We start from the raw sequence: 57,252 nt of genomic DNA on the forward strand, positions 1-57,252 counted from the left end.
ATTCCTTCAACATGGCTCGCCCTCCACTACGCCAGACTCATAATCGAGGTTAACGATTTGAAACGCGCGAGCAAGGGCGTAACTTGCTGGCGCAGATCGGCAACTGTATTAGCTTCACCAGACGCTTGGGAGTGTTTCGATCATGATGCTTCGCCGCCGCCTGACTCTCGCAGCCCCCTTCGCCGCGCTCGCGCTGGCCGGGTGCGGGGTCAACGCCATCCCCACCGCCGAGGAGAATGCCAAGGCCAAGTGGGCCGACGTGCAGAACCAGTATCAGCGCCGCGCCGACCTGATCCCCAATCTGGTCAGCACGGTGAAGGGTTATGCCGCGCACGAGCAATCGACGCTGACCGCCGTGGTCGATGCGCGCGCCAAGGCGACGCAGATCACCGTCACCGGCGACGACATCAGCAATCCGGACAAGATGAAGCAGTTCCAGGATGCGCAGAACCAGCTCAGCGGCGCGCTCGGCAAGCTGCTGGCGGTCAACGAGGCCTATCCGGACCTGAAGGCCGACCAGAACTTCCTGGCCCTGCAATCGCAGCTGGAGGGCACGGAGAACCGGATCGCGGTCGCGCGGTCGGACTACAATTCGGCGGTGCAGGCCTACAACACGCGCATCCGCACCTTCCCGGACAGCATCACCGCCAAGGTGGTCTACGGCGCCAAGCCGATCACCCCCTTCACCGCCACCAGCCCAAACGCAGAGACCGCGCCGACCGTGAAGTTCTGAGGCCAAGGTGATGTCCCCCCTCCCCGTCATGCCGGCGAAAGCCGGCATCTCAGGCGGCTGGCACGGCGCCCGCCCCATCGAGGCCCCAGCCTTCGCCGGGGTGACGAGGTGGCTGGCTGGCGTTCTGCTCGCCCTGCTGGCACTGATCGCCACGCCCGCGCAGGCGCTGACCTTCCCGGCCTTCACCGGTCTGGTGGTCGATCAGGCCAACATCCTCCCCGCCGACCGCAAGGCCGCGCTGGAGCAGAAGCTGGAGGCGTTCCAGCAGAAGACGCATCGCCAGCTGGTCGTCGCCACCGTCTCCAGCCTCGAGGATCAGGAGATCCAGCAATATGGCGTCCAGTTGCTGCGAACGTGGGGCGTCGGCCTCAAGGGAGCAGACAACGGCGCCATCCTCCTGATCGCGCCCAACGAGCGCAAGGTGGGTATCGAGGTCGGCTACGGTCTCGAAGGCGTGCTGACCGACGCCTATTCGAGCGTCATCATCAATTCGAAGATCGTGCCGGCGTTCAAGTCCGGCGATATGCCTGCCGGCATCGATGCCGGCGCGGACGCCATCATCGAATTGCTGTCGCTGCCCGACGATCAGGCCCGCGCCAAGGAAAACGCCGCCGTCGCCGCGTGGGACAAGCAGCATAAGCGGTCCTCCAACAGCGGGGTGCCGGGGGCGCTGATCTTCTGGCTGATCGTGATCGCCTGGGTGGTGATCGGCGGCTTCATGCGGCGTGCCCGCTACGGCAGGCGCTACGGCGGCTCGGACTGGCCGATCTGGCTGTGGGCGGCGGAAAGCCTGATGAACAGCCGTGGCGGCGGCTGGAGCGGCGGGGGCGGGGGCTGGGGTGGCGGCTCCTCCGATTCCGGCGGTGGCGGCGGCTGGGGTGACGGCGGCTTCACCGGCGGCGGTGGCGGCTTCGGCGGCTGCGGCGGCGCTTCGGGGAGCTGGTGAGATGACGTCCGTGACCTTCTCCGCAGCCGACCAGCAGCGCATCGCCGCCGCCGTAACCGCCGCCGAGGCGTCGAGCGACGGCGAGATCGTCACCGTGCTCGCTGCCGAATCGGACAGCTACAACGATGTCGTGCTCCACTGGGCGGTGCTGGCCCTGTTCCTCGCCGTCGCGATCGTCGCGGCGATGCCGGGGCGGCTGATCCTGCTGCTCGACATGGCGGTGGGCGGCTGGGTGCCGTGGACGGCGGGCGAACTGATCGCGATCCTGCTGTTCGGGCTCGCCGTCCAGTTCCTCGTCGCGCGCTGGCTGTTCGGGATCCGCCCGATCCGCCTCGCGCTGACCCCAGACGGCACCAAGGCGCGCCGCGTGCGCCGCCGCGCGCTGCTGCTGTTCCGCCTCGCCACCGAGAACCGCACGCGCGCCAGGACCGGCGTCTTGCTTTACCTCAGCCTTGCCGAGCATCGCGCCGAGATCATCGCCGATGCCGCGATCAACGCCAAGGTGACGCCCGAGACATGGGGCGAAGCGATGGCCGCCCTGATCGAGGCGGTGAAGGACGACCGCCCCGGCGACGGGATGGTGGCCTCGATCGAAAAGATCGGGCAGGTCCTGGCCGAGCATTTCCCGCGCTCCGCCGACGACACCAACGAGCTACCGGACCGCCTGATACTGTTATGAGCTATCCCGATGCAGACGCGCCTGAAGAAATCCGCTGGCAGGGCAAGTTCATTACCGCCAGGCAGCGCGGGCGGTGGGAATATGTCGGCCGCGCACGCGGCATCCGCGCGGCGGTGATCGTCGCGGTCGACGATGGGCATGTCCTGCTGGTCGAGCAATATCGCGTGCCGCTCGGGCGCAACTGCCTGGAGCTGCCCGCCGGCCTGATCGGCGACGAGGCCGGTAGCGAAGGCGAGACGGTAGAAGCCTCCGCCGCGCGCGAACTGGAGGAAGAGACCGGCTACAGGCCGGACCGGATCGAGGTGATCGGCGAATTCGCCTCCTCGCCGGGCATGGTCTCCGAAACCTTCTCGCTGGTCCGCGCGGTCGGGCTGACCAAGGTGGGTGACGGTGGCGGGGTGCCGGGCGAGAACATCACCGTCCACCGCGTACCGCTGGCCGACATTGCGGATTTCGTCGCGGCCAGACGCGCGGACGGCACGATCATGGACGTGAAGCTGCTGACGCTGCTCGGCGCCGGGATTCTCGCCGGCGCCTAGAGGTTACTCGCCCGCCGGCGTGATCGGGCCGACCGAGAAATTGTCGGCATAGGCCTGCAGCTTGAGCGAGCGATCGTGGCCCGCGACGACGGTCGCCGGGATGCCGTACTGGTCGGCATAGGCCTTGGCCGCCTCCAGCGAGGGGAAAGTCAGGCGCACCTGATCCTTGGTGTCGCCAGAACCTGCCCAGCCGGTGAGCGGATCGGGCTTCTTCGCCTCGGCCGGCTCGAACTCGAGCGTCCAGGTGCCGACGCGGGCGCGGCCCGACTGCATGGCGTTCTTGATCCGCTGGTAGATGCGCGCGGCCATGATGCGAAATTCCTCGAAATGCCTGGAGGTTCCGATGCCGCAGCGCAGCGGCGCGCGTCAAGTGCGTTGGGATGCCTTCTTGGTGCGGAGCGTCGGATCGGCGGCGGCGGGATCGTCGGGCCAGGGGTGGCGCGGGTAGCGGCCACGCATCTCCTTGGCGACCGCCGCCCAGCTTCCCGCCCAGAAGCCCGGCAGGTCGCGCGTCGTCTGGATCGGCCGCCCGGCGGGCGAGGTGAGCGAGAGGATCAGCGGCACGCGCCCGTCGCCGACGGTCGGGTGGATTGCCAACCCGAACAAGGCCTGCGGTCGCATCTCGGCGGTGGGGCCGCCGTCCGCAGCATAGTCGATCGGGTGCGAGCTGCCGGCAGGCGTCGCAAGGCGATCGGGCGCGAGTCGGTCGACGGTCCGGCCGCCCTCCCAGCCGAGCAGCCCCTGCAGGGCACCGGCAAGATCGCCCGGCGGGATCATATCGAGGCGCCTCCGGCCTTCGAGCAGTGCGGGTAGCCAGTCGTCGAGGGTCGCGATCAGCGCCTCGTCGGAGAGATCGGGCAGCGATTCGTCGAAGCGGCGCGCGAAGGCGGCCCGCTCGCGCAGGCGTGCGGCGCCCTCGGGCCATGGCAGTTTGTCGAGACCGTTCGCCCGCACGCCCTCCAGAAGCGCGGCGGCGATGGCGACGGGATCGGGCCTGTCGTCCGGCCCGCCGCCGAGCCGCAGCGCGCCGAGCCGACGCTCGCGGGTCGCGACGATGCCGCCGGTCGCGGGATCGAAGCGGACAGAGCGGACCCCGGCGATACGGTCGCCGTACAGCTGCTCGATCGCGGGCCGGTCGATCGGCGCGGCGGACAGGATGCGGGCACCGGCGGCGATCCCCTGCGTCTCGGCGACGGCGAGCCATTCTTCGCGCGCCAGCGGCGAGAGCGGATCGAGCTTGTACCCGCGCCCGCCGACGCTGGCCCATGCCTCGCCCGAGGAATCGCGGCGCCGGGCGATGCGATCGGGATAGGCCAGCGCGACGCAGAGGCCTTCCGCTCCCTCCACGCGGACGGATTGTGCCGGCGGCGTCAGCTTCGCCCATCGCCGTGCCAACCCCCGCGCCGCTTCGGCCCGCCTGCCGCGCTCGCCGCGCCAGCGCTGGAGACGATGTGAGAGATCGGCCGAATCGCCGCCCAACCCGCGCTCGGAGATCAGCACTGCCACCTCCGCCGCCACCTCGCCCAGTCCGAGCGGGGCGGCAGCGACCAGCATATGCGCGAGGCGCGGCGACAGAGGCAGCGCGGCGATCGCCTTGCCGTGCGCGGTCGGCCGGCCATCCGCGTCGATCGCGCCGAGCGCCGTCAGCCGGGTCCGCGCCTCGGACACCGCGGCGGCCGGCGGTGAATCGAGCCAGCGGAGATCGGAAGGATCAGCGACACCCCAGATGGCGCAATCGAGCAGCAGCGCCGAAAGATCCGCCTCCAGTATCTCGGGCGGGTCGTAGGGCGGCAGGCCGGCGGTCGCGGCCTGCTCCCACAGGCGATAGACCACGCCCGGCGCCTGCCGGCCCGCCCGGCCCGCGCGCTGCGTCGCCGCCGCCTGGCTGACCCGCTCGGTCGAGAGCCGCGTCACCCCCGCCGCGCGATCGTAACGCGGGCGCCGCGCCAGCCCCGAATCGACGACGATCCGCACGCCGTCGAGCGTCAGGCTGGTCTCCGCGATCGACGTGGCGAGAACGAGCTTGCGCGTGCCCGGCGGTGCCGCCGAGATGGCCCCGCGCTGCTCGGCGGGATCGAGACTGCCATGGAGGCGGTGAAGGACCACGTTCGGCGGCAGGCGATCCAGCCGCTCGGCCGTGCGCTCGATCTCGGCGACGCCGGGCAGGAAGGCGAGGATGCCACCCTCGGCCCCGTCCGCCAGCGCCTGCCGGCAGGCAGCGGCGACCGCATCCTCGATCCGCTGCGTCGAGTCTCGCCCCATATAGCGATGCTCGATCGGGAAGCTGCGCCCCGCACTCTCGACCAGGGCCACGCCCTCCCCCATCAGCCGCCCGAAACGCTCGCCATCGAGCGTCGCCGACATCGCCACCAGCCTGAGATCGGGCCGGAGCGCCCCTTGCGCATCGAGCGCCAGGGCCATCCCGAAATCGCTGTCGAGGCTGCGTTCGTGCACCTCGTCGAACAGCACCGCCGACACGCCCGCCAGTTCGGGATCGGCCTGGATACGGTTGCGGAAGATCCCCTCGGTCAGCACCGTCACCCGCGTCGTGGCGGAGCGCTTGGTATCGAGGCGGGTGGCGTAACCGAAGGTCCTGCCGACCGGCTCGCCCGCCAGCTGCGCCATCCGCTCGGCAGCGGCGCGCGCGGCGAGGCGGCGGGGCGAGAGCAGCAGGATCTCGCCCTCACACCACGGCTCGCCCAGTAGCGCCGGCGCCACTGCCGTCGTCTTGCCCGCACCCGGAGGCGCGACCAGCACCGCCGACGAGCGCCCGCGCAGGGCGGCGATCAGATCAGGCAGGACAGCATGAATGGGAAGATCGGTCACCCGCCCCGATTAGGCGGCTCGCTGCCCGTTTCCAACCATCGTCACGCGTTCGCGAGGCTGCACAGTTCCGCCGCCGTGATCCCGTAGGTCGTGCAGATATGGTCGCGCAGGCGGCTTTTGGCCTCGGCCATGTCCTGATAGGCCATTTCCTCGACATGCTCGGCGCCGAGATCGACCACATAGGGGCTGGGCACCAGCAGGCCCCAGCTCACCTTGTGCCGCGCCGCCGCTTCGCGCACCTCATCGACCAGTTCGCGGCCCTCTCGTTGCGTATCGTCCATGAGGACATAACGCGTCGAGCGAGGCGCGGTTTCTAGTAGGCGCGCGCCACCGCGAACTCGACGGCCTCGATCAGCGCCGATTTGGCGCGACCGTCGGGGAAGCGCCCCAGTGCCGCGATCGCGCGCTGGCCGTAATGGCGCGCGCGGGCGAGCGTGTCGGCGACGGCGCCGGTCTGTTCCAGCAACTCGATCGCATGGGCGAGATCCGCATCGGACGTACGCCGGCCCTCGATCGCATCCTTCCAGAAGCGGCGCTGCACCTCGTCGCCCCGCGCATGCGCCAGGATCACGGGCAGCGTGACCTTGCCGTCGCGGAAATCGTCACCCGTATCCTTGCCCATCGTCGTGCCGTCCGAGGCATAGTCGATCGCGTCGTCGACCAGCTGGAAGGCGATACCGAGATTGCGGCCATAGCTGTCGAGCGCCAGCTCGTCCTCCTCGTTCCGCTCCGCGACCACCGCGGCGATGCGGCAGGCGGCGGCGAACAGAGCGGCGGTCTTGGCATCGATGATCTGGAGGTAGCGATCCTCGTCGGTCTCGATCCGGCGCTGCGCGGTGAGCTGCGCCACTTCACCCTCGGCGATGATCGCCGACGCGCCCGAGAGGATGCGCAGCACCCGCAGGCTGCCGTCCTCGACCATCAGTTCGAACGAGCGCGAGAAGAGGAAATCGCCGACCAGCACGGTCGCCGGATTGCCCCAGATCAGGTTGGCGGTGCGCTTGCCGCGCCGCATTCCCGAGCCGTCGACCACGTCGTCGTGCAGCAGGGTGGCGGTGTGAATGAACTCCACCGTCGCGGCGAGCGTGTGGTGGCGCGTACCGCCGTAACCGAGCAGCCTGGCGCAGGCCAGCGTCAGCATCGGCCGCATCCGCTTGCCGCCGCCCGCGATCAGGTGGCCGGCCAGTTCGGGGATCAGCGGCACCTCGCTCTGCATCCGCGCGAGGATCACCGAATTGACCTGATTCATGTCCGACGCGATCAGCGACACCAGCGGATCGAGCGAAGGCGTCGGCGCGCCGGGGTGGAGCGTGTGAACGGTCGCGGTCATGTCGCGCCCCTCTGGCGCTTGACGCGGGTAAAGGCAAGCTGGGCTTGCATGTCAGGCGCCCGCCCGCGAAGAGAGCCGCGACTTTTCCTGCAAACGGCACCGGGACGGACCGCATGACCGACGAGACGCTGAAGCGCTATCGCGAGAGTATCGACAATATCGACGCGGCACTCGTCTTCCTGCTGGCGGAGCGTTTCAAGGTGACGCAGGCGGTCGGCCGCTACAAGGCCGAGACCAAGCTGCCGCCGGCCGATCCGAGCCGCGAGGAGGAGCAGATCGCGCGGCTGCGCAGCCTCGCCCAGTCCGCGCATCTCGATCCCGATTTCTCCGAGAAGTTCCTGCGCTTCATCATCGACGAGGTGATCCGCCACCACGAGCGCGTGCGCGAGGCGGGCTGACCTTATCCGATCAGCGCGCGAACCTGCTTCGCCAGCTCGATCGGATCGAACGGCTTCACGATCACGCCATTGGCGCCCAGCGCACGATAGGCATCGACGTCGGACTGGCGGGCGCGCGCCGTCATGAAGATCACCGGCAGGCCCGCGATGGCGGGACGCGCCCGAATCTCGGCCAGCAGGGTCGGGCCGTCCATGCCCGGCATCATCACGTCGAGCAGCGCAACGTCCGGCCGCCAGTCCCCCGCTTCGAGCATCGCCAGCGCCTCCGTGCCCGAGCCGGCCGAACGCACCTCCATCGCCGGATCCAAGCCCAGCGACATCGTCGCGATGGTGCGGATGTCATGCTCGTCATCGACACACAGGATTCGGATGGGTGCGCTCATCGGGCGTCCGTTGTTGATACGCTGGCCAGCAGCCGGCGGATCGTCTGGGCGAGATTGGGCAGGGAACGACGTGACTTGACCAGCACCGCGTCGACCTGCCCCCGGACTTCCGGCAGCACGTCGGTGGCGGAATAGATGATCGTAGGGATGGCCGTGCCGTCCGCAAGCAGAAGATCGGGCAACAGCTCAAGCCCCGACCCATCGGGCAGCGCGACATCGAGGATGACGATGTCGGGTGTCTGCTGGCCGAGCAATTCCCGCGCCGAGGCGACGGTGGTGGCGCGCAGCATCCGTCCCTGTTCGGCGAGCGCGGTGGCGGTCACCTCCAGCATGTCGAGATCGTCGTCGATATGCAGCAGGGTCGGCCGGGTCGTCGCGCTATGTTCGACGGCGCGGCGGACCGCGCGGATCAGCCGCTCCTGATCGACGGGCTTGTCGATCCAGTCGATCACCTCCAGCGCCGCCGCGCCGGCTGATTGCGGATCGACGATGCCCGAGACGACGATGATCGGCAGCAGCCGCGTGTCGGCCCGGCGGCGGAGCGCGCGCACCACCTCAAGCCCGTTCTCGTCGGGCAGCGCGACATCAAGGATGAAGCCGTCATAGCGGCCGGTACGTGCCGCCTGCTGCGCCTCGCGCGCGGTCGCCACGCAATCGACGAGGCAGCCTTCGCGCTCGAGGATGCCGCGCACGATCTCCGCCGCCTGAACATTCGCCTCGCAGACGAGGATGCGCGGGCGGGCGCCGCTTTCCGTGCGCGGATCGGGGGGCGGCAGCGGCAGCGAGAAGGTGAAGCGGGCACCGCCGCCCGGCGCTTCGCCGAACCAGATTCGGCCCTGATGGGCGAGCACGATCTCGCGCGAGATGGCGAGGCCGAGGCCGGTGCCGCCGCTCATCGCCGCACCGTCGCCCGCCTGGCTGAAGCGCTCGAAGATACGGTCGCGGAAATCGGCGGGAACACCAGGCCCCTCATCCTCGATCGCGACGACCGCATTGTCGCCGTCGCGGGTGAGCGAGGCGCGGACGGTGCCGCCTTCGGGCGAGAAACGCACCGCGTTGGACAGCAGGTTGGTGACGACCTGGAGCAGGCGATCGGCATCGCCCTGCACGATCAGCGGCCGTTCCGCTGCCTCCAGCTCCAGCCGGACCTGCTTGGTGGAGGCGAGACCCCGGCTGCCATCGATCGCCTGGTCGAGCATCCGCGCGACGTCGAGCGGCACGCTGTCGAAGTGCATCCGGCCGGAGCCGATCTTCTCTATATCGAGGATATCGTTGATCAGCCGGATCAAGCGGCGCGAATTGTTCTCCGCGATCTCGACCAGGCGGCGCGCCGCGTCGGGCAGCTCGCCCACCGAACCGGAGCGCAGCAGGCCAAGCGATCCCACCACCGAAGTCAGCGGTGTGCGCAATTCGTGGCTGACGGTGCTGACGAACTCGTCCTTCAGCCGCTCCATCGCCTTGCGTTCGGATATATCGCGCAACGACGCGACAATGTGGACCTCGCCGGGCAATTCCATCAGGCCGAGCGCGATATCGATCGGAATGGTGTGGCCGTCGCGATGCCGCACCGTGCGATCCAGCCGGTTGGGTTGCGCCAGCGCGCCATCGCGCAGGCCCATCCGCGCGTGGAAATCGCCATCGCCCTCGGACACACCCAATATCGTCGAACCGTCGCGGTCGATCAGCTCCTCCGGCGCGTATCCCAGCATCCGCCCCGCGGCCGCATTTGCCATGCGGATGCGGCCGCTCTCGTCGAGGATCAGAAGCGCGTCGATCGTGCTCGCGAAGATCGCGCGCTGCCGGGCGGCGGCGGCATGGGCCTCCTGTTCCACACGATAGCGCGCCGTCTGCGCACGCCACACGAACCACAAGGCGACCAGCAGCGCGATGCCGGCGACCAGCATCGAAATCCACACGAAGGTGCGCATCGCCTGAAAGTAGCTACGCACGGAGCCGAGCCGGTCCGCCAGCGTCGATTGCTCGGCATTGCCGAGCGCGGCGACGAGGCCGCGCACCTCCCGCATCAGCACGACGCCCTGGCGGTTCGTCACCAGCGCGCCTGCAGCGCCCCCGCCGGCCGAGCGGCGGACACCGATCACATGCGCCATCTCGGCGAACTTGGCATCGATCAACCCGCCAAGCCGATCCAGCCGAGCGATCTGGTCCGGGCTGGACACGTAGAGCCCCCGAAGATCGCCCAGGCTGTCGAGCGATTTCTTGTGCGAGGCATCATAAGCACCCAGAAACGCGGTATCGCCGGTGATGACATAACCGCGCTGCGCGCTCTCCGCCTCATCGAGGCCCCGGATCAGGTCGGTCGCGGTGAAGCGCTTGTCGTAGGACGCACGCACCATCGACCGCATTGTGTCCAGCTGCCGGATCTGGATGCCGAACCAGAGCGCGAGCAGGATGAGCGCCAGCGGCCCCAGCACACCGACCGCGACATAACGCACGCGCGACGGCGGACGCGGCGAGTCGGCCGCGCGCTCGCCGGCGCCAGATGTCACTGGCTGTCGTCCGCCTGTTCGGCGAGCAGGGGCTGGATCGCGAGGATCGCCTGGGTACGATTGTTGACGCCCAGCTTGCGGAAGATAGCGGTCAGATGCGCCTTGATCGTCGCCTCCGTGACGCCGAGATCGCCGGCGATCTGCTTGTTGAGCCGTCCGTCGGCCAGCGCCATCAGCACGCGCAACTGCGCGCCGGACAGATCCGAGATGCGCTCGCGCGCATCGCCGACATCGGCCTGCATCCTGGCATTGACCGGCGGAAACACCGTCTTGCCGCCCAGGATCGTGCGCAGCGACGCCAGCGTCTCGTCGAGCGGCTGCGCCTTGGAGAGATAACCGGCGGCACCGAGCGCGCGCGCCGCCTCGATCAATTCCGGCTGCTGGCGGGCCGACACGATGACGATCGGCGTCTCGCCCAGCGCGTGCTGGATCCGCAGGAAGCCCGAGAACCCCCGCGCATCCGGCAGCATCAGATCGAGCAAGGCCAGCCGATAGCCGCGATGCCGGGCGATCATCGCCTCAGCCTCAGCGATCGAGCCGACGCTGTCGATGGTGAGCTCGGGCATGGCGACGCGGGCCGCGAGCGCCAGCCCTTCGCGAATGAGCGGATGGTCGTCCGCAAGCAACAATCTTGACCCTGACACAGCACCCCTGCCTCCGGCCCGGCAACGCCCCTTCGCTGCCATGACCAGTCTTTCTGGTTCCGATTAGACAGAAGTCGCAGAAAGCAGATTTGGTTTCAATTGTCGATTTACGGCCAATCTAGAGCAAGCTATGCCGCGCCGTGCTGCACGAACGTGTGGCTGGAGCGGATAAGGCGTTTGGATAACAGGCCTTCCATTCTGATCGTCGATGACGAACCTTCCAACCGGAGCCTTGCCCGCGGCATCGCTTCGGCCGCCGGGTGGCGGCCGGATGAGGCGGAAAGTGGCGAAGCAGCGGTCAACGCCGCACGGGCACAGGCCTTCACGCTGATCCTGATGGACGTCCAGATGCCGGGCATCGACGGCTTCGCGGCGACGCGCGCGATCCGCGCCGGCGACGGACCGAATGCCTCCACTCCGATCCTCGCCTTCACCGCCGTGCCGCCGGGCGACGCGATCGAACGGGGCCGGGCGGCGGGCATGGATGGCCACATCGCCAAGCCCTTCACGCCCGAGACGCTGCTCGCCGCAATCGATCCGTGGCGACCGCATGGTGGGCCTTCACCGGCCGCCCCTCTGATCGCGATCTTCGGCGAGGCGGAGATTGCGGGGCTGCTGGCGCGGTTCCGCAGCCAACTGGTCGATGCGCTGGCCGCCGACGAGCCGGCCGCCGAACGGCGCGCGCGCGCGCACAAGATCGCCGGGATCAGCGGCACGCTCGGCTTCGTCGAGGTTTCGCAGGCCTGGCTGGCCGTTTCCGAGGGGGACGAATCGGCCTGGGACGGTGCCCGAATCGCCGCGCGCCGGGCGATCCGGCAGATCGACACGCCGGCCGCCTGAGTTCGACGCCGGTCTAGCCGCCGTCCGACTTCGGTCTAATCCGGCCTCCCACCTCGGTCTAAGCCCCTCTTCCACCCTGGTCTAACCGGCCCGCAAGGCCGCCATGCCGGGAAGTTTTCGTTAAGGTTGCGGGCGTCCTGTGCCTCCTGTCACGCGCTTCAACAGGACCTTCACGATGTTCAACGCCATCCATCGCCTCCGCCTTCCGGGTACCCTGATCGCCGCCGTTGCCGTCGCCACTGTCGGCATGTCGCCTGCCCAGGCGGCGGGTTCCTCCACCGGTACGATCGCCGTTTCGCTCAACGTCACGGCCGCCTGCGCGGTGAACGGGGCGACCTCGATCGCCGCCAATCTCGGCCAGGTCGGCGCGCTCGCCTTCGCCGACCAGCCCGGCCTGTTCGGCAACACCGATGCCTCGATGGTCGCTACCGGCGGCGGCTCCGGCCTCTCGATCCTCTGCTCGCCCGGCTCGTCCCCCACGCTGACCGTCGGCTCGGGCGCGAACGACGCGGGCGGCCTGCACTACATGGCTTCGGGTGCGAACAAGCTTGCCTATCACCTCTACAGCGACAGCGGCCGCACCAACGAGATCGGCATCGGCCAGGCGATCAGCCTCGGCACCGCCACCTCGACCGCCTTCAACGTGCCGATCTACGGCCGCGTGAGCAGCAACGGCGCCGTTCTTGCCGCCGGCGCCTACACCGATACCGTGCAGGTGACGGTGGCCTGGTAATCGTAGCGTAACGCGGGACAGCGGCCATGCCGGTTGCCTATCGCATGGCCGCGGCGATGCTGGCGGGTGCCCTCGCCGGGGGGCTCGGCGCCGCGCCGGCCACGGCCGAGACCTCGAAGAGCTTTCAGGTCTCGGCCGTCGTAGCCAACGGCTGCTCGGTCACCACGTCGGGCGGCAGCAGCTGGGGCAGTATCGACCTCGGCACCGTGTCCGGCGTGTCCACCGCGACCGTGCAGGCCAGCCTGCTCCAGAGCGGTCAGGCCGGCCTCCAGATCGACTGCACCCCCGGCATGACCGCCTCCGTCACCGCCGATACCGGCCTCACCCCCACGACGGGCGGTGTTCGCCAACTCGCCAGCGGGACGAGCACGGTTCCGTACCTGCTCTACGCCAACGGCTCGAACGTGCCGTGGACGACCAACGCGATCGCGCTCTCCTTCCCGGTCGGCACCTCGCATCTGTCCGTCCCCATCGTCGCCAAGGCCACCCTGGCCGGCGCCACCCGAGCTGGCGCCTATGCCGACACGGTGCGCGTCACGCTCAGCTGGTAGCGCCCATCCTTTTTCCTCAACCGGAGTAGCCCCCGATGCTTCGCACACTTGCCCTCACCGCCCTCCTCGCCGCCGCACCGATGACACAGGCCCATGCCGCCGCCGTCGTGCTGTGGCCGGTCGACCCCATCATCGCCGCCGGCCAGACAGCCACCGCTTTGTGGGTCGAAAATCGTGGGCAGCAGCCCGTCACGCTACAGGTCCGCTCGCTCGGCTGGAGCCAGGCCGGTAACGAGGATCAATATGCGCGCCAGGACGAGGTCGTCACCTCGCCGCCGATCGCCAACGTCGCGCCCGGCCAGCGCCAGCTGATCCGCGTCCTGCGCCGCGACACCGGCACGACCCCGGCCGAGCACAGCTACCGCCTGTTGATCGACGAACTGCCGCCGCCGGTCGATCCCTCCAAGCCCAACGTCGCGAGCGCCCAGCTCGCGGTGCAGATGCGCTATTCGATCCCGCTCTTCACCTATGATGGAGAGATTGCCGCGACGCCGACTTTGCGCGCGCGGCTCGTCGTGATCGACGGCAAGCGTTACGCGGAGATCGCCAATCTCGGCCAGCGCCACGCGCGCCTGATCAACCTGCGCATCCAGAATGGCGCCAGGGACTTCACCGTCAATGCCGGCTTGGTCGGCTACGTGCTGGGCGGCTCGACGATGCGCTGGCCGCTGCCGGAGGGCACCCCCAACGGCATCGTCGTGGTCAACGCCAACGGCACCGACACCACCCTGGCACCAACCGCCTGACGACGCTTTCATGATCCGTCATCTCTCCTTCCTCCTGCTGGCCCTGGGGCTGGCGGGCGCGCGACCGGCTTTCGCCGCCGCGCTGCCCGCCTTCGAGGCCATGCAGGCGGACCAGCCCCTGTTCGTCGAGCTGGTGCTCAACGGGCAGGCGGGGGGAGAGATCGTGCCGATGCGCTCGGCCGGCGGCCACAATCTCGTCGACGCCGCGCTGCTGCGCAAGGCGGGGCTGAACGTCGCGGGGGACGGCCCGGTCGACGTCGCCCAGATCCGCGGCGTGCAGTCCAGCTACGACGCCGCCGGGCAGACACTGCGGCTCGACGTCTCGCCGGACCTGCTGCCGACCAACCATATCTCGCCTTTCGCACGCGAACGCGCCGCTACCGTCGCCAATGTCGGCGCGATGCTGAACTACGACGCCTATGTGCAGACCGGCGACGGCACGACCACCGCCTCGCTGTGGACCGAGCAGCGCGTCTTCGGCCCGTTCGGCACCTTCTCCAATAATGGCACGCTGCGCACCGGCACCGGCATCAAGACCGGCTATCTGCGCTACGACACGCGCTACCGCTACGTGGACGAGAATCACGCGCTCGCCTTCACCGCCGGCGACCTCATCACCCAGTCGCTGCCGTGGACCACCTCGGTGCGCCTCGGCGGCCTGCAGATCGCGCGCGACTATCAGGTGCGGCCCGATCTCATCACCACCCCGCTGCCGAGCTTCGCCGGCAAGGCCGCCATCCCCTCGGCGGTGGACCTGTTCGTCGACGGCTATCGCCAGCAGAGCGCCGACGTGCAGCCCGGCCGTTTCGTGCTGGACAACATGCCGGTGGTGAACGGCGCCGGCCAGGCGACGATCGTCACCACCGATGCGGTCGGCCGCCAGATCGCGACCACCATCCCCTTCTATGTCTCCTCGACGCTGCTGAAGCCCGGCCTGCTCGATGTCGCGGGCGAGATCGGCTTCCTGCGGCAGGGCTATGGCCTGAAGAATTTCGATTACGGCGCGCTCACCGCCAGCGGCACGATCCGGCGCGGCCTCACCCAGCATCTGACGGTCGAGGCGCATGGCGAGGCGACGCGGCGGCTGGCGCTCGCCGGTGCCGGCATCGTCTTCGCGCCCGGCCGTTTCGGCACGCTCAACGTCTCCGCCGCAACCAGCCGCAGCGAGGGCCGCACCGGCACGCAATGGACGGTCGGCTACAGCTACACTGCGCGCCGCTTCTCGATCTCGGCCGAGCATGACCAGCGCAGCACCGGCTATCGCGACCTCGGCACCTTCGATCTCGCCAACTACGCCGGCACGAAGCGCGCCGATCGCGTCATCGCGACGGTGAACATCCCGCACCAGGGCAGCATCGGCGCCGCCTTCATCGACGGCATGACGCTGGGCCACGCGCATACGCGCATCGCGTCCGTTTCCTATTCGCGCCCGATCGGCCGCTTCGCCAGCCTGTTCGTCAGCGCCGACCATGATTTCGTGCAGCACAGCACCAGCGCGCAGCTGCGCCTGATCATCCCCTTCGGCCGCAACAGCGTCTCGGCCGGCGTCACCCACGATCGCGGACGCGGCACGCTGGCGCAGGTCGACTATGCCCGCTCGGTGCCGACGCAGGGCGGCTTCGGCCTCAACGCGACGCTGGCCGGCGACGAGGACGGACGCGTCTACGGCCAGGGCACCGCGACGTGGCGGACCGACTCGATGGAGCTGCAGGCCGGCGGTTCCTTCACCCCCGGCCAGCGCTCGGGCTGGGTCGGCGCTACCGGCTCGCTGGTACTGATGGACAAGAGCGTGTTCGCCGCCAACCAGGTGGACGATGCCTTCGCCGTCGTCTCGACCGGCGGTGTCGCGGGCGTGCCCGTTTCCTACGAGAACCAGCCGCTCGGCAAGACCGACCGCAACGGCCATCTCTTCGTGCCGCAGATCACCTCCTACCATGTCGGCCGCTTCGCGATCGACACGCTGAACCTCTCGGCCGATCACGTCGCGGCGGCGGTGGAGCAGCGCCTCTCCTTCCGCCAGGGCACCGGCGCGGTGGTGAAAATGACCGTGCGGAGCATCCGCAGCGCCACCGTCACCCTGGTCGGGCGCGACGGCAAGCCGCTCGCCGCCGGCAGCCGCGTCGCGCGCGAGGGTGCCGCCGACAGCGAAGTGGGCTGGGACGGCATCGCCTTCATCGAGGACATCAGGCCCGAGACCGACCTCGCCATCACCACCCGCGACGGCACCTGCCGCGCGCACGTCACCCTCCCCGCGAACGCCAAGGCGCTCGCCCAGATCGGTCCGGTACCATGCGTCTGATCCGCCTGCTTTCCGCTTTGCTGCTCGCGCTCGGCATCGCCGGCGCCGCGAACGCGACCTGCCTGGTTTCTTCGCCCGCGCTCGGCTTCGCGGCGGGATCGACCTACGACGTGAAATCGAGTTCGGTGGCGAGCATCTCGGGCAAGGCGGGGCTGACCTGCACCGGATCGGTGCTCAACATCCTCGGCACCGGCTATGCGCGTGCCACGATGACCAGCCTCAACGGCTTCACGCTGAAGAGCGCGTCGGGCGGCAGCATCCCCTTCCAGGTCGCCGCCGACCAGAGCTTCAACTACGCCTACACCCAGGGCGGGACGATCGACTATTACAACACGACCCTGCTCTCGCTGCTCAACATCCTCAATCCGAACAGCTTCGCGCCGCCGCTCTACGCCAAGCTCACCGCCGCGCCGAACATCCCGGCCGGCACCTACACCGACACGCTGACCGTTCAGTGGAGCTGGAAGGTGTGCAACGGCGTGGACGTCGCCGGCCTCGTCTGCCTGTTCTATGAAACGGGCACCGGCACCTCGACCATCCAGGTGACGCTGGTGGTGAGCGCCGACTGCCGGATCAGCGCGCCCAACGTCAGCTTCGGCACCGCGCCGCTCGTCACCCAGTTCCAGGCGGTGAACCAGGCGGTGCTAGTCGATTGCTCGGTGGGCAGCAGCTACAAGGTCAGCTTCTCGAGCGGCGGCAACGGATCGTCGCGTCCGTGGCGGACGATGAGTGACGGTGCCGGACACGTGCTGCAATACAATATCTATCAGCCGGACGGCACGACCATCTGGGACGAGACCAATCCGAAGCAGAGTACGGTAAACGGGGGTGTCGGCACCGGATCGACGACGCCGAGCCAGATGCAGGCCTATGTCGCCAAGGTGAACCCGGCGCAGACCACGCCGCCGGCCGGCACCTATACCGACACCGTCAACGTGATCATTTCCTTTTAGTTTGGACAGGTTCGGGTTCATGCTCTCGACATCGAGCGCGGATTATGGTGGGTCGCGATGATGATCCTCCGCCTCGCGCCGATCGCCGCAGCCCTCGCGCTGCCCTTCCCCGTTCTTGCCGCCGCCCCGATCGAGGTGGCCGTCACCAACGTGGCGCAGGCCAAGGGCCGCGTGCATGTCGATATCTGCCTGCAAAAGCAGTTCATGGGCAGCGACTGCTCCTGGTCGGCAGAAGCGCCGGCGGTGCTGGGCACGACGATCGTTACCATCCCCAACGTGCCGCCCGGCCGCTATGCCGCGCAGGTGTTCCACGACGTCAATTCCAGCGGCAAGCTGGAGCGCGGGCTGTTCGGCATCCCCAAGGAGCCGATCGGCGTCTCGCGCGACGCCCCCATCCACTTCGCCCCGCCCAAATGGGATGACGCCTGGTTCGATCACGGCACCGAACCCCAGAGGATCACGTTGAAGCTGCGCTCCAAATTCTTCTAAGACGCGCGTCGTATGACCCATCCTCTCGCCCGCCTCGTGGCGGTGGCCTGCCGTCGCCCCTGGGCGGTGCTGGGCGCCGCGCTGCTGTTGACCGTCGCCGCTTTGCTCTTCGCGAGCCAGCGCTTCGCGATGACGACGGACGCGACCCAGCTCATCTCGCCCAAGGTCGACTGGCGGCTGAACGAGCGGAAGATGGACGCCGCCTTCCCGCAGAATGGCGACAGCCTGCTGGTGGTGGTGGACGGCGCGACGCCCGAGATCACCGAGGCCTCGACCGCCGCGCTCTATGCCAGGATGGCGGCCGACAAGGCGCATTTCCGCCGCATCACCCGCCCCGACGGCGGCGACTATTTCGCGCGCGAGGGCCTGCTGTTCGGCAGCGTCGGCGACGTGAACGCGGCCACGAAGCAGATGACCGCCGCACAGCCCTTCATCGGGCCGCTGGCGGCCGATCCGTCGCTGCGCGGCATCGCCGGCGCGCTCGACACGATGCTGTCCGGCGTTCAGCGGGGCCAAGCCAAGCTCGCCGACATCGACAAGCCGGTGGCGTCGCTGGCCGATGCGCTCGACACGCAGGCGAAGGGGCAGCCGGCCTATTTCTCGTGGCAGGCGCTGTTCGGCGGTGACGGCAAGGGCGCGCTCGCGGCGCCGAAACGCCGGCTGATCCTCGCGACGCCGGTACTCGATTACACCAACCTGATGCCCGGCGAGCCGGCCTCCGACGCGGTGCGCGGCTATGCGAAGGCGCTGAACCTCGATGCGGCGCATGGCGTGCGCGTGCGCCTCACCGGATCGGTGCCGCTCTCCGACGAGGAGTTTGCGAGCCTCGCCGATCATGCCTGGCTGGTGGGCGGCGCCATGATCCTGTTCATGGTTGTGACGCTGCGCCTCGCCGTCCGCTCGTGGCGGATCGTCTTCGCCATCCTCGGCACGACGATCGCCGGCCTGATCGTCACCGCCGCGATCGGGCTGGCGGCGGTGGGGCGCTTCAACCTGATCTCGGTCGCCTTCATCCCGCTATTCGTGGGCCTCGGCGTCGATTTCGGCATCCAGCTCGGCGTGCGCTTCCAGGCCGAGCGGCTGGACCATGCGGACCGCGCGCAGGCGATGACGGCGGCCGCCGTCGCGCTCGCCGGACCATTGCTGCTGGCGGCCGGTGCGGTCTGCCTCGGCTTCTTCGCCTTCCTGCCGACCGATTATGTCGGTATCGCCGAGCTCGGCGTGATCGCGGGCATCGGCATGGTGATCGCGCTGATCTTCGCGGTGACATTGCTCCCCGCGCTGCTGATGCTGCTGAAGCCCGGCACGCCCGAGGCCGAACTCGGCAACCCGAAACTGGCGTGGCTGGACGATCTCCTGCTGCGCCGTCGCCGGCTCGTGCTGCAGCTGTTCGGCCTGTCGATGCTGCTCAGCATCGCCAGCCTGTTCTGGGTGCGGTTCGATTTCAATCCGCTCCACCTGCGCAACCCGAGGTTCGAGGCGATGGCGACGCTCTCCGAGCTGATGGCCGACCCCGATCGGGATCCCAACACGATCGACATCCTGACCCCGAACCTGCCGGCCGCGCAGGCGCTCGCCGCGAAACTCTCGAAACTGCCCGAGGTCGGCCACGCGATCACCGCCGCCAGCTTCGTGCCCGACGATCAGGCGCCCAAGCTCGCCGCGATCGGCAACGCGCAGGCATTGCTCGATTTCTCGCTCAACCCGTTCGCGCCCGCTTTGCCGGCGAGCGACGCCGAGACCGTCGCCGCGCTCCGGCACACGGCGCAGAGATTGCGGCAGGCCGCGACCGGTCAGGATAAGCCCAGCGCCGATGCGCGCCGCCTCGCCGACGCCTTCGACCGTCTCGCGAGTGGATCGGCCGATGCGCGCGCCAAGGCATCCGCCATGCTCGTCCCGCCGCTCAACGTCATGCTCGACCAGATGCGCAACGCGCTCGCCGCGCAGCCGGTTTCGGTCGACACGCTGCCGGCCGAGGTGAAGCAGGACTGGATCGCCAGGGACGGGCAGGCCCGTGTGCAGCTGACCGCAGCATCGGCCTATCGCGGCAGCGACAAGGGTCTCGCCAAGTTCGTCGCCGCCGTGCGCAGGGTGGCTCCGGATGCCACCGGCACCGCCGTCTCGACGCAGGCGGCGGCGCGCACCGTCGCCATGGCCTTCGTGCAGGCCGGCGTGCTGGCGCTGGTGGTGGTGAGCCTGCTGCTGCTTGCCGTGCTGCGCAGCATCCGCGAGGTGGCGTTCACGCTGGCGCCGGTGGTGTTGTCGGGCTTCCTGACGCTCGGCACCTGCGTGCTGATCGGCCAGCCGATCAACTTCGCCAACATCATCGCCTTCCCGCTGCTGTTCGGCGTCGGCGTCGCCTTCCACATCTATTTCGTGATGGCGTGGCGGGCGGGTGCGACCGATCTGCTGCAATCCCCGCTCGCCCGCGCGGTGTTCTTCTCCGCGCTGGCGACGGGCAGCGCCTTCGGCTCGCTGTGGCTCTCCCGCCACCCTGGCACGGCGAGCATGGGCAAGATTTTGATGCTGTCGCTGGCGTGGACGCTCGTGTGCGCGCTGATCTTCGAGCCGGCGTTGCTCGGGCCGCAGGAGAAGAAGAACTCGTAGGCGTCATTGCGAGCGAAGCGAAGCAATCCACAGCCACAAGCGCCGCGCTCATGGATTGCTTCGTCGCTACGCTCCTCGCAATGACGACGAGGGCTTGCGGATCACTTTACCGCGTCGAGCTGCGCCAGCTTCTTCGCCATGCCCTGCAGCCCGCCGCTCTGGATCGTCGTCGCGAGGTCGGCGCGCTGGAGGGCGAGGTTGCTGACCCCGCTGGAGATCACGTCGACGATCTTCCAGCTGCCGGCCGACTGGCGCATCCGGTAATAGAGCACGTCCTTGCCGATCGTGACCTTCACCACCCGGTCCGGCCCGCGCTCGATCACCTTGGGATCGACGCGGAACGGCGTGCCGTCATAATCCTTGAAGTTGCGCGCCAGGCTGACGGCGGAATGGCGGGTCAGCGCCGCGATCGCGGTCGCCTTGTCGGCGGCAGAGGCGCTCGCCCAGGCCGGACCGGCGACGAGGCCGGCGATGGTCGGCATGTCGTAATAGGTCTTCACGACGGTCTCGAACCGGTCGGCGCGCGCCGCCGTGCCCAGCTTCGCCTTCATCACGCCGATCACGGCATCGTCATAGGCGGACGCCCGGCCGGCCGGGTCAGCCGCCTCGGCATGCGCCACGGCGGGCATGGCGGCCATCATCAGGGCGGCGATGCGGAAAGCAGGTTTCAAAGTCGTCATCCTTCTGTCAGCGGGGCTTCATCGGCGATGGTGCCATAACGCCCACTGAACAAGCTCGGTCCCTGTGGCTTCCCGGTCACTTTCGCAACTGCGGCAGAGCGACTATGTGTGCGTTCCCCGTCGGGAGATTTGGATGATCAAGATACTGCTCGCCCAGCCACGCGGTTTCTGCGCGGGCGTGATCCGCGCGATCGACATCGTGGACCGGGCGCTCGACCGGGTGGGTGCCCCCGTCTACGTGCGGCACGAGATCGTCCACAACCGCCATGTCGTCGATACGCTGAAGGCCAAGGGCGCCGTCTTCGTCGAGGAGCTGGATGAGGTCCCGGCCGGCGAGGTGACGATCTTCTCGGCGCACGGCGTGTCGCGCGCGGTGCAGAAGGATGCGGAGGATCGCGGCCTGCCGGTGATCGACGCGACCTGCCCGCTCGTCTCCAAGGTCCACAACCAGGGTCGTCGCTACGTCGCCTCGGGCCGCACCCTGATCCTGATCGGCCATGCCGGCCACCCCGAGGTGGAGGGTACGCTCGGCCAGATCGACGGCGAAGTGCATCTGGTCGGCACGCCCGAGGAAGTGGCCGCGCTGCCGATCCCGCTCGATGCGGCGGTATCCTATATTACGCAGACAACGCTGTCGGTGGACGATACTCGCGTCATCATCGCCGCGCTGGAGGCGCGCTTTACCGATCTCACCGGGCCGTCGACCGCCGAGATCTGCTACGCCACGCAGAATCGCCAGTCGGCGGTGCGCGAGCTGTGCAAGCAGGCCGACCTGCTGCTTGTGGTGGGCAGCCCCAACAGCTCCAATTCCAACCGCCTGCGCGAAATTGGCTCCGAGATGGGCAAGCCCGCTTTTCTCATCGCCGACGGATCGCAGCTCGATCCCGCCTGGCTCGACGGCGTGGAGACGATCGGCCTCACCGCCGGCGCCTCTGCGCCTGAAGAACTGGTGCAGTCCGTTGTCGACGCGATCCGCGCGATCACTCCCGCCTCCGTCCAGCCGCTCGACGGGCTGGAGGAAAATGTGCAATTCCGCCTGCCGCCGGCGCTCAACCGCCTGCAGCCGCGCAGCCGCGTGGCCTGAGACAAGGATAGATTATGGGTCTCCCCCTCGCCGTCACCGCGCGCATCGGCGCCTACACCGTCAAGAAGGAGCTTTCGGGCCAGCGCTACCCGCTGGTGCTGATGCTGGAGCCGCTGTTCCGCTGCAACCTCGCCTGCCCCGGCTGCGGCAAGATCGACTATCCCGATCCCATCCTGAACCAGCGCCTCTCCGTCCAGCAATGCATGGACGCGATCGACGAGTGCGGGGCGCCGGCCGTCTCGATCGCGGGCGGCGAGCCACTGCTCCACAAGGACATGCCCAAGATCGTCGAGGGCTATCTGGCGAAGAAGAAGTTCGTGATCCTGTGCACGAACGCGCTGCTGCTGAAAAAGAAGATCGACGACTACAAGCCGTCGCCCTTCTTCACCTGGTCGATCCACCTCGACGGCGATCAGGCGATGCACGATCATGCGGTCGATCTCGCCGGCACCTACGATGTCGCGGTCGAGGCGATCAACCTCGCCAAGTCGAAGGGCTTCCGCGTGCAGGTGAACTGCACCGTGTTCGAGGGCGCCGATCCCGATCGCCTCGCCGCCTTCTTCGACGAGATGGAGCGCCTGGGCGTCGAAATCACGCTGTCGCCGGGCTATGCCTATGAGCGCGCGTCCGACCAGGAGCATTTCCTCACCCGCGAGCGGACCAAGACCTTCTTCCGCGAGGTCTTCGCGAAAGGGGATGGCGCGAAGAAGTGGAAGTTCACCAACTCGCCGCTGTTCCTCGATTTCCTCGCCGGGAACCGCTCCTACCAGTGCACCCCCTGGTCGATGCCGCTGCGCACGATCTTCGGCTGGCAGAAGCCCTGCTACCTGCTCGGCGAAGGCTATGTGAAGACCTTCAAGGAGCTGATGGAAGACACCGAGTGGGATAAATACGGTGTCGGCAAGTACGAGAAGTGCGGCGACTGCATGGTCCATTGCGGCTTCGAAGGCACCGCCGCCGCCGAGGGCGTGCGCCGCCCGCTGGAGTTCATGAAGATCGGCCGCAAGGGCGTGCGCACCTCCGGCCCGATGGCCAAGGACATCGATCTCAGCCAGGCGCGCCCGGCCGACGACGTCTATTCGACCCACGTCGAGCGCGAGCTGGCCCGGATCAAGGCGAGCAAGCCGAGCGCGGGCAAGCATGTGGTGCAGGCGGACTGAGTTCCGCTTTTCACCGTTCGCACTGAGCGAAGTCGAAGTGCGTGCCTCAGGCGGAACCGCCCGCAGCACGTCCTTCGACAGGCTCAGGACGAACGGATAGTCAGGATTGAGATCCGACCTCGGGCTTCGCGAAGCCATCCTCGGCGAGCAGGCGATAGCCGCTCGTCAGCGTCCGCATCGCGCTCGCCGTCGAGAGCCCCAGCGCGATCAGCGCGAAGACCTGCCACGGCCGCTTGAGCAAGGCGAACAGCACCGCGCCGAGCCGGATGCCGCCGTCCGGCGCCATCGCCACCTGCGCGGCGAGCGGGATCGCGCGATCCGCCTCGTCCGAAATCACTCGCGCCACCGCGAAGGGCAGGTTGTGCCGCCGCGCGACCTTTGCCGCGATATGACTCTCCATGTCGCAGGCCAGCGCGCGTTCGGAGAAGTGGTATTGCTCCTTCTGCGCGGGCGTCACGACCATCGTGCCGTCGGCATGGATGCGGCCGACCACGGCACCGGGCAGCACGCCGGCGATGCGCGTGATCCAGCCGCGCGAGGCATCCTTCTGCGCGATCGGGTGCGGCTCGGGCTTCGCATCCTTCGGCCGGGCGGAGCCTGCGCCGATGCTCCATTCGCGCCGCGCCATGCCGGTGGGCGAGAGTGTGCCGACCACCCAGTCCCCCGCCTTCAGCCGCGGTGCCAGCGCGCCGGCCAGCCCCATGGACAGGATCGCGGTGGCGCCCGCCGCGACGCCCGCCTCCAGTTCCGCCTCCAGCCGTTCGTGGTCGGTGCCGGCGGTGGCGACGATCACGCCGTCGCGGGCCAGCGCCTTCGCCTCGCTCTTCATGCCGGTGGCGATCAGGATCATGCTCTCCCCTCCCTGAAAGGGAGGGGTCGGGGGTGGGTTCGCTTGAGGCGGGCGCGACCGTGATCCGGGGACGAACCCACCCCTAACCCCTCCCTTTCAGGGAGGGGGATAAGAAGGAAAGGTGCCAGCCGCGCCACGCTCACATCCCGAACTCGACACGCCGCGCGTTGCCGCGCTTGAGATTGCGGTAGCGGGCGAGCGCCCACAGCGGGAAATATTTCGGATAACCGTGGTAGCGCAGGTAGAAGACACGCGGGAAGCCGCCGCCGGTATAATGCTCCTGGCCCCACAGGCCATCCTCGGCCTGATGCCGCTCCAGCCAGGCAATACCCCGCACGACGGCCGGATGATCGACCTCGCCCGCCGCCATCAGGCCGAGCAGCGCCCACGCCGTCTGCGAGGCGATCGAGGGCGCCGGCTCGTGCCCCTTGCGGGCGAGATCGTAGCTGTCGCAGCTCTCGCCCCAGCCACCGTCACTGTTCTGGATCTGGATCAGCCAGCGCACCGCGCGGCGCACCATCGCATTGGCCGGGTCCACCCCCGCCGCGTTGAGCGCGCAGAGCACCGACCACGTGCCGTAAATGTAATTGACGCCCCAGCGGCCCCACCAGCTGCCTTCGGGATGCTGATCCTTGCGCAGCCAGTCCAGCGCCGCCTTCATACGCGGGCTGTCGAGCGGCTCGCCGACCTGCGCCAGCATCGAGACGACGCGCGCCGTCACGTCGGCGGTCGGCGGATCTAGCAGCGCGCCATGATCGGCGAAGGGGATGTCGTTCAGGTAGAAATGGGTGTTGTCGGCATCGAAGGCCGCGAACCCGCCGTCGGCGCTCTGCAGTCCGACATTCCATTCCACGCCGCGATCGATCGCCTCGTCATAGCGTGTCCCGAGTTTGCCCCGCGCGCGGTCCATCGCCATCACCACGACGGCGGTGTCGTCGAGATCGGGATAGTGATCGTTGCCGTACTGGAAGGCCCAGCCGCCGGGGCGCACCTCCGGCTTCTGCTCGGCCCAGTCGCCCTTCACGTCGAGGATCTGGCGGGGCTTGAGCCAGTCGAGCCCATGCGTGGCCGCATCCTCCTCGCCCGCTTCCAGCATGGCGTGGGCGGCGAGCGCGGTGTCCCACACCGGCGAGACGCAGGGCTGGCAATAGACCTCGCCGTCTTCGCGATGGACGAGCAATTTCTCGATCGCCTCGCGGGCCAGCGCGCGCTCGGGATGATCGGGTCCGTAGCCCAGCGCGTCAAACATCATCACCGAATTGGCGATGGCGGGGTAGATCGCGCCGAGGCCGTCCGTCCCGTTGATCCGCTCGCCGACGAACGCCACGCAGGCTTCGACCGCCCGCTTGCGCAGGCCCTTCGGCCAGAAACGGCGGCCGCGCTTCAGCACGATGTCGAGCGCGCCGAAGCCCCATTCATACTGCCACTTGCCGGGCAGCGCGCGCTTCAGGATGTGGCGGCCGGGCGCGTACAGCTCGTCCACCTTCACCCCGCGCGGGTTGCGCGCGACGGGACGCAACGCCGCCAGCACGAGCAGCGGCACGATCACGGTCCGCGCCCAGTAGGACATGCGATAGAGGTTGATCGGGAAGCCCCTGGGCGTGAGCATCAGCTCGACCGGCATTTCGGGCACGACGCTCCATTTGCCCGCGCCGAACAGCGCCAGCTGGATGCGGGTGAAGACGTTGGCCGCGCCGGCCCCGCCGCGCTTCAATATCTCGGCCCGCGCGCGCGCCATGTGCGGCGCGTCCACGTCGTCGCCGATCATCTTGAGCGCGTAATAGGCCTTCACCGTCGCCGAGATATCGAACGCACCGTCATGATAGAGCGCCCAGCCGCCATGCGATCCCTGGATGCGGCGGATGTAGCGGCCGATCGCGGCCTCCAGCTCCAGATCGTCAGGCTCGCCGAGATAGTGGCGCAACAGGATATATTCGGATGGGATGGTGGCATCCGCCTCCAGCTCGAACACCCAGTGGCCGTCGGCCTTCTGGTCGCGCTTGAGGGCGGTCGCCGCACGGCCGATCGCCGCGTCGATGCCGTCGAGCGGATCGGTCGCGATGTCTTCCACGTCGAGCAAATCAAACTTTCCCGTTCACCACTGCGGCGGCGGCCGTCCTTCCCGAACGGATCGCGCCTTCGATGGTGGCCGGTAGCCCGGTTCGCGTCCAGTCGCCAGCCAGGAAGAGGTTATCGTGCGACGAACGGCATCCGGGGCGCCGCTTTTCCTGCTCGGGTGTGGCCGAAAAGGTCGCGCGCTTCTCGGTGACGATCTGCCAGCGGGGGAGATCGGGCGGGAGATGATGGACCTGAGCCACGTCGGCCCAGAGCCGGCGCGCGACCGCCTCGCGATCCTCCTCTGCCAGCGCATCGGCAGCACTGGTGGTGGTGGAGAGGCGATCGGGGAAGGCGAACACCCACTCCGCCGTGCCGCCGATGACGCCGGTGATCGGCGCGGCGCCGGCCGGCGGGGCGCTGAGGAAGTGGGCGTTGACGATCGCGTGATGCGCGTCCGGCACGACGAGGCCGGGGATCAGATCGGCGGCCACCCATGCCGGCACCGCGAGGACGACCGGCTCATGGTCCGCCACCGTCTCCCGACCGTCGGCGAAATCGAGCGCGGTGACGCGTCCGTCCACCTCCAGCGCCCGCAGCCGCCGCCCCAGCCGGATGCTCGCGCCGCGCGCCTCCAGCCACGCCAGCGCCGGATCGACGAAGGCGGCGGCGAGCGTCGGCTCGGCGATCAACGGGCGGCAGGCGGCGCCCCCCTTCGCCAGCGTCTCGCGCACGATCGCGCCGGCCAGCTCGGCCGAACCGTCCTTCGCCGGGGTGTTGAGCGCGGAGACGAGGAAATTGTCGAGCAAGCGCTCCCACAGCGCCCCCTTGGGCCGCAACACCTGCCCGATCGTCTGGTCGGGCGAGGCGCCCATCAGCCGGGCTAGCGCGAGATAGTCGAGCGGTTTCGTTCCCGGCACGCGGCGATGCTTCGCGAACAGCCACCATGGCAGCAGGCCGCCATTGGGGTGGAGTACCCAGCGCTCGCCGCTCGCCACGTCCATGAACGGGAAGCGCGCTTCGTCCGGCCCAGCCAGCCGCTCGCTCGCGCCGATCGTGGCGAGATAGGCGCGCACCGCATGGTTGCCCGACAGGACGAGATGGTTGCCGTTGTCAATCGTGACACCCAGCTGCGGATCGCGATAGGACCGGCAGCGCCCGCCCGCCTGCCGTGCCGCCTCGCTCAGCGTCACCCGCCAGCCCGCCTGCGTCAGCGCGACGGCGGCCGAAAGCCCCGCCAGCCCCGCGCCGATGACGTGGGCGGTCTTCGGCTCCGGCTTCACCGCCCCAGCCGGAGCTTCACCAGCGTCCAGAGCAACGCCAGCCGATTGTGGCGGACCCGCTCGCGCGGCGGCGCCCAGCCGGCCAGTCGCATCCGGCGCAGCAGCTCGGAATAAGCGGCCGCCATCAGCTTGGGCGCGATCAGGTGGCCCTTCGGACGTGTCCTCAGGATCGCCTGGGCGGTGACGAAATGCTCCTGCGCCTGTGCGGCGAGTATCTGCCCGGCGCCGTCGATCCGCGGATCGCCGATCACGGTGGCGATGTCGCCGACCGCGATGCCCTGCGCCTCGATCGCCTCGAGCGGCAGGTAGACACGGCCGATCGCGGCATCCTCGTCGATGTCGCGCAGGATGTTGGTCAGCTGCAGCGCACGGCCGAGATGGTGGGACAGCTCGAACCCGGCGCGCTCCTCCATCCCGAAAATCTTGATCGAGAGACGCCCCACCGCGCTCGCCACCCGGTCGCAATAGAGATCGAGCGTGTCGGCGCTCGGCCAGCGGATATCGCCGGCGACATCCATCGCCATGCCGTCGATCACCGCCTCGAAATCCTCGCGCCGCAAGCCGAAGCGCCGGACAGGCTCGGCCAGCATCGCGGCCACGCCCGGATCGCCGCCGGCATAGAGGCTGCCGAGATCGGCGCGCCAGCGATCGAGCTGCGCGGCGCGCGACGGCCGATCCCCCTGCATGTCGTCGGCGATGTCGTCGACGATGCGGCAGAAATCGTAGAGCGCGTACATGGCGTGCCGCTCGGGGCGCGGCAGCACCTTCATCCCCGCGTAGAAGGACGAACCCGAAGCCGACGGCGCGTTCACGGGCGGACGAACCTTCCCAACGCCGCGCCCGAGGCGAGCAGCAGCGCCTCGGCCTTGCCGTGATGGACACGCTCGCTGAGCGGATCGCGGCGGCGAAGGCGAGCGGCGAGGCTGACCGCGAGACGCTGGATCACCGCCACCTCGACGCCGAGCCTGCGATCCCTGATCTTGCGCGCGAAAGGCGCGGCGTCGGCCAGCAGATGCTGGGTCCGCTCGGCGCAGGCCTGGATCACGGTGAGCAGGGCCGGCGAGGCCTTGTCCTCGCCCAGTTCGGCAGTGCGCGCGCCAGCCGCCGACAGCATGTCCTGCGGCAGATAGACGCGATCGAGCTGGTGGAAATCCTTCCCGCAATCCTGCAGGTGGTTGATCACCTGCAACGCTGTGCACAGCGCATCGTTGGCGGGCCACAGCGCGCGATCCTCGCCATGCACGTCGAGCACGAAGCGGCCGACCGGATTCGCCGAAAAGCGGCAATAGTCGGTCAGCTCGTCCCAGCTGCCATAGCGCAGCTTGGTGACGTCGCGGCGGAACGCCTCCAGCAGATCGAGCGCATGGACGGGATCGAGCTTCCGCTCGGCCATCACCTGCCGCAGCGCGACGGCCGAAGGCTCCGCATCGCACTCGCCGGTGATGCCCATCCGCATGATCTCCAGCCGCTCCAGCTTCTGGTCGGCGGGCACGGTCTCGTGATCGGCGATGTCGTCGGCGAGGCGCGCGAAGCGGTAGAAGGCCATGATCGGCGCGCGATATTGCGGCGCCACCAGCTTGCTGGCGACCGGGAAATTCTCGTCCTTGTGGCCCTTGCCCGAGGCCAGATCCGCAGCCGTCGCGTTCATGTTCCTCGGGCCTGCGCCCGCCCCTTCCACATGCCGCCGCGGCCGTTCCAATGCTGCCAGGCGGACAGAAATGTCGCGGCGGCGTAAATCATGCCGATGGCGGGCATGGCAAGCCCCCAGAGCGGCGATTGCCGGTAGAAGCGCAGCATCGGCTGAGTGCAGACCGCCATGGCGAGCCACGCCAGCGCCCCGCACAGCCGCGCGCCGCCGCTGCCGAACAGGGCCAGCCCCACCGGCGCCACGAACATCAGCAGCAGGCCGATCAGCGTCCCCGCCAGCAGCAGCGGCGAATAATTGAGCTGCGCATAGGCCGAGCGGCTGATCATCGCGACGATCTCGCCCCAGCCGCCATACGGGCGCAGGCTCACCGAACGGCGGGTGAGCGAGAGACGGATCGGCCCCTGCCGTTTCATCGTCTCGCCCATCGCGCAATCGTCGATGATGGCGTCGGCGATCACGGCGAGGCCGCCCGCCCTGGCCAGCGCTTCGCGCCTGACCAACATGCAGCCGCCCGCCGCCGCCGCCAGCTTCGCCTGCGGGCGGTTCACGAGGCGGAAGGGGTAGAGCATCTGGAAGAACAGCACGAAGGCCGGGATCATCGCCTTCTCGGCGAGGCTGTCGCAACGCAGCTCCGCCATCAGCGAGTTGAGCGCCAGTTTCTCGCGCTCGGAGCGTGCCACCAGCGAACGCAGCGTATCGGGCGCATGCGCGATGTCGGCGTCGGTGAACCAGAGATAGTCGGGCGCATCGCCCGCCTGCTCGACACCGTTGCGCATCGCCCAGAGCTTGCCCGTCCAGCCCGAGGGCGGCGGCGTGCCGGCGATCACGGCGAGGCGATCCGATCCCTGCGCCGCCTGCTGAGCGATCTGCGCGGTGCCGTCGCTGGAGCCGTCATCGACCAGCACGATGCGGAAATCGCCCGGATAATCCTGCGCGATGTGGCTGGCGATGGCGCGACCGATTACCTCCGCCTCGTCGCGTGCGGGGATGATGGCGGTGACAGCAGGCCATGCGGCCGGATCGGGCACCGGCGCCTCGTCGGTGTCGCGCGCCAGCCAGAACTGCTCGCGAAAGGCGAGCAGCCCCACCCAGATCAGCAGCGAGAGCAGGGCGATCAGCATCAGATCATGCCCTGAGCGCGAAACCAGCCGAGCGCGTCGCCCACCGCCTGCTGCCACGGCCGGTATGTGTAGCTCAGCTCCGCCTTCGCCCGCTCGGACGAGAAGAACATCCTGTAGCGCGCCATCTTCAGCGCATCGCGGGTCAGCATCGGCTCCCTGCCGGCGACGCGCGCCCACGCCTCCGAGACCGTCGCCAGCGGCATCAGCGGCGCGATCGGCAGGCTGATCGTCGGCGCCTTGCGCCCGACCCGCCGCGCCACCTCGACGAGCAGATCCTTGAGCATCACGTCCTCGCCGCCGAGGATCGTGCGACGACCGAACGCGCCCTTTTCCAGCGCCAGCACATGCCCGCGCGCGACATCGTCGACATGGACGATGTTGAGGCCGGTATCGACGAAGGCGGGGATCTTGCCGGTCGCCGCCTCGACCAGAATCCGCCCGGTCGGCGTCGGCTTCACGTCGCGCGGGCCGATCGGGGTGGAGGGATTGACGATCGTGGCGGGCAGCCCGCGCTCCGCCACCATCTGCTCGACCAGCCGCTCGGCTACCACCTTGGAGCGCTTGTAGGCGCCGATCGCGGTCCGCTCGGTCAGCGGCCGGTCCTCGCCCGCCGCCCCGCCGGGCAGCGGAGCGATCGTCGCGACGCTGCTGGTGTAGACGATGCGCTTCACATCCGCCGCCAGCGCCGCCTCCATCACGACGCGCGTGCCTTCGCGATTGTGGCGGACGATCTCTTCGGGGTCGGGCGCCCACAGCCGGTAGTCGGCGGCGACATGGGCGAGCGCGTCGCAGCCCTCCAGCGCGCGCGCCATCGCCGCCCGATCGAGCATGTCGCCGCGCACGATATCGCCGGGAAAACCGTCGAGATTGGTCGTCGGGCTGGAGGTGCGGGCGAGGCCCTTCACCTGCCAGCCGTCGGCGGCGAAGGCCTTGGCGACGGCCGCGCCGACGAAGCCCGACACGCCGGTTATCAGGATGGACCCCTTCATCGGGCTGGCTTCTAGGGCGGCACGGAGGCATTTGGGAACCCCCGACCCCATGATGACACCGCTTTAAGGAAACGGAGTGCCCGCCTTCATCCCCGATATCCTAGCGGCGATCGCGATGGTGGGTGTCGCGTACAATCTGGCGGGGGCCGCGCTGGCGGGGCGGTGGCGCGACACGCCCGCGAAGCGTCCGGCCGCGACGCCGTCGATCACGATGCTCAAGCCGCTGTATGGCCCGGAGCCGGAACTGGCCGTGAAACTCTCCGGCTTTCTCGATCAGGATTATGACGGGCCGATCGCGATGGTGTGCGGCGTCTCGCGCGCCGACGATCCCGCCCTCGCCGCCGTGCCGGCGACCGCGCGCACCGTGATCGATCCCGCCCGCCACGGATCGAACGCCAAGGTCTCCAACCTCATCAACATGATGCGCGAGGTGGACGGCGAGATCGTCATCCTCTCCGACAGCGACATGAGCGTGCCGCGCGACTACGCCGCCCGCATCGCCGCCGCGCTGGAGGAGCCGGGGGTCGGCGCCGTCACCCTGCTCTATAGCGGGCGCGGCGAGACGAACGGCTGGTCGCGCATGGCGGCGGCCGGAATCAGCTGGGGCTTCCTGCCGAGCGTGATGGTCGGGCTGGCCACCGGCCTCGCCAAACCGTGCATGGGCTCGACCATCGCGATGCGCCGCGAGACTCTCGACGCGATAGGCGGGTTCGAGCGTTTCAGGGATCTGCTCGCCGACGACAACGCCATCGGCATGGCCGTGCGCGAACTCGGCCTCCAGGTAGTCGTCCCCGCGCCGATCGTTACCCACAGCTGCACCGAGACGAGCCTCGCCGCGCTCGCCGCGCACGAACTGCGCTGGAACGCCACCGTGCGGATGCTCGATCCGGCGGGCTATGCCGGCAGCATCGTCACCTATCCGCTGGTCTGGGGCCTGATCGCCTGGATCGCAGGCGCCTGCTGGTGGGTGCCCTTCGTCGCCCTGCTCGCCCGCCTCGCGCTCGCCGAGCGGATCGACGTCATCACCGGCCGCCGCACCGCGCCGCTCTGGTGGCTGCCGGCGCGCGACCTGTTGTCTTTCGGCCTCTATGTCGGGGCCTTTTTCACCCGCCGTGTTGATTGGCGGGGCGCGCAGCTTCATATGGCGCGTGACGGCCGCATGACAGCCGAACCGGAGACTCGATACCCATGACGCTCAAGACCCTCTTCATGCAGGGCCCCTCCTTCGACGGTTTCGACGGCGGCGCCGGTGCGCGCTACCAGATGAAGCGCGAAGTGAAGAGTTTCTGGTATCCGACCTGGATCGCGCAGCCCGCCGCGATGATCGAGGGTTCGCGCCTGATCGACGCGCCCGCGCAGGACCAGAGCTGGGACGACATCAAGCATGAGGTGGACGACAAGGAACTCGTCATCCTCCACACCTCGACGCCCAGCTTCAATCAGGACAAGCGCACCGCCGAGCTTGTAAAGCAGCGCAACCCCAAGGCGCTGGTCGGCATGGTCGGCGCCAAGGTGATGATCGAGGACGAGAAGAGCCTGAAGGCGTGCGAGGCGCTCGATTTCGTCTGCCGCGAGGAATATGATTTCACCTGCGTCGAGCTGGCGTCGGGCAAGCCGCTCGCCGAGATCGACGGCATCACCTGGCGCGGCCCGGACGGCACGATCGTCCGCAACAAGGATCGCGCGCAGATCGAGAATATGGACGTGCTGCCGATGGTCTCGCCCATCTACCGGCGCGACCTCGATCTCACCAAATATTATGGCGGCTATCAGCGCCACCCCTACGTCTCGTTCTACACCGGCCGGGGCTGCAAGAGCCGCTGCACCTTCTGCCTGTGGCCGCAGACGATCGCGGGCCACCGCTATCGCCACCGCTCGGTCGCGGCGGTGATCGAGGAGGTGAAGTACGTCCTCAAGGAAATGCCCGAGATCAAGGAGATCTTCTTCGACGACGATACGCTGGCCGACGCGCACGATTTCGTCGTCGAGCTGTCGGGCGAGATGCGCAAGCTCGGCTTCGGCACCAAGGGCTTCGACATCACCTGGGGCTGCAATGCCAAGGCCAACGTGCCGCAGCCGGTGCTCAAGGCGATGAAGGAAGGCGGCTGCCGCGTGCTGCTGGTCGGCTATGAGAGCGGCAACCAGCAGATCCTGCACAACATCAAGAAGGGCTTGCTGACCAAGGTCGCGCGCCAGTTCACCAAGGATGCGCACGCGCTGGGTCTCACGATCCACGGCACCTTCATCCTCGGCCTGCCGGGCGAAACGCTGGAGACGATCGAGGAGACGATCCGCTACGCGATCGAGCTGAACCCGCACACCATCCAGGTGTCGCTGGCCGCACCTTATCCGGGCACGTTCCTCTACAACCAGGCGGTCGAGAACAAGTGGTTCGACGGCACCGACCACCTGCTGAACGACGACGGCACGCAGATCGCGCAGCTCAGCTATCCGCACCTCTCGTCGGCGGTGATCTTCGACAAGGTGGAGGAGTTCTACAAGCGCTTCTACTTCCGCCCGCGCAAGATCGGCGCGATTGTGGGCGAGATGGTGCGCGACTGGGACATGATGAAGCGTCGCCTGCGCGAAGGCGTGGAGTTCTTCAGCTTCCTGCGCCACCGCAAGGAAGCCGCCTGACGGCTGAGTGGGAATCCGTTCGTGCTGAGCGAAGTCGAAGCACGTGCAGCGGGCGCAGCGCTTGCGGCACGTCCTTCGACAGGCTCAGGACGAGCGGAGATTAGTTTGCGCAACCTCATCGTCACCGCCGACGATTTCGGGGCCTCGGTCGCCGTCAACGAAGGCATCGAGATCGCGCATCGCACCGGCATCCTCACCGCCGCCAGCCTGATGGTGGCGGGTGAGGCGGCTGAAGATGCGCTGATCCGCGCGCGGCATCTGCCGGCGTTGGGCGTCGGCCTCCATCTGGTATTGGTAGAGGGGCGGCCGACATTGCCGCCAGAACAGGTGCCCGATCTGCTCGACAGCAGCGGCCATTTCCGTACCAACATGGCGCTGGCCGGCGCCAACATGTTCTTCCGCCCCGCCGTCCGCCGCCAACTCGCCGCCGAGATCGAGGCGCAGTTCGCCGCCTTCGCCGCGACCGGCCTGCACCTCGACCACGTCAATGCCCACAAGCATTTCCACCTGCACCCGACGATCGCCGGGCTGATCCTGAAGATCGGCGCGCGATACGGCCTGAAGGCGGCGCGCGCGCCCGTCGAGCCGCTCGACCTGATCGGCGCGATCGAGCCGGTGAAGCCCACCCTCGCCGGCCGCATCGCCGGGCCTTATGCGAATAGCCTCGCGAGCCGCTTCCGCCGCGCCGGCCTCACCGTGCCTGATCGGGTGCTGGGCCTCGCCTGGTCCGGCCACATGACCACGCCGCGCCTCACCGCACTGATCGAGCGCCTGCCGTCCGGCCTCACCGAAATCTACACCCACCCGGCAACCGAGGATGCCTATCCGGGTTCGGCGCCGGGCTACGAATATCGCGCGGAACTGGCCGCCTTAGTTGATCCGGCCATAAAGGACAGCGTCAGGGAGCAAGAGATAAGGCTCGGTCGTTTCGCAGACTTCACGACCGATAAGGAGCAGAATGCATGAGCGTGATGGAAAAGATCGAGGCGCCGGCACCCGGCCCTCAGGAAACCGTCCGGCTCGGCTCCGAAGCCCATCTGCGCCTGATGTGCCGCCAGCTGCTCGACACGCACGATCCCTATCAGCCAGCGCTGATCGAATGGCCCGAGCTGGAGGAGGAAACCCGCCAGCGCATCGTCTCGCTGCCGATCTGGGACATGGCGGTGCAGACCGAGGGGCGCACCGGCCTGTTCGTCAAGACCTTCGGCGAAACCATCAAGGATCCGCTGCTCAAGGCCACCATCGACATGGATGCCTTCGAGGAGGCGCGCCACAAGGTCGTCCTCGCCGACATGGTGAAGGCCTACGGCATCGAACTGGAGCCCGAGCCGGACTACATCAAGCCCAGGGATGCCGAATGGGCCTTCATGCGATCCGGCTATTCAGAGTGCATCGATAGCTTCTTCGGCTTCGGCTTGTTCAAGATCGCCAAGGATACCGGCTTCTTCCCCAAGGCGCTGATCGACACGTTCGAGCCGGTGATGCGCGAGGAAGGGCGGCACATCCTGTTCTTCGTCAACTGGGTCGCCTGGTGGCGCCGGACGATGCCGTGGTGGCGCCGCCCCTTTTTCGAGGCGAAGGTACTCGCCGTTTGGCTCTTCCTGATCCTCGAACGGATCGATATGGCGAAGGGCATGGGGGACAACAGCAAGGCGCAGGAGAACAACTTCACGCTCAACGGCTCGAAGGAGCTGGGCGTCGAGGTGAGCTTTCCGGAACTGGCGCGCATCTGCCTGTCCGAGAATGACCGCCGCCTCGCCCCCTATGACAAGCGACTGATCCGCCCGAAATTCGTGCCTGCCATGATGCGCCTCGCGCTCAGGTTCGCGCCCAAGAGCAAGACCGCCTGAGTTGGACCGTCTCCGCTGGCCGATCGCGCTGGCGACCATCGCCGGGCTTGCCGCCGCCGTATGGGCGATGCACCGCGTCGGTTTCGCGGGGCTGCTCCACGCGATCGACCGAATGGGGTGGCTGGGTTTCCTCGCCTTCTGCGCGGCGAGCCTCGTCCTGTCGCTGATCCTCGGCGCGGCGTGGTGGGCCTCGATGCCCGGCCAGCCGTTGAAGCGCCTGCCGCTCTTTGCGTGGGCACGGATCGCGCGCGAGGGCGCCAACGACCTGCTGCCGTTCAGCCAGATCGGCGGGCTGATCGTCGGCGCGCGCGCGCTGACCCGCCTCGGCCTGCCCGGCCCGCGCACCTATGCCGCGATGGTGGTTGACCTCACCACAGAGATGGCGAGCCAGGTCGCGGTCACCCTGTTCGGCGTGGCGGCGATCGCCTCGATCCTGATCGACAGCCAGCGCCATGCGGTCGGCCCGGCGGCGTGGGTGGGGGTCGGCCTGTCGATCGCGATGACCGGCGCGTTCATCCTGCTCCAGCGCCCGCTGCTCAAGCTCGCCGACGGGCTGGCGCAGAAGATGCTGCCCAATGCGCCGATCGGCTTCGACCGGCTGCATGTGGAGCTGGGCAGCATCTATGCCAACAAGGGCGCCGTCGCCCTCTCCTTCCTGCTCAATCTTGCCGGCTGGCTCTATGCCGCCCTGCTCGCCAGCATGGCGCTGTCGCTGATCGGGGAGCCGATCGCCTTCTGGCGGATCGTCGCGCTGGAAAGCCTGATCTTCGCGCTGAGGGGCGCGGCGTTCGTCATTCCCGGCGCGATCGGCGTGCAGGAAGCGGGCTATGCCCTGCTCGGGCCGCTGGTCGGGCTGGGGCCGGAAGCGGCGGTGGCGCTGTCGCTGATCAAGCGCGCGCGGGACATCGCGATCGGTCTGCCCGCCTTGCTGGTGTGGCAGGCATTGGACGTTCGTCGAACCCCGCAATCGGTTCGCTAAACGGTCACTCTTTTCCGCTAGCCTCGAACCATCAGGGATTCGGGGGAATCATGGCCACGATCTGGAAACAGCCCACGCCGGCTCGCGCCGCGCGACGGACGGAACGTCATAATGCCGATATGCGCGCCTGGATGCGATTGCTCCTGTGGGCAACGCGTCACTGCGGGCACTGAACGGACGATACGCACACGCTACTGTCACCGGGGGTGCGGACGGGCAAAGGGAGCTCAGCCCGTCCGATCTCGATCCTGAAGCGGTTCCGATCCGGTTGCACCGGATCAACCGCTCCAGGTATTTGGTCTGCCGCATTTTCCGAGTCATCAGGTGATTCCACCTGATTGGAAAATGCTTTAGAACGCTTCGGCCGGCAAGGCCATCATCGATCTTTTGCCCGATTTGATGGCGAGGAAGATCGCGGTCGCCTGCGGCAGGATGCGATCGAAGAAGAAGCCGGCCGTCGCCAGCTTCGCCTTGTAGAAGCCCTCATCCTCGCCGGCGCCTTCCGCCAGCTTCGCGGTCGCGATCCTGCCGGCCTTGAGGAAGGTGTAACCCATGCCGACCAGCCCCATCAGGCGCAGGTAATCGGTCGCGGCGGCACCCGCTTCCTCCGGATCCTTCAGGCCCTTCTGCGCGATCGTCGCGGTGGAAAGCTGCAGCGCACCGAACGCCTGCTGCATCCCGCCGGTCCAGATCTTCAGCACCTTGTCGTCCGCCTTCGCCATATCCTCGAGCAGGTTGGAGACGGCGTGGAAGAAGGGGCGCAGGTTGGCGCCCATGTCCGCACCCAGCTTGCGGCCGACGAGATCGAGCGCCTGCACGCCGTTGGTGCCCTCGTAGATCTGGGCGATGCGCGCGTCGCGGACGAACTGCTCGACGCCATGTTCGCGGATGAAGCCGTGGCCGCCATAGGTCTGGACGCAGAGGTTCGCGGCCTCCGATCCCAGATCCGTGAACAGCGCCTTCACCACCGGCGTCATCAGCGCGACGAAGCGCGTCGCGCGGACCTTCACCTCGGGATCGTCGCTATGCTTCTCGGCGTCGAGCGCGCGCGAGCACCACTGGCCGAGCGCGCGGCACCCTTCCGCATAGACGCGCATCGTCATCAGCATCCGGCGTACGTCCGGGTGGACGATGATCGGATCGGCGGGGCCATCCGGATTCTTGACGCCCGAGAGCGAGCGGCCCTGCAGCCGCTCCTTCGCGTAGGCGACGGCGGACTGGTAGGCGATCTCGTTGATGCCGAGGCCCTGCACGCCGACCGAGACGCGCTCGGTGTTCATCATCGTGAACATGGCAGCGAGGCCCTTGTTGGCCTCACCGACGATCCAGCCGGTCGAATCGTCGAAATTGATCTGGCAGGTGGCGGAAGCCTTCAGCCCCATCTTGTGCTCGATCCCCGCGACCGAGACGCCGTTGGACGGCCCCGGCGTGCCGTCGTCCTTGGGCAGGAACTTGGGCACGAGGAACAGCGAGATGCCCTTCACGCCCTTGGGCGCATCGGGAAGCCGGGCGAGGACGAGGTGGATGACGTTGGACGTCAGGTCATGGTCGCCGGCCGAGATGAAGATCTTGGAGCCGGTGATCTTGTAGCTGCCGTCCGCCTGCGGTTCGGCCTTGGTACGCAGCAGGCCGAGATCGGTGCCGCAATGCGACTCCGTCAGGCACATCGTGCCGGACCATTCGGCGCTCACCATCTTGGGCAGATAGGCCTGCTTCAGCGCGTCGGTGGCATGGCCTTCGATCGCGGTGGTCGCGCCGTGGGTGAGGCCGGGATAGAGGCTGAACGACACGTTGGTCGCGCAGATCATCTCCTCGACCAGCTTGTTCACTGTCTCCGGCAGGCCCTGCCCGCCCCATTCGGGATCGGAGGCGAGCGACGCCCAGCCGCCCTCGCGGAAGGTCTCGTACGCTTCCTTGAAGCCCTTGGGCGTGCGGACGACGCCATTCTCGTAGGTGCAGCCCTCGATGTCGCCGCTCGCGTTCAGCGGCAGCAGCACGTCCTTGGCGACCTTGTTGGCCTCTTCCAGCACCGCATCGAGCAGGTCCGGGGTGAATTCCTCATGTGCCTTCAGCCCGCCGAACCCGTCGTCGGCGAACAGCTCGTGGAGCACGAAGCGCATGTCGCGCAGCGGCGCGTCGTAGGTCTGCATCGTCCCTGTATCCTCTCAACCGCCCACCGTCCGGGTTCGGTCCGCGTAGCCATATCTTGATTTTCGAGTCAAGATAAGCAGGCCGAACCCGCACAGGGGCTACCTCCTCAGTTGCGCAGCGGCTTGCCGGTGGTGAGCATATGCTCGATCCGGGCCTGCGTGCGGCTGTCCTTCATGCTTTCGAGGAACTTCGCCCGCTCGATCCTGAGCAGCTGGTCCTCGGTCACGGTGTCGAGCAAATCGGCCTCGCCGCCGGTCAGCACCTCGGCGAGACGATCGGCGACCACACCGTCATAGGCGGTGGCGATGCCCTTCTTCTGGAAGTCCCGCACCGCCATGTTGAGACCGGTGCGGCCAGAGGCCCCCGCCAGCTTGAACACCGGCGGCTCGGGCGGCGCGTAGCCGTCGACCAGCGACAGCGCCTTGGCCTTGGCGTCCGCCAGCAGGCGGTCGCGGTTCATGGTGATGCCGTCGCTCTCGCGCAGGAACATCTGCTCCTTGGCTTCCGCCGCCGACTTGGCGACGGTCGCGGTCGAGACCGTCTGGAACACCTTGGCGAGCGGCGGCATCGGCCCCTTGGGCATCATCTTGGCCTTGGCGGCGCGATCGAGCATCTCGCCATTGCCGCCCCAGCCCGGCACGAGGCCGACACCGGTCTCGACCAGACCGATATAGGTTTCGGCATGGGCCTGGATCGCATCCGAGTTCAGGCAGATCTCGCACCCGCCGCCGAGCGCGAGGCCCGCCGGCGCCGCGACCACCGGGAAGGGCGCGTATTTCAGCGCCTTGAACGCCGCCTGGCCGCCCGCGATCAGCTTCTCGATCTCGCTCCACGCCGCGATGTTCACCGCGAACATGGCGAGGCCGAGATTGGCGCCGGCCGAGAAGTTACTGCCCTCGTTGTAGATCACCAGCGCCTTGAACTGCGCCTTCACGATCGGAATGGCGAGGTTGATCAGCTTGATCACCTCTTCATCCAGCGCGTTCATCTTGCCGGTGAACTCGATCGCGGCCACCCCGTCGCCGACGTCCCACAGCGCTGCCGAACCCGTCTTCGCGAGTGGCTCGGTGCGGAGCTTGATGTCCTCCAGCAGCTCCACGCCCTCGGCGCGCTTCACGTCGTGATAGGCGCCCTCGGCGGTCAGATACTGGCGCCTGCCGTTCTCGATCCGGTAGAAGGGCTTGTCGCCCGTCGCCTTGAGCAAAGCCGGCACCGGTTTGCCTTCGGCGGCCAGACGCTCGGCGAGCTTGCCCGGCCCGAGCTTGTCGATCAGTTCGAACGGCCCGAACTTCCAGTTGTAGCCGAGCTTCATCGCGTCATCGATCGCGACGATGTCGTCCGCCGCCTCGCCGACCAGCTTGGCCGCGTAGGAGAGGACAGGACCGAGAACCGCCCACGCATACTCGCCGACCTTGCCCGGCGCCGTCACCAGCGCCGCAAGGTCACGCTCGGCCTTGCCGGGAAGGGCGGCGGGCTTCTGCTCGGCGCGATATTCGCCGGAAACAAGGTCGAGCGACAGCTTGGTGCGCTTGCCGTCCTTGCCCTTCTCCAGCTTGTAGAAGCCGCCCTTGCCCTTGCGGCCGGTATAGCCCTCGGCGATCATCTTCTCGACCAGCGGCATCGGCCGGATCGTGTCGAAATAGGGATCGCCCTTGGGCAGCGTGTCGCCGAGGCTCTTCGAAAGAAGCGGCATCAGGTCGACGCCCACGAGATCGATCAGCCCGAAGATGCCCGTCTTGGGCACGCCCATCGGGCGGCCGCCGATCTGGTCGGCCTCCTCGACGGTGACACCGAGGTCCATCGCGGCGTTGACCGCGATCGCCAGCCAGTAGGTGCCGAGACGATTGGCAATGAAGCCCGGCGTATCGTGCGTGTGGATCACGCGCTTGCCCATCGCGCGATCCGCGAAGGCCTCGACCTTGGCGACAAGCGCCGGATCGGTTTCCGGGCCGGCCACAATCTCCAGCAGCCGCATGTAGCGCGGCGGGTTGAAGAAGTGGGTGATCAGGAAGTCGCGCTTGAACTGGTCCGTCCGACCCTCGACCAGATGGCCTAGCGGGATGGTCGAGGTGTTGGAGGAGATCGCCGCACCCGGCTTCTTCACCTTCTCCAGCTTCTCATAAAGCGACTGCTTGATGTCGAGCCGCTCGACGATCGCCTCGACGATCCAGTCGCATTCGCCGGCCTTGTCGAGATCGTCGTCGATATTGCCGGTCTCGACCAGCTTCGCGGCGCGCTTCGACATGAAGGGCGCCGGATCGGTCTTGAGCATCTTGGCCACCGCGCCCTTGGCGATGGCGTCGCGGTCACTGCCCTCCTTGGGCACGATATCGAGCAGGAGCACGGGGACGCCCGCATTGGCGACCTGTGCGGCGATCCCTGCGCCCATCGTGCCGGAGCCGATGACGCAGACCTTCTTGATCTCCCCCACCATTATGCGCGCTCCAACACCGTGGCGATGCCCTGCCCGCCGCCGATGCACTGGGTGGCGAGCGCGTACTTGCCGCCCTCACGCTCCAGCAGCGCCGCCGCCTTGCCGACGATGCGCGCGCCGGTGGCGCCGAGCGGGTGGCCGATGGCGATCGCGCCGCCGTCGATGTTGATCGTCTCTTCCTTCAGGCCGAGATCGCGGATGCAGGCAATCGCCTGGCTGGCGAAAGCCTCGTTGATCTCCACCACGTCGAGCTGATCGGCGGTGATGCCGGCGCGCTCCAGCGCCTTCTTTGAGGCGCCGATCGGGCCAAGGCCCATCGTCTCTGGCGCGCAGCCCATGATGCCGACCGCCTTGATCTTGGCGAGCACCTTGAGGCCGTGCTTGGCGGCGAACTCGGCCGAGGTGACCAGCACGGCGGACGCACCGTCGGTCAGCGGCGAGGAGGTGCCGGCGGTGACGGTGCCCTCCTTGTCGAAGGCGGGCTTGAGGCCGGCGAGGATTTCAGCCGTGGTATCGGCGCGGATGATGCCGTCCTCGGTGACATCGCCACCCTTGGTCTTGATCGGCACGATCTCGTCGACGAGCTTGCCGGCCGAGCGCGCGGCGGCGGCCTTCTGCTGGCTCTTCACGGCGAGCGCTTCCTGCTCGGCGCGCGGGATCTGATAGTCGCGGGCGACGTTCTCGGCCGTCTCGCCCATGCCCATATAGGCGCCGGGGCGCTTGGCGTAGAGCTCGGGGCTGGGCATCGGGTTGAAGCCACCCATCGGGATGCGGCTCATCGATTCGATGCCGGCTGCGATGAACGCCTCGCCCGCGCCGATCGCGATCTGGCCCATCGCATAGTGGATCGCGCTCATCGACGAACCGCAGAAGCGGTTGATCGTGACGCCGCCGACCTGCAGCGGCAGATCGGCAAGCAACCCGATGAGCCGTGCGACGTTCAGGCCCTGCTCCCCTTCCGGGAAGGCGCAGCCGAGCACGATGTCCTCGATCTCGGCCGGGTCGACCTTGGTACGCTCCAGCAGCCCGCGAATCGTCTGGGCGGCCAGATCGTCGGGGCGGGTGCGGGCCAGCGCGCCCTTGTTCGCCAGAGTGAAGGGCGAGCGGGCGTAACCCGCGATCACGACGTCGGACATCCGAATCCTCTCCTGAATAACGGCGCCCTCGATATAGAGCGTCGCCGAGTTGCCTTAAAGGTGCGACGATTTCCCTATACGTCAACCAATTTTTGCGTCACAAGATACGAGTCGCCTCGCCGTAGCGGCAGGCGGTGGCCCCATGCGCCGACAAGAGCGCAAGCCGGGTCGAGATGTTCCAGTCGAGGAGGAGAGGCCTCATGTTGCCCATGCTTTTCGCGGCGTTCCTTGCCGCCCCGTCGGCCGATTCGGTGATCGGCACCTGGCATTCGCCGACCAAGAACGGCATCATCAGCATCCAGAAATGCGGCAGCTCGATCTGCGGCACGCTGGAAAGCGGCGACGACATCAAGGCCAACCCGGCCGCCAAGGACGTCAACAACAAGGACGCCAGCCTGCGCGGCCGCCAGCTCAAGGGCATCCAGATGCTCAGCGGCTTCAGCTGGGACGACGGCGCCTGGACCGGCGGCAAGGTCTACAATCCCAATGACGGCGGCACCTACAGCGGCAAGATCACGCCGGTGGACGCCAATTCGCTCAAGCTGCGCGGCTGCATCATCTGGCCCGCCTGCAAGACCGATACGTGGACCCGCGTGAAGTAATCGCCACCCAGGTGCCCCGCGAGGGACCCGTCATCGCTGACCTGCGTTAGCGCGGAGCCGGCCCGTAGACCGGAACAAGGGATTAGGGAGAGAACATGACAATCAAAAAGACCGCGCTCCTCGCCTCCGCCGCGCTGGCGGCGGCGACGGGCCTGGCGGCCCAGGCGAACGCCGCCGCCTTCTACCTGCAGGAGCAGTCCACCAAGGCCGTCGGCCGCGCCTTCTCTGGCGAAGTGTCCGAACAGGGCGCCCAGCAGCAATGGTGGAACCCCGCCGCGATCGGCGGCATCTCCGGCTTCCAGAACTATGTCGGCCTGAGCTTCATCGATCCGACGGCGGATGCCACCAACATCAACTCGCGCGTCGTGCGGCCGGGCCTTCCGCTCGGCGCCGCGGTTCCGGGCCTGCCCAACCTCAACGCGCTGCCCGGCGTGCCGCCGCTGCCGATCTCGCTCAGCTATCCGAACATCGCGTCGAGCACCGATCCGGTGGGCGGCAACCAGAACGTCCACAACATGGTGAACAAGGGCTATCTGCCCAATGGCGGCTTCGCCATCCCGCTGCCGAAGGGCTTCGCCTTCGGCTTCACCATGACCTCGCCGTACAGCTTCACCACCAATTACGGGGCGAACGACTGGACGCGCTATTCGGCGGACAAGTCGCGTCTGCGCACCTTCGACTTCCAGCCGGCGCTCGCCTGGCACCATGGCGGCCTCAGCATCGGTGCGGCGCCCAACATCGAATATGTCCGCGCGACGCTCTCCAACTACCTGCCCGACCCGCTGACCAACATCCAGGGCGCGCTCACCCAGTCACTCCAGCAGCAGCTGGCAGTGCTCGGGCCGCTCGGCGCCACGCTGGCGCAGCAGATCGGCGCGGGCGTCGGCGGCCCGCTCTCGGCCGCGCTCAACACGCCGGACGGGCACCAGTATCTGAAGGGATCGGGCTGGGACGTCGGCTATTCGTTCGGCTTCCAGTATCACAACGACAAGGTCGATCTCGGCGTCAGCTACAAGTCGGCGATCAAGCACCACCTGAAGGGTCACCTGATCGTGGACGGCCTTTCCGGCCTGCTCGCCACGCAGGGTGCCAACCAGCGCGTCGACGGTGCGCGGGCGAGCTTCACGACGCCGTGGCAGGTCAACGTCGGTATGCGTTACCACGTCACGCCGCAGCTGACGCTCAACACCCAGGTGACGCGCTACGGCTGGAGCAAGTTCAACGCGATCAATCTCTATAATCTGGGTGACAACCCCGATCAGTCGGTCACCGAGAATTACAAGAACAGCTGGGCCTATGCCGTCGGCTTCGATTACAAGGTGAGCAAGCAGTTCACCTGGCGCGGCGGCGTGCAGCGTGATCGTACGCCGATTCAGGATGGCTTCCGCGATCCGCGCGTGCCCGACGGCAACCGCTGGAACTTCGCGACCGGCGGCTCCTTCGAGATGAACAACCACATGGGTCTCGACGCGGCGTTCAGCTACGACAAGATCCAGAACGCGCGGATCAGCGACACCACCTACGCCTATGTCGGCACGCCGGTGCAGACCGCGATCATCAGCGATGGCGAGTTGCACAACGCCCACGCGCTGGTCTTCTCGCTCGGCGGGCACGTGGCCTTCTGATGAGCGACCCGGCCCTCGCCTCCAACGATCGGCCGGCTTCGGCGGGGAATGGCTCCGGCCATTCCCCGTCCTTCGCGCCGCGCCTGCTGACCGACCTGCTCGACCACGCCGTGGCCACCTGGCCGGAGCGCGTGGCGATCGATTTCATGGGTCGCCGCTGGACCTATGCCGAGCTTGGCTCGCTGGTCGATCATGCGGCGCGCGGACTGCAGGACCTGGGCGTGAAGCCCGGCGACCGCGTCGGCCTGTGCCTGCCCAACACGCCGTATTACGTCGCGCTCTACTTCGCGACCTTCCGGGTCGGCGGCATCGTCGTCAACCTGAACCCGCTCTATGTCGAGCGCGAGCTGTGCCACCTGATCGAGGATTCGGGCTGCCAGGTAGTCGCCACCTGCGACATCACCTCGATCCACGACAAGGTGACCAAGGTCGCCGAGCAGCTGAACCTGCGCAAGCTGATCGTCTGCCCGATCTCCGGCGCGCTGCCGACCTTCAAGGCGATCGGCTACCGCATCTTCAAGCGCGGCGAGATCGCGCACGTGCCCCATGATGCGCTGCACGTGCAGTTCCACGCGCTCGTCGCGTCCGACCGGAAGCCCGATCCCGTCTCGGTGAAGACCGACGACGTCGCCGTTCTCCAATATACCGGCGGCACCACCGGCGAGCCGAAGGCCGCGATGCTGACGCACGCCAACCTCACCGCCAATTGCGCTCAGATGAGCGTGTTCGTCGCAGGCCAGATGGACCCGAACGAGCAGCAGCGCATCCTGGGCGTGCTGCCGCTGTTCCACGTCTTCGCGCTGACCAGCATCCTCAACTACGGAATCGACAACGGTGCCGAACTGGTGCTGCTGCCCCGTTTCGAGCTGAAGCAGGCGGTCGACACGGTGGCGCGCGCCAGGTGCACGACCTTCTACGGCGTGCCGACCATCTACGGCGCGCTCAACAACCTGCCCGAGAAGGAGCTGGCCAAGCTCGCCTCGATCAAATGGTCGGTTTCGGGCGGCGCGCCGCTGCCGTTCGAGACGCGCCAGCGCTACGAGCAGCGCATGGGCACGCCGCTGGTCGAGGGCTACGGCCTGTCCGAAGCCTCGCCGATCATCACCTGCAACCCGCTCGACGCGCCGCCGCGCGACAACAGCGCCGGCCCCGCCTTCCCCGGCACGGTGATCGAAATCCGCGATCTGGACGATCCCACCAGGATCCTGCCGCAAGGCGAGAAGGGCGAGATCTGCGCGCGCGGGCCGCAGGTGATGAAAGGCTATTGGAACCGCCCGGACGCGACCGCCGAGGTCTTCGTCGATGGCGCGCTGCGCACCGGCGACGTCGGCTATCTCGACGAGGACGGCTACCTCTTCATCGTCGACCGGATGAAGGACCTGATCATCGCCAGCGGATACAACATCTATCCGCGCACGATCGAGGAGGCGCTCTACGAGCATCCCGCGATCGCCGAAGCGGTGTGTATCGCGGTGGACGACGCCTATCGGGGGCAGGCCCCCAAGGCCTTCGTGACGCTCAAGGCCGGCCAGTCGGCGACCGTCGACGAGCTGTGCGAGTTCCTGAAGGACAAGCTCAACAAGCTCGAAATGCCCAAGGCGATCGAAATCCGCGACGAGCTGCCGAAAACGCTGATCGGCAAACTTTCCAAAAAGGAGCTGGTCGCCGAAGAAAAGGCGAAGGCGGGCCGGAATTGACGGGTCGGGGCTGACAGGACTGCGAGGGGTGGGGTGAGTGGTGTGACCAGAGATGGGGATGAGCTGCACGGCATCCAGAAGGTGTCGGCGGATCTGGGGGTGACTCCGCGCACGCTCAGATTCTACGAGGACAAGGGGCTGATCGAGCCGAAGCGGGTCGGCACCACGCGCATCTACACGAAGCGCGAGGTCGGCCGGATGCAGCTGATCCTGCGCGGCAAGCGGCTGGGCTTCTCGCTCAAGCTGATCAAGCAGTTCCTCGATCTCTACGATGCCGATCCGCAGCATGTGGAGCAGATGAGCGCGCTGGCCGTGGTCGCCAGCCAGCGCGCTGACGAACTGGAACAGCAGCGCCACGCGCTCGACCTGACCATCGCCGAATTGCGCCAGATCGAACGCGAGGCGCTGGAAAAGGTCGCGGCGGCAAAGGGATAATATCCGCAAAAATCGGGAGGAATATCGGTGACAGGCCGGCCTCCCATGCTAAAGCCTCCCGCAACCGGGAGTCGCTCGTGTCGCTGCAAAAGGTCTTTCGCTTCGGGATCGCGCTGAGGCGCCGATTCCGGCAGAGCGAGGCGACCTTCATCCTGCTCTCCGTGGTGGTCGGCGCCGTCGGCGGCGGACTGGCAGTGCTGCTCGGCGCGGCCGCGCACCGGCTCCAGCGCTGGCTCTATCACCTCCCCGGCACGATGCGGCTGAGCGCGGCGCCGCATCTCGAAGCCTCCACCCTCATCGCGCTGCCGCTGGGCGGCGCGCTGCTCGGCCTGCTGATGCTGGCGCTCGATCGCTGGCGCCGGCGGACCCCGGTCGACGTCGTCGAGGCGAACGCGCTGCATGGCGGCGCCGTGCCCTTCCGCGACACGCTTTCGGTCACCGGGCAGACCTTCGTCTCCAACGGCTTCGGCGCCTCGGTGGGGCTGGAGGCGGCCTATGCGCAGATCGGCGGCGGCATCGCCTCGGTGCTGGGCAAGTGGCTGAGCCTGCGCCGCGGCGACATGCGCGTGCTGGTCGGCGCGGGCACGGGTGCTGCGATCGGCGCGGCGTTCGGCGCGCCGCTGACCGGCGCCTTCTACGCCTTCGAGATCGTCATCGGCGCCTACACGCCCGCCGCCATCGCCCCCGTCGCCGCCGCCGCCATCGCCGGCGTCGCCACCGCGCGGACGATGGGCGCCGTCCCCTATCTGATCACCGTCGATTCGACCGGCATCTCGCGCAATCTCGATTATCTCGCCTTCGTCGGCATCGGCATCGTCTGCGCGCTGACCGGCATCATCCTGATGCGCGCGGTGAGCCTGCTCGAACAGGGCGTACGCTGGACGAAGCTACCGCCGGCCGCGCGGCCCTTCGTCGGCGGGCTGCTGCTGATGCCGATCGCGCATATCAGCCCGCAGGCGCTGTCGGCGGGCCACGGCGCGCTCCACCTCGCACTGGCGGGCGACGCGCCGCTCAAGATCCTGTGCATCATCTTCGCGCTCAAGATGCTGGCGTCATGCATCTCGCTGGGCTTCGGCTTTCGCGGCGGCCTGTTCTTCGCGAGCCTGTTCCTCGGCGTGATGGTCGGCCGTATCTATGGCGACGTGACCGAGCTGCTGCTGCCCGGCCAGCATCTCTGGGCGCAGGACGCGGCGCTCGTCGGCATGGCGGCGCTGGCGGTGTCGGTGGTCGGCGGGCCGATGACGATGAGCTTCCTGGTGCTGGAGGCGACGCGCGATTTCGCGCTGACCGGCATCGTGCTCACCGCCAGCCTCGTCGCCTCGGCGCTGGTGCGCGAGCTGTTCGGCTACAGCTTCTCGACCTGGCGGCTCCACCTGCGCGGCGAGGTGATCAAGTCGGCGCGCGACATCGGCTGGGTGCGCCAGCTCACCGCGGGGCGGATGATGCGCAAGGCGCCGGTCGCGGTGCCGGCCGACATCTCCATCGCCGAGTTCCGCCGCCGCAACCCGCTGGGATCGACCAGTCGCGTGATCCTGATCGACGAGGACGAGCATTATGCCGGCATGGTCCCGACCACCCGCGCCTATGCCGACGGCGTCGACCTCGACGACCCGGTCGATACCCTGACTCGCCGCCCCGACGAGACGGTGACCCCCGACCGCAACATCGCCGAGGTGATGCAGGCGTTCGACCGCCTCGGCGTCGACGACCTCGCAGTGGTGGACGGCGACGGCGGCGTGCTGGGGTTGCTCACCGAAAGCCACGTGCGGAAACGCTATGCCGACGAGCTGGAGAAAGCGCAAAGGGAGCTGTTCGGGGAGAGTTGAGGACAATTTTGCGGGACGGAGCGCCGTCTTCTCATTCGTCACCCCGGGCTTGACCCGGGGTCCCGCTTCTTCTTCGTTTCGAACATGGACAGTGAACGACGCGGCGGCTGGGTCTACATCATGGCCGATCGCTATCGCGGCACGCTCTACGTGGGCGTGACGGCTGATCTTGCGTCACGAATTTTTCAGCACAAGAACACTGGCGGGTCCGACTTCTGCGCGCGATACGGCCTTACGCGTCTGGTGTGGGCCGAATACGGCGAAGATATCACCGCCTGCATCGCCCATGAGAAACGCCTGAAACGCTGGCAGCGCGCATGGAAGATCGACCTGGTCGAGCGCGCCAACCCCGAATGGACCGACCTGTTCGCCTAGCTTGCCTGAAAAGCAGCGGGACCCCGGATCAAGTCCGGGGTGACGACGTAGAGGAGTGGCCGCAAGTAGGACAATAGCCGCCAAATCCTCTGTGACTGCCTCACGCAACGAAAAAGGCGGCGCCCCTTGCGAGGCGCCGCCCTGTTCCTTCGCCGAAGCCCGCCCGACTTACGCCGCGGCGCGCTTCGCGCGCTTGCGCTCGTTCGGATCGAGGTGGCGCTTGCGCAGACGGATCGTCTTGGGCGTGACCTCCACCAGCTCGTCGTCGTCGATATAGGCGATCGCCTGCTCCAGCGTCATCTTGCGCGGGGGCGTCAGACGGATCGCGTCGTCCTTGCCGCCCGAAGCGCGGAAGTTGGTCAGCTGCTTCGCCTTCATCGGATTGACCTCGAGGTCGTCATCCTTGGCGTTCTGACCGACGATCATGCCCTCGTAGAGCGCCTCGCCATGGCCGACGAACAGGATGCCGCGCTCCTCGAGGGGCCCGAGCGCATAGGATTGCGCCTCGCCGTTTCCGTTGGAGATCAACACGCCGTTCTTGCGGCCTTCGATCGTGCCCTTGTGGGGGCCGTATTTCTCAAACAGCCGGTTCATGATGCCGGTGCCGCGCGTGTCCGACAGGAACTCGCCGTGATAGCCGATCAGGCCGCGCGACGGCGCCGAGAAGGTGATGCGGGTCTTGCCGCCGCCGGACGGGCGCATGTCGGTCATCTCGGCCTTGCGCTGGTTCATCTTGTCGACGACCGTGCCGGAGAATTCCTCGTCCACGTCGATCACGACCGTCTCGTAGGGCTCGGTCTTCTTGCCGTTCTCGTCCTCGCCGAACAGCACGCGCGGGCGGCTGATGCCGAGTTCGAAGCCCTCGCGGCGCATCGTCTCGATCAGCACGCCGAGCTGGAGCTCGCCGCGGCCCGCGACCTCGAAGCTGTCCTTGTCGGCGCTCTCGGTCACCTTCACGGCGACGTTCGATTCGGCCTCGCGGAACAGGCGGTCGCGGATCATGCGCGAGGTGACCTTCGAGCCTTCACGGCCGGCGAAGGGCGAATCGTTCACCGCGAAACGCATCGAGAGCGTCGGCGGGTCGATCGGCTGCGCCTGGATCGGCTCGGACACCGAGGTGTCGGCAATGGTGTTGGCGACGGTCGCGACGGTCAGGCCCGCGAGCGAGATGATGTTGCCCGCCTGCGCCTCGTCCACCGGCACGCGATCGAGGCCGTGGAAGGTCATGATCTTCGACGCGCGGCCCGCCTCGATCACATTGCCCTCGGCATCGAGCGCGTGGATCGGCTGGTTGAGCTTCACCGTGCCCGAATTGACGCGGCCGGTCAGGATGCGGCCGAGGAAGTTGTCGCGGTCGAGCAGGGTCACAAGGAAGGTGAAGGGCGCGTCGACGTCGACCTTCGGCTCGGGCACGTGATCGACGATCTTCTGGAACAGCGGGGTCAGATCGCCCTCGCGCGCCATCTCGTCGGTCGACGCATAGCCGTTGCGGCCCGACGCGTAGAGCACCGGGAAATCGAGCTGCTCGTCATTGGCCTCGAGCGTGACGAACAGGTCGAACACCTCGTCGAGCACTTCCTGCACGCGGCTGTCCGGCCGGTCGATCTTGTTGACGACCACGATCGGCTTGAGGCCGAGGGCGAGCGCCTTGCCGGTCACGAACTTGGTCTGCGGCATCGCGCCTTCGGACGAATCGACCAGCAGGATCACGCCGTCGACCATCGAGAGGATGCGCTCCACCTCGCCGCCGAAATCGGCGTGGCCAGGCGTGTCCACGATGTTGATGCGGGTGCCTTCCCACACGATGGAGGTCGGCTTGGCGAGGATGGTGATGCCCCGCTCCTTCTCCAGATCGTTGGAGTCCATCGCGCGCTCTTCGACGCGCTGGTTGTCGCGGAAGGTGCCGGACTGACGGAAGAGCTGGTCGACGAGCGTGGTCTTGCCATGATCGACGTGGGCGATGATCGCCACGTTGCGGAGCGCCATGAAATATGATCCTGTCGGAGTTGTGGGCGCGCCCATAGCCTAAGTGCTGCGATGCGGCAACCGCACGCCGGTTTAGGCCCGCGCGGCGATCAGCCCGGCACCGAACAGGAAGAAGAGCGATCCGGTGGCGCGATCGAACAGGCGCTGGCGCTTCGCCGAGGCGAGCCATCCAGCGAGCCGGCGCCCACCGGCGGCATAGGCGACGTACCAGCCGGTCTCGATCACCACGAAGGTGCCGGTGAGGATCGCGAACTGCGGCGCCCAGCCGGCCTTCTGGCTGATGAACTGCGGAAAGAGCGCGGCGGCGAACAGGATCAGCTTGGGGTTGGACAGGCCGGTGAACAGCGCGTCGCGGAATAAGGCGAAGGCAGACGGCGAGCGCGTCCCCCTCCCTGAAAGGGAGGGGTTAGGGGTGGGTTCGTCACCGGAGTATGTCACGCCCGCCCCAGGCGAACCCACCCCCGCCCCCTCCCTTTCAGGGAGGGGAGAGTTCACTTTGCCCGCGCCGCGCCACGCCTTGAAGCCCAGCCATACCAGATACGCCGCGCCCGCATAGCGCAGGACATCGAACAGATGCGGCGAGGCGAGCAGCAGCGCGCCCACTCCCGCCGCCGATGCGACCAGCGCCAGCAGCACGGCGCTCATGCAGCCCGCCATCGCCCAGACCGAGCGGGCGAAGCCGTGGCGGACCGATCGCGTCATGACGTGGAGCATGTTCGGCCCCGGCGTTCCCGAGATCAGGAACACCGTCACCGCGAACAGCCACCAACGATCCCAGGTCATGCCGATTCCCTTCGTGCGAGCGGCGCCCATACGCTCTCTCCCGCCCCGAAGGGAGAGAGTCTAGGAACCGCTGCAACAAATCCGACATGCACGGAGGATAGCGGCGACGCATGACCCAGTTGCTCACCCCCACCCGCCGCGCGGTCCTCGGCGGGATTGCCGTCGCTCCGTTCATCCTGCCGTCGCGCCTCTCCGCGCAGATGCGGTTCGCGGATTACCCCTTCACGCTCGGCGTCGCCTCCGGTTCGCCGCTGGCCGACGGCTTCGTGCTGTGGACCCGCCTCGCGCCCTCGCCGATGGAGCCGCACGGCGGCATGCCGATGAAGCCGATCGCGGTCGACTGGGAGGTCGCGGAGGATAGCGGCTTCAAGGCGGTCGTGCAGAAGGGCACGGAGACGGCCTGGCCCGAGCTCGGCCATTCGGTGCACGCCGAGGTTGCCGGCCTGAAGCCCGGCCGCTCCTATTGGTATCGCTTCCTGTGCGGGGGCGAGAAGAGCCTCGTCGGCCGTGCCGCCACCCTGCCCGCCGCCGGATCGGCTGTCGCGCGGATGCGCTTCGCCGCCGTCGGCTGCCAGCATTTCGAGGCGGGCTGGTACACCGCCTTCCGCCGCGTCGCCGAGGAAGACCTCGATTTCGTCTTCCACTATGGCGACTACATCTACGAATATCACCCCGGCTATGCGCTCGACGAGAACAAGCGGCCGATGCAGCCGGTGCGCCTCTATGCCGGGCGCGAGCCGTTCGCGATCGGCGACTATCGCATCCGCTACGCGCAGGAGACGCTGGATCCCGACCTGATGGCCGCGCGCGCCGCGCATCCGTGGTTCTGCACCTATGACGACCACGAGGTGCAGAACAACTGGGCCGGCGTCTACGACCAGAACGGCACCCCGCCCGAGGTCTTCGTCACCCGCCGGCGGCAGGCGCTGCAATGCTGGTACGAGCATATGCCGGTGCGCAAATCGACTTTGCTGGCGGACGGCACGGTCGATTTCCACACCCGCGCCGATTTCGGCGACCTCGCCCGCCTGCACCTGCCCAATACGCGGCTCTATCGCACCGATCAGCCGTGCGGCGACAATTACAAGCCGATGTGCGCGGAGGCGGCGAAGCCCGGCGCGCAGATGATCGATCCGGCTCAGGAGAAGTGGCTGGACGACGGCCTCGCCTCCAGCCGCCAGCGCTGGCAGGGCGTGCTCCAGCAGGTGATGATGTGCCCGCTCGATCGCCGCTCGACCGGCGATTCCGACGAGGACGCATCGGTCCACGGCGACAAGCCGGTGTTCAACATGGACAGCTGGGGCGGCTACCCCGCGCAGCGCGAGCGGCTGTTCGATGCTTTCGGGCGCAAGGGCAATGTCGTCGTCGTCACCGGCGACGAACATCAGAACTTCGCCAGTGATTTGATGCACGGCGGCCGCGTGGTGGGCAGCGAATTCGTCTCGACCTCGATCACGTCGGGCGGCGACGGCCACGATACGCGGCCGGGCAACGAGACGTGGATGCGCAACAACCCCAACCTCAAATGGACCAACGACCGGCGCGGCTACGTGCTGAGCGAGGTCACGCCCGAAAGCTGGATCGGCCATTACCGCACCTTGGACGCGGTGACGGTGAAGGACATGCCGATCAGGACGGCGGCAAGCTGGGTGGTGGAGAGCGGCAAGACGGGGCTGCAGCGCGCATGACCCTTATCCTCCCCCGCCAGGGGGAGGATAAGCAGCGTGTCACTTGAACAAGACAGTGCCTCCATCCTACATTCACAGGCGAACTGCGAGGGGTAGGATGAAGGCATGGCCACCGAGACGACGACCGCCGAGGCACCGACGATCGAGCTGACGCCCCCGGCGCCCGTCCCCGCGCTCGCGCCCGAGAAGGCGGCGGGGCTGGTGCCGGTCGACGAAAAGACCCGCACCAAGCTCGACGAGAAGGTCGACGGCTTCATCGAGACTTTGGTCGCCACCGACAGCAACTCGCCGGAATTCGGCAAGCAGGTCGACCAGATCACCAACATGGGCCGCCGCGAGATCATGGAGGCGGCGGGCCACTCCAACCGCTTCCTCGATCGCCCGACCAAGGCGATGGACAAGGACGGAAACGTCGGCACCAACCTCGCCGAACTGCGCCGCACGATCGAGGATCTCGACCCTTCCACCAAGGGCGATCTGTTCACCAGCCGCAAGATCTTCGGGATCATCCCGTTCGGATCGAAGATGCGCAATTACTTCGACGGCTACAAATCGGCGCAGAACCACATCTCGACCATCCTCCAGCACCTCGCCGGCGGCAAGGACGAGTTGCTGAAGGACAATGCCGCGATCGATGTCGAGCGGCAGAGGCTGTGGGCGGCGATGGGCAAGCTCGAACAGATGATCCACGTCGCCAAGACGCTCGACAGCCGGCTGGAGCAGAAGGCGCTCGATCTCGACGCCACCGATCCCGCCAAGGCCAAGGCGATCCGCGAAAGCGCGCTCTTCTACGTCCGCCAGCGCACGCAGGATCTGCTCACACAGATGGCGGTGACGGTGCAGGGCTATCTGGCGCTCGATCTGGTCAAGAAGAACAATGTCGAGCTGGTAAAGGGCGTCGATCGCGCCTCCACCACCACGGTCGCGGCGCTGCGCACCGCCGTCACGGTGGCGCAGGCGCTGACCAACCAGAAGCTGGTGCTGGATCAGATCACCGCGCTCAACACCACCACCGCGAACATCATCGATTCGACCGGCACGATGCTCAAGAACCAGACCGGCGCGATCCACCAGCAGGCCGCCGCCAGCACCATCCCGATCGACACGCTGAAGCGCGCGTTCCAGAACATCTATTCGACGATGGACGCGATCGACACGTTCAAGCTGCAGGCGCTCGGCAACATGAAGCAGACGGTCGACGTGCTGACCGACGAGGTCGAGAAATCGCGCGGCTACATCGCGCGGGCCGAGGGCGCGGCGCAGGCCGAATCGTCGGCGCGCGAAGAAGCGTTCAAGATCGACTGACATGCCAGGCAGCGACGACATCATCGAACACGCCGCCGATTTCCTGCGGCGCATCTCGCCCGAGGGGCGGGCGGCGGCGCGGCGCAGGCGCGAGCGGCGGAAGAAGGCCTTCCTGCGCATCGCGCGGCGCGTGGTGCTGGCCTGCGTCGCCATCCTGGGCGTGGCGATCGCGATCGGCTTCGTCCGGCCGATCGGCGCCGAGGGCGTGTTCCTGACGATGGTGGCGATGGCGCTGGCGGCGGTGGCGATCACGCTCTGGTCCCGCACGCCGGACTTCACGCCCGAGAAGGTGGCGAGCACCGACCTCCACCTCCTGCCGAGCCAGACCGGCGAATGGCTGGAGCAGCAGCGCCCGGCCCTCCCCTCGCCCGCGCAGCGCCAGCTCGACCAGCTGACCGCCAGCCTCGACGCGATCACGCCGCAACTGGCGGCGCTGGACGCGCGCTCCCCGGAGGCGCTGGAGGCGCGCCGCCTGATCGGCGACGAGCTGCCCGAGCTGGTGCGCGGCTACCAGAAGGTACCCCCGTCGCTCCGCCGCCAGCCGCTGAACGGCGGCCCCTCGCCCGACAGGCAGCTGGTCGAAGGCCTCGGCACGATCGGCGAGGAAATCGCCCGCATGAACGCGCGGCTGGCAGACAACGACCTCAAGGCACTGGCGACGCAGAACCGGTTCTTGGAGATCAAGTATAAGGGCGATGGGGAGATGGGGGAGTAGGTTGCTGCCAGCGGTCGGAGAACGGCCGCTACTGACGCCCCGCTTCCACTGGCTCGTCATCGCGAGGCGCGAAGCGCCGTGGCGATCCACATGCCCCCGCATCCGCATTGCCGCGCTACGCTCGCAAGGGCGGCATGTGGTGGGTAGCTGACCGGCTAGAACCGGCGGATTGCTTGCACGAGCACGAAAATTAAAAACGCGATTCCCACGATATCCAACCAAAATCTCTCCCAAAATTCACGAGGATCCTTATTCCTCCACGCAACCTTTCCTTTTAGCTGAATTCTCACTTTACGCAGAGCGATGTAGATCGAGCACATTAAATAAATCATCAAGCCGACCACAACAGTGAGACTCAACGATTTCATCATAAACGCGACCCTGATTGCTGTTCGTCCAGTTTTGCCATCGATCGCTGTATGATTGGTTACTCTCAGATTATATCGACTTCCGGTTAGCGTTCCTGCTGCACTCTGCGGGTCATCAGCCGAGGATGACATAGCCGACGAGCAGCGATTTTTGGATGCCTAACGGCAGGTTTTGGGGCGATACCCGCCGCCTCGTCGCCCCTGCGCAGGCAGGGGCCTATCTCCTTACAGTCCCGCCCAAGATACAGCTCAGGTGATGGGCTCCTGCCTACGCAGGAGCGACGCAACTAGCGGGGAGGGCAACCCCCTTCCAATGTAGGATTTCGTCTGTCACCCTGCGCGGATCACGCTCTGTCTCAGCTTGAATCCCGGCCCGGAAATCGCGCCGCTCGCGCAACTTTTTGCGGCCATTCGCGTAATTTCGAAGCCCCAAGAGGTCATTTTCGATCCGCACAGCTGTCAATGTTGTCAACTTCGCGGCCCCTCACGCCGCCAGCAGCTTCCCCGCCTGCGCGCGCGCCTCGTCGGTCACTTCGGCGCCCGAGAGCATGCGGGCGATCTCCTCGCGGCGCTCGGCCTCGTCGAGCAGGCGGACGCCGGTGCGGGTGACGATGCCGTCGTGGCTCTTGGCGATCAGCAGCTGCCGCGCCGCGCGCGCCGCGACCTGCGGCGAGTGGGTCACCACCAGCAGCTGCGCCTTGTCCGCCAGCCGCGCCAGCCGCTCGCCGATCGCCGAGGCCACAGCACCACCGACGCCGCGATCGATCTCGTCGAAGATCATCGTGCGGGCGCCTGCCGCCTCGGCCAGCGCCACCTTGAGCGCGAGGATGAAGCGGGACAGCTCACCGCCGGACGCGATCTTCACCAGTGGCGCGAAGGGCGCGCCGGGGTTGGTGGAGATCAGGAACTCGACGCGGTCGCGCCCGTCGGCGCCCCACTGCGCCTCCGGCAGCCGCTCGATCGCGGTGCGGAAGCGCGCGGCATCGAGCTTGAGCGGCGCCAGTTCGGCCGCCACCGCCTTGTCGAGCCTGAGCGCCGATCCGACACGCGCCTCGGACAGTGCCGCGGCCTCTGCCTCATAGGCCTTGCGGGCAGTGGCGACGGCCTTCTCCAGCTCCGCCAGCCCCGCGCTGCCCGCCGCCATCCGCGCGAGGCGGCCGGACAGCTCCTCGGCCAGCGCAGGCAGTTCGTCAGGCTGGACGCGGTGCTTGCGGGCGAGGCCGCGCAGATCGAACAGCCGCGTCTCGATCCGGTCGAGCCGTTCGGGATCGAAGGCCATCGCCTGCCCGGCGGCGGCCAGTGCATCCTCGGCCTCGGAGGCCTCGATCACCGCGCGATCAAGCGCCGCGAGCGCCGTGGCCAGCGCCTCATGCTCGTGCGCGATCCGGTCGAGCCGCCGCGCCGCCTGCCTGAGGCCCGCGAGCGCGCCGTCCGATCCGTCGAGATGCGCGGTGACGCCGGACAGGTCCTCCGCCAGCCGCGCGCCCTTCTGCATGGCGGATCGTTCGCCTGCCAGCGCCTCCTCCTCGCCCGGCTCGGGTGCCAGCGCGGTGAGTTCGCCGACCGCATGTTCCAGCCATTCGCGAT

General features: G+C 67.8%; 51 protein-coding genes (2 of these 51 cut by a window edge). 29 read left to right on the forward strand and 22 right to left on the reverse strand.

Annotation, left to right across the window (positions count from 1 at the left end; genetic code table 11):
- Window positions 1-13, reverse strand: partial view of a large conductance mechanosensitive channel protein MscL gene (gene mscL / locus QGN17_RS13595; protein ID WP_281045007.1) — the 5' portion only. 440 nt of this gene lie to the left of the window's left edge; 13 of the gene's 453 nt are visible here — the first part of the coding sequence; its start codon is at window positions 11-13; its stop codon lies beyond the left edge, outside the window.
- A 129-nt stretch (window positions 14-142) separates the two neighbouring features.
- Between mscL and QGN17_RS13600 the strand changes: the two genes are divergently transcribed.
- From QGN17_RS13600 to QGN17_RS13615, 4 genes are read left to right on the forward strand one after another with little or no spacing between them, the layout of a single operon-like run.
- Window positions 143-733: a LemA family protein gene (locus QGN17_RS13600; protein ID WP_281045008.1), complete on the forward strand. Its 591-nt coding sequence runs from the start codon at window positions 143-145 to the stop codon at window positions 731-733.
- A 10-nt stretch (window positions 734-743) separates the two neighbouring features.
- Window positions 744-1,679: a TPM domain-containing protein gene (locus QGN17_RS13605; protein WP_281045009.1), complete on the forward strand. Its 936-nt coding sequence runs from the start codon at window positions 744-746 to the stop codon at window positions 1,677-1,679.
- Between the two features lies 1 nt (window position 1,680).
- Entirely contained in the window at window positions 1,681-2,358 is a 678-nt protein-coding gene (locus tag QGN17_RS13610; RefSeq protein WP_281045010.1) for a TPM domain-containing protein, read from the forward strand.
- Window positions 2,355-2,897 carry an NUDIX hydrolase gene (locus QGN17_RS13615; RefSeq protein ID WP_281045011.1) on the forward strand — a complete coding sequence of 181 codons (543 nt, stop codon included), beginning with the start codon at window positions 2,355-2,357 and terminating at the stop codon, window positions 2,895-2,897. Before QGN17_RS13610 ends, QGN17_RS13615 begins: the two co-directional genes overlap by 4 nt.
- Before the next feature lie 3 nt (window positions 2,898-2,900).
- Here the strand turns inward: QGN17_RS13615 and QGN17_RS13620 are convergent, their stop codons facing one another.
- The 4 genes from QGN17_RS13620 to QGN17_RS13635 are packed head-to-tail and all read right to left on the reverse strand — an operon-like array spanning window position 2,901 to window position 7,053.
- On the reverse strand, window positions 2,901-3,206 hold the full coding sequence (locus tag QGN17_RS13620; RefSeq protein ID WP_281045012.1) for an ETC complex I subunit: 306 nt from the start codon (window positions 3,204-3,206) through the stop codon (window positions 2,901-2,903).
- A gap of 57 nt (window positions 3,207-3,263) precedes the next feature.
- Window positions 3,264-5,723: an ATP-dependent helicase HrpB gene (gene hrpB, locus QGN17_RS13625; protein WP_281045013.1), complete on the reverse strand. Its 2,460-nt coding sequence runs from the start codon at window positions 5,721-5,723 to the stop codon at window positions 3,264-3,266.
- A 41-nt stretch (window positions 5,724-5,764) separates the two neighbouring features.
- Complete coding sequence (locus tag QGN17_RS13630) at window positions 5,765-6,004, reverse strand: hypothetical protein (protein WP_281045014.1); 240 nt, start codon at window positions 6,002-6,004, stop codon at window positions 5,765-5,767.
- 32 nt (window positions 6,005-6,036) lie between these two features.
- Window positions 6,037-7,053, reverse strand: coding sequence for a polyprenyl synthetase family protein (locus tag QGN17_RS13635; RefSeq protein WP_281045015.1), 1,017 nt, complete (start codon window positions 7,051-7,053; stop codon window positions 6,037-6,039).
- A 113-nt stretch (window positions 7,054-7,166) separates the two neighbouring features.
- Here QGN17_RS13635 and QGN17_RS13640 point away from each other — a divergent pair, with 113 nt between their 5' ends.
- Window positions 7,167-7,451, forward strand: coding sequence for a chorismate mutase (locus QGN17_RS13640; protein WP_281045016.1), 285 nt, complete (start codon window positions 7,167-7,169; stop codon window positions 7,449-7,451).
- A 2-nt stretch (window positions 7,452-7,453) separates the two neighbouring features.
- Here the strand turns inward: QGN17_RS13640 and QGN17_RS13645 are convergent, their stop codons facing one another.
- Genes QGN17_RS13645 through QGN17_RS13655 form a run of 3 tightly spaced genes read right to left on the reverse strand, consistent with a single transcriptional unit; the run spans window position 7,454 to window position 10,967 of the window.
- Window positions 7,454-7,834, reverse strand: a complete 381-nt coding sequence (locus tag QGN17_RS13645; RefSeq protein ID WP_281045017.1) for a response regulator — start codon at window positions 7,832-7,834, stop codon at window positions 7,454-7,456.
- Window positions 7,831-10,341 (reverse strand): ATP-binding protein, encoded by a 2,511-nt coding sequence (locus QGN17_RS13650; protein WP_281045018.1) that lies wholly within the window; start codon window positions 10,339-10,341, stop codon window positions 7,831-7,833. Before QGN17_RS13650 ends, QGN17_RS13645 begins: the two co-directional genes overlap by 4 nt.
- Window positions 10,338-10,967, reverse strand: a complete 630-nt coding sequence (locus QGN17_RS13655; protein ID WP_281045019.1) for a response regulator — start codon at window positions 10,965-10,967, stop codon at window positions 10,338-10,340. Before QGN17_RS13655 ends, QGN17_RS13650 begins: the two co-directional genes overlap by 4 nt.
- 195 nt (window positions 10,968-11,162) lie before the next feature.
- On the opposite strand from QGN17_RS13655, the gene QGN17_RS13660 reads away from it, so the two are divergent.
- The 8 genes from QGN17_RS13660 (at window position 11,163) to QGN17_RS13695 (ending at window position 20,203) form a co-directional block, all read left to right on the forward strand.
- A complete protein-coding gene (locus QGN17_RS13660; RefSeq protein WP_281045020.1) occupies window positions 11,163-11,825 on the forward strand; it encodes a response regulator in 663 nt (220 codons plus the stop codon).
- A gap of 175 nt (window positions 11,826-12,000) precedes the next feature.
- Window positions 12,001-12,558 carry a Csu type fimbrial protein gene (locus QGN17_RS13665; protein WP_281045021.1) on the forward strand — a complete coding sequence of 186 codons (558 nt, stop codon included), beginning with the start codon at window positions 12,001-12,003 and terminating at the stop codon, window positions 12,556-12,558.
- Window positions 12,559-12,584: 26 nt separating this feature from the next.
- Window positions 12,585-13,109, forward strand: a complete 525-nt coding sequence (locus QGN17_RS13670; RefSeq protein WP_281045022.1) for a spore coat protein U domain-containing protein — start codon at window positions 12,585-12,587, stop codon at window positions 13,107-13,109.
- A gap of 35 nt (window positions 13,110-13,144) precedes the next feature.
- A complete protein-coding gene (locus QGN17_RS13675; protein WP_281045023.1) occupies window positions 13,145-13,855 on the forward strand; it encodes a fimbrial biogenesis chaperone in 711 nt (236 codons plus the stop codon).
- Between the two features lie 10 nt (window positions 13,856-13,865).
- Complete coding sequence (locus QGN17_RS13680; protein WP_281045024.1) at window positions 13,866-16,154, forward strand: fimbria/pilus outer membrane usher protein; 2,289 nt, start codon at window positions 13,866-13,868, stop codon at window positions 16,152-16,154.
- The gene (locus QGN17_RS13685) at window positions 16,145-17,107 is read left to right on the forward strand and encodes a Csu type fimbrial protein (RefSeq protein ID WP_281045025.1); all 963 of its coding nucleotides are present in this window, start codon (window positions 16,145-16,147) and stop codon (window positions 17,105-17,107) included. The genes QGN17_RS13680 and QGN17_RS13685 overlap by 10 nt, the downstream gene beginning before the upstream one ends.
- Window positions 17,108-17,167: 60 nt before the next feature.
- The gene (locus QGN17_RS13690; protein ID WP_281045026.1) at window positions 17,168-17,596 is read left to right on the forward strand and encodes a DUF2141 domain-containing protein; all 429 of its coding nucleotides are present in this window, start codon (window positions 17,168-17,170) and stop codon (window positions 17,594-17,596) included.
- A gap of 12 nt (window positions 17,597-17,608) precedes the next feature.
- Complete coding sequence (locus tag QGN17_RS13695; protein ID WP_281045027.1) at window positions 17,609-20,203, forward strand: MMPL family transporter; 2,595 nt, start codon at window positions 17,609-17,611, stop codon at window positions 20,201-20,203.
- 101 nt (window positions 20,204-20,304) lie between these two features.
- Here the strand turns inward: QGN17_RS13695 and QGN17_RS13700 are convergent, their stop codons facing one another.
- Complete coding sequence (locus tag QGN17_RS13700; RefSeq protein ID WP_281045028.1) at window positions 20,305-20,883, reverse strand: ABC transporter substrate-binding protein; 579 nt, start codon at window positions 20,881-20,883, stop codon at window positions 20,305-20,307.
- Between the two features lie 133 nt (window positions 20,884-21,016).
- Here QGN17_RS13700 and ispH point away from each other — a divergent pair, with 133 nt between their 5' ends.
- Window positions 21,017-21,967 carry a 4-hydroxy-3-methylbut-2-enyl diphosphate reductase gene (gene ispH / locus QGN17_RS13705; protein ID WP_281045029.1) on the forward strand — a complete coding sequence of 317 codons (951 nt, stop codon included), beginning with the start codon at window positions 21,017-21,019 and terminating at the stop codon, window positions 21,965-21,967.
- Between the two features lie 14 nt (window positions 21,968-21,981).
- Window positions 21,982-23,127, forward strand: a complete 1,146-nt coding sequence (gene hpnH, locus QGN17_RS13710) for an adenosyl-hopene transferase HpnH (protein ID WP_281045030.1) — start codon at window positions 21,982-21,984, stop codon at window positions 23,125-23,127.
- A gap of 100 nt (window positions 23,128-23,227) precedes the next feature.
- Here hpnH and QGN17_RS13715 read toward each other — a convergent pair whose 3' ends face one another.
- The 7 genes from QGN17_RS13715 to hpnA form a co-directional block, all read right to left on the reverse strand.
- The gene (locus QGN17_RS13715; protein ID WP_281045031.1) at window positions 23,228-23,977 is read right to left on the reverse strand and encodes a phosphorylase family protein; all 750 of its coding nucleotides are present in this window, start codon (window positions 23,975-23,977) and stop codon (window positions 23,228-23,230) included.
- A gap of 139 nt (window positions 23,978-24,116) precedes the next feature.
- Window positions 24,117-26,048 carry a squalene--hopene cyclase gene (gene shc / locus QGN17_RS13720; RefSeq protein ID WP_281045032.1) on the reverse strand — a complete coding sequence of 644 codons (1,932 nt, stop codon included), beginning with the start codon at window positions 26,046-26,048 and terminating at the stop codon, window positions 24,117-24,119.
- A 10-nt stretch (window positions 26,049-26,058) separates the two neighbouring features.
- Window positions 26,059-27,315 carry a hydroxysqualene dehydroxylase HpnE gene (gene hpnE / locus QGN17_RS13725; RefSeq protein WP_281045033.1) on the reverse strand — a complete coding sequence of 419 codons (1,257 nt, stop codon included), beginning with the start codon at window positions 27,313-27,315 and terminating at the stop codon, window positions 26,059-26,061.
- Entirely contained in the window at window positions 27,312-28,127 is an 816-nt protein-coding gene (hpnD, locus tag QGN17_RS13730) for a presqualene diphosphate synthase HpnD (protein WP_281045034.1), read from the reverse strand. Before hpnD ends, hpnE begins: the two co-directional genes overlap by 4 nt.
- Window positions 28,124-28,963 carry a squalene synthase HpnC gene (gene hpnC / locus QGN17_RS13735; protein ID WP_281045035.1) on the reverse strand — a complete coding sequence of 280 codons (840 nt, stop codon included), beginning with the start codon at window positions 28,961-28,963 and terminating at the stop codon, window positions 28,124-28,126. The genes hpnD and hpnC overlap by 4 nt, the downstream gene beginning before the upstream one ends.
- The gene (locus QGN17_RS13740) at window positions 28,960-30,084 is read right to left on the reverse strand and encodes a glycosyltransferase (protein ID WP_281045036.1); all 1,125 of its coding nucleotides are present in this window, start codon (window positions 30,082-30,084) and stop codon (window positions 28,960-28,962) included. The genes hpnC and QGN17_RS13740 overlap by 4 nt, the downstream gene beginning before the upstream one ends.
- A complete protein-coding gene (hpnA, locus tag QGN17_RS13745) occupies window positions 30,084-31,073 on the reverse strand; it encodes a hopanoid-associated sugar epimerase (protein ID WP_281045037.1) in 990 nt (329 codons plus the stop codon). The genes QGN17_RS13740 and hpnA overlap by 1 nt, the downstream gene beginning before the upstream one ends.
- 76 nt (window positions 31,074-31,149) lie before the next feature.
- On the opposite strand from hpnA, the gene hpnI reads away from it, so the two are divergent.
- The 5 genes from hpnI (at window position 31,150) to QGN17_RS13770 (ending at window position 36,539) form a co-directional block, all read left to right on the forward strand.
- Window positions 31,150-32,265, forward strand: coding sequence for a bacteriohopanetetrol glucosamine biosynthesis glycosyltransferase HpnI (gene hpnI, locus QGN17_RS13750; RefSeq protein WP_281045038.1), 1,116 nt, complete (start codon window positions 31,150-31,152; stop codon window positions 32,263-32,265).
- Window positions 32,262-33,710, forward strand: a complete 1,449-nt coding sequence (gene hpnJ / locus QGN17_RS13755) for a hopanoid biosynthesis associated radical SAM protein HpnJ (RefSeq protein ID WP_281045039.1) — start codon at window positions 32,262-32,264, stop codon at window positions 33,708-33,710. Before hpnI ends, hpnJ begins: the two co-directional genes overlap by 4 nt.
- A gap of 105 nt (window positions 33,711-33,815) precedes the next feature.
- Complete coding sequence (gene hpnK, locus QGN17_RS13760) at window positions 33,816-34,676, forward strand: hopanoid biosynthesis-associated protein HpnK (RefSeq protein ID WP_281045040.1); 861 nt, start codon at window positions 33,816-33,818, stop codon at window positions 34,674-34,676.
- A complete protein-coding gene (locus QGN17_RS13765) occupies window positions 34,673-35,560 on the forward strand; it encodes a ferritin-like domain-containing protein (RefSeq protein ID WP_281045041.1) in 888 nt (295 codons plus the stop codon). The genes hpnK and QGN17_RS13765 overlap by 4 nt, the downstream gene beginning before the upstream one ends.
- Before the next feature lies 1 nt (window position 35,561).
- Window positions 35,562-36,539, forward strand: coding sequence for a lysylphosphatidylglycerol synthase domain-containing protein (locus QGN17_RS13770; RefSeq protein WP_281045042.1), 978 nt, complete (start codon window positions 35,562-35,564; stop codon window positions 36,537-36,539).
- A gap of 350 nt (window positions 36,540-36,889) precedes the next feature.
- Here the strand turns inward: QGN17_RS13770 and QGN17_RS13775 are convergent, their stop codons facing one another.
- From QGN17_RS13775 to QGN17_RS13785, 3 genes are all read right to left on the reverse strand, one after another.
- On the reverse strand, window positions 36,890-38,689 hold the full coding sequence (locus QGN17_RS13775) for an acyl-CoA dehydrogenase C-terminal domain-containing protein (RefSeq protein WP_281045043.1): 1,800 nt from the start codon (window positions 38,687-38,689) through the stop codon (window positions 36,890-36,892).
- 107 nt (window positions 38,690-38,796) lie between these two features.
- Entirely contained in the window at window positions 38,797-41,124 is a 2,328-nt protein-coding gene (locus tag QGN17_RS13780; RefSeq protein ID WP_281045044.1) for a 3-hydroxyacyl-CoA dehydrogenase NAD-binding domain-containing protein, read from the reverse strand.
- Window positions 41,124-42,260, reverse strand: a complete 1,137-nt coding sequence (locus QGN17_RS13785; protein ID WP_281045045.1) for a thiolase family protein — start codon at window positions 42,258-42,260, stop codon at window positions 41,124-41,126. The genes QGN17_RS13780 and QGN17_RS13785 overlap by 1 nt, the downstream gene beginning before the upstream one ends.
- Window positions 42,261-42,460: 200 nt before the next feature.
- Here QGN17_RS13785 and QGN17_RS13790 point away from each other — a divergent pair, with 200 nt between their 5' ends.
- From QGN17_RS13790 to QGN17_RS13815, 6 genes are all read left to right on the forward strand, one after another.
- Window positions 42,461-42,862, forward strand: a complete 402-nt coding sequence (locus tag QGN17_RS13790; RefSeq protein ID WP_281045046.1) for a DUF2147 domain-containing protein — start codon at window positions 42,461-42,463, stop codon at window positions 42,860-42,862.
- Between the two features lie 95 nt (window positions 42,863-42,957).
- Window positions 42,958-44,487 carry an OmpP1/FadL family transporter gene (locus tag QGN17_RS13795; RefSeq protein WP_281045047.1) on the forward strand — a complete coding sequence of 510 codons (1,530 nt, stop codon included), beginning with the start codon at window positions 42,958-42,960 and terminating at the stop codon, window positions 44,485-44,487.
- Window positions 44,487-46,184, forward strand: a complete 1,698-nt coding sequence (locus QGN17_RS13800) for a long-chain-fatty-acid--CoA ligase (RefSeq protein WP_281045048.1) — start codon at window positions 44,487-44,489, stop codon at window positions 46,182-46,184. The genes QGN17_RS13795 and QGN17_RS13800 overlap by 1 nt, the downstream gene beginning before the upstream one ends.
- A gap of 42 nt (window positions 46,185-46,226) precedes the next feature.
- A complete protein-coding gene (locus QGN17_RS13805; protein WP_281045049.1) occupies window positions 46,227-46,619 on the forward strand; it encodes a MerR family transcriptional regulator in 393 nt (130 codons plus the stop codon).
- 77 nt (window positions 46,620-46,696) lie between these two features.
- Entirely contained in the window at window positions 46,697-48,445 is a 1,749-nt protein-coding gene (locus tag QGN17_RS13810; protein ID WP_281045050.1) for a chloride channel protein, read from the forward strand.
- Between the two features lie 84 nt (window positions 48,446-48,529).
- The gene (locus QGN17_RS13815; RefSeq protein WP_281045051.1) at window positions 48,530-48,820 is read left to right on the forward strand and encodes a GIY-YIG nuclease family protein; all 291 of its coding nucleotides are present in this window, start codon (window positions 48,530-48,532) and stop codon (window positions 48,818-48,820) included.
- 168 nt (window positions 48,821-48,988) lie between these two features.
- Here the strand turns inward: QGN17_RS13815 and typA are convergent, their stop codons facing one another.
- Both typA and QGN17_RS13825 read right to left on the reverse strand, forming a co-directional pair.
- Entirely contained in the window at window positions 48,989-50,806 is a 1,818-nt protein-coding gene (gene typA, locus QGN17_RS13820) for a translational GTPase TypA (RefSeq protein WP_281045052.1), read from the reverse strand.
- A 72-nt stretch (window positions 50,807-50,878) separates the two neighbouring features.
- The gene (locus QGN17_RS13825) at window positions 50,879-51,589 is read right to left on the reverse strand and encodes a LysE family translocator (protein ID WP_281045053.1); all 711 of its coding nucleotides are present in this window, start codon (window positions 51,587-51,589) and stop codon (window positions 50,879-50,881) included.
- 110 nt (window positions 51,590-51,699) lie between these two features.
- Here QGN17_RS13825 and QGN17_RS13830 point away from each other — a divergent pair, with 110 nt between their 5' ends.
- From QGN17_RS13830 to QGN17_RS13840, 3 genes are all read left to right on the forward strand, one after another.
- The gene (locus tag QGN17_RS13830) at window positions 51,700-53,277 is read left to right on the forward strand and encodes an alkaline phosphatase D family protein (protein ID WP_281045054.1); all 1,578 of its coding nucleotides are present in this window, start codon (window positions 51,700-51,702) and stop codon (window positions 53,275-53,277) included.
- A gap of 105 nt (window positions 53,278-53,382) precedes the next feature.
- Window positions 53,383-54,582 (forward strand): toxic anion resistance protein, encoded by a 1,200-nt coding sequence (locus QGN17_RS13835; protein WP_281045055.1) that lies wholly within the window; start codon window positions 53,383-53,385, stop codon window positions 54,580-54,582.
- Window position 54,583: 1 nt separating this feature from the next.
- Window positions 54,584-55,297, forward strand: coding sequence for a hypothetical protein (locus tag QGN17_RS13840; RefSeq protein ID WP_281045056.1), 714 nt, complete (start codon window positions 54,584-54,586; stop codon window positions 55,295-55,297).
- 852 nt (window positions 55,298-56,149) lie between these two features.
- On the opposite strand, the gene recN is transcribed toward QGN17_RS13840, so the two are convergent.
- Window positions 56,150-57,252: the 3' portion of a DNA repair protein RecN gene (recN, locus tag QGN17_RS13845; RefSeq protein WP_281045057.1), read on the reverse strand. The gene runs 556 nt beyond the window's last position; 1,103 of the gene's 1,659 nt are visible here — the last part of the coding sequence; its start codon lies beyond the right edge, outside the window; it ends in the stop codon at window positions 56,150-56,152.

Origin of the sequence: Sphingomonas oryzagri (genome assembly GCF_029906645.1) — a bacterium.
GTDB classification, from domain to species: domain Bacteria; phylum Pseudomonadota; class Alphaproteobacteria; order Sphingomonadales; family Sphingomonadaceae; genus Solisphingomonas; species Solisphingomonas oryzagri.

What these genes read in the sequence shown, in the direction of transcription:
- QGN17_RS13600 (WP_281045008.1), top strand. Translation starts at nt 143, where the DNA reads ATGATGCTTCGCCGCCGCCTGACTCTCGCAGCCCCCTTCGCCGCGCTC.
- QGN17_RS13605 (WP_281045009.1), top strand. Translation starts at nt 744, where the DNA reads ATGTCCCCCCTCCCCGTCATGCCGGCGAAAGCCGGCATCTCAGGCGGC.
- QGN17_RS13610 (WP_281045010.1), top strand. Translation starts at nt 1,681, where the DNA reads ATGACGTCCGTGACCTTCTCCGCAGCCGACCAGCAGCGCATCGCCGCC.
- QGN17_RS13615 (WP_281045011.1), top strand. Translation starts at nt 2,355, where the DNA reads ATGAGCTATCCCGATGCAGACGCGCCTGAAGAAATCCGCTGGCAGGGC.
- QGN17_RS13620 (WP_281045012.1), bottom strand. Translation starts at nt 3,206, where the DNA reads ATGGCCGCGCGCATCTACCAGCGGATCAAGAACGCCATGCAGTCGGGC.
- QGN17_RS13630 (WP_281045014.1), bottom strand. Translation starts at nt 6,004, where the DNA reads ATGGACGATACGCAACGAGAGGGCCGCGAACTGGTCGATGAGGTGCGC.
- QGN17_RS13635 (WP_281045015.1), bottom strand. Translation starts at nt 7,053, where the DNA reads ATGACCGCGACCGTTCACACGCTCCACCCCGGCGCGCCGACGCCTTCG.
- QGN17_RS13640 (WP_281045016.1), top strand. Translation starts at nt 7,167, where the DNA reads ATGACCGACGAGACGCTGAAGCGCTATCGCGAGAGTATCGACAATATC.
- QGN17_RS13645 (WP_281045017.1), bottom strand. Translation starts at nt 7,834, where the DNA reads ATGAGCGCACCCATCCGAATCCTGTGTGTCGATGACGAGCATGACATC.
- QGN17_RS13665 (WP_281045021.1), top strand. Translation starts at nt 12,001, where the DNA reads ATGTTCAACGCCATCCATCGCCTCCGCCTTCCGGGTACCCTGATCGCC.
- QGN17_RS13670 (WP_281045022.1), top strand. Translation starts at nt 12,585, where the DNA reads ATGCCGGTTGCCTATCGCATGGCCGCGGCGATGCTGGCGGGTGCCCTC.
- QGN17_RS13675 (WP_281045023.1), top strand. Translation starts at nt 13,145, where the DNA reads ATGCTTCGCACACTTGCCCTCACCGCCCTCCTCGCCGCCGCACCGATG.
- QGN17_RS13680 (WP_281045024.1), top strand. Translation starts at nt 13,866, where the DNA reads ATGATCCGTCATCTCTCCTTCCTCCTGCTGGCCCTGGGGCTGGCGGGC.
- QGN17_RS13685 (WP_281045025.1), top strand. Translation starts at nt 16,145, where the DNA reads ATGCGTCTGATCCGCCTGCTTTCCGCTTTGCTGCTCGCGCTCGGCATC.
- QGN17_RS13690 (WP_281045026.1), top strand. Translation starts at nt 17,168, where the DNA reads ATGATCCTCCGCCTCGCGCCGATCGCCGCAGCCCTCGCGCTGCCCTTC.
- QGN17_RS13695 (WP_281045027.1), top strand. Translation starts at nt 17,609, where the DNA reads ATGACCCATCCTCTCGCCCGCCTCGTGGCGGTGGCCTGCCGTCGCCCC.
- QGN17_RS13700 (WP_281045028.1), bottom strand. Translation starts at nt 20,883, where the DNA reads ATGACGACTTTGAAACCTGCTTTCCGCATCGCCGCCCTGATGATGGCC.
- ispH (WP_281045029.1), top strand. Translation starts at nt 21,017, where the DNA reads ATGATCAAGATACTGCTCGCCCAGCCACGCGGTTTCTGCGCGGGCGTG.
- hpnH (WP_281045030.1), top strand. Translation starts at nt 21,982, where the DNA reads ATGGGTCTCCCCCTCGCCGTCACCGCGCGCATCGGCGCCTACACCGTC.
- QGN17_RS13715 (WP_281045031.1), bottom strand. Translation starts at nt 23,977, where the DNA reads ATGATCCTGATCGCCACCGGCATGAAGAGCGAGGCGAAGGCGCTGGCC.
- hpnC (WP_281045035.1), bottom strand. Translation starts at nt 28,963, where the DNA reads ATGAACGCGACGGCTGCGGATCTGGCCTCGGGCAAGGGCCACAAGGAC.
- QGN17_RS13740 (WP_281045036.1), bottom strand. Translation starts at nt 30,084, where the DNA reads ATGCTGATCGCCCTGCTCTCGCTGCTGATCTGGGTGGGGCTGCTCGCC.
- hpnA (WP_281045037.1), bottom strand. Translation starts at nt 31,073, where the DNA reads ATGAAGGGGTCCATCCTGATAACCGGCGTGTCGGGCTTCGTCGGCGCG.
- hpnJ (WP_281045039.1), top strand. Translation starts at nt 32,262, where the DNA reads ATGACGCTCAAGACCCTCTTCATGCAGGGCCCCTCCTTCGACGGTTTC.
- QGN17_RS13765 (WP_281045041.1), top strand. Translation starts at nt 34,673, where the DNA reads ATGAGCGTGATGGAAAAGATCGAGGCGCCGGCACCCGGCCCTCAGGAA.
- QGN17_RS13775 (WP_281045043.1), bottom strand. Translation starts at nt 38,689, where the DNA reads ATGCAGACCTACGACGCGCCGCTGCGCGACATGCGCTTCGTGCTCCAC.
- QGN17_RS13780 (WP_281045044.1), bottom strand. Translation starts at nt 41,124, where the DNA reads ATGGTGGGGGAGATCAAGAAGGTCTGCGTCATCGGCTCCGGCACGATG.
- QGN17_RS13785 (WP_281045045.1), bottom strand. Translation starts at nt 42,260, where the DNA reads ATGTCCGACGTCGTGATCGCGGGTTACGCCCGCTCGCCCTTCACTCTG.
- QGN17_RS13790 (WP_281045046.1), top strand. Translation starts at nt 42,461, where the DNA reads ATGTTGCCCATGCTTTTCGCGGCGTTCCTTGCCGCCCCGTCGGCCGAT.
- QGN17_RS13795 (WP_281045047.1), top strand. Translation starts at nt 42,958, where the DNA reads ATGACAATCAAAAAGACCGCGCTCCTCGCCTCCGCCGCGCTGGCGGCG.
- QGN17_RS13800 (WP_281045048.1), top strand. Translation starts at nt 44,487, where the DNA reads ATGAGCGACCCGGCCCTCGCCTCCAACGATCGGCCGGCTTCGGCGGGG.
- QGN17_RS13815 (WP_281045051.1), top strand. Translation starts at nt 48,530, where the DNA reads ATGGACAGTGAACGACGCGGCGGCTGGGTCTACATCATGGCCGATCGC.
- typA (WP_281045052.1), bottom strand. Translation starts at nt 50,806, where the DNA reads ATGGCGCTCCGCAACGTGGCGATCATCGCCCACGTCGATCATGGCAAG.
- QGN17_RS13825 (WP_281045053.1), bottom strand. Translation starts at nt 51,589, where the DNA reads ATGACCTGGGATCGTTGGTGGCTGTTCGCGGTGACGGTGTTCCTGATC.
- QGN17_RS13830 (WP_281045054.1), top strand. Translation starts at nt 51,700, where the DNA reads ATGACCCAGTTGCTCACCCCCACCCGCCGCGCGGTCCTCGGCGGGATT.
- QGN17_RS13835 (WP_281045055.1), top strand. Translation starts at nt 53,383, where the DNA reads ATGGCCACCGAGACGACGACCGCCGAGGCACCGACGATCGAGCTGACG.
- QGN17_RS13840 (WP_281045056.1), top strand. Translation starts at nt 54,584, where the DNA reads ATGCCAGGCAGCGACGACATCATCGAACACGCCGCCGATTTCCTGCGG.